The 57,671-nt window shown below is 58.0% G+C and carries 27 protein-coding genes and 1 tRNA gene (2 of these 28 cut by a window edge); 18 read left to right on the top strand and 10 right to left on the bottom strand.

The genetic code is table 11. The features are described from left to right. Positions 1 to 172: the final stretch of an alpha/beta hydrolase gene (locus HNQ65_RS19815; protein WP_184342227.1), read on the top strand. The gene continues 551 nt to the left of window position 1, outside the view; 172 of the gene's 723 nt are visible here — the last part of the coding sequence; its start codon lies beyond the left edge, outside the window; the stop codon is at positions 170 to 172. Beyond that, positions 156 to 1,064 (top strand): hypothetical protein, encoded by a 909-nt coding sequence (locus tag HNQ65_RS19810; protein WP_184342225.1) that lies wholly within the window; start codon positions 156 to 158, stop codon positions 1,062 to 1,064. The genes HNQ65_RS19815 and HNQ65_RS19810 overlap by 17 nt, the downstream gene beginning before the upstream one ends. An 11-nt stretch (positions 1,065 to 1,075) precedes the next feature. Here HNQ65_RS19810 and HNQ65_RS19805 read toward each other — a convergent pair whose 3' ends face one another. After that, positions 1,076 to 1,579, bottom strand: coding sequence for a type II secretion system protein (locus HNQ65_RS19805; RefSeq protein ID WP_221306224.1), 504 nt, complete (start codon positions 1,577 to 1,579; stop codon positions 1,076 to 1,078). Here HNQ65_RS19805 and HNQ65_RS19800 point away from each other — a divergent pair. The 4 genes from HNQ65_RS19800 to HNQ65_RS19785 all read left to right on the top strand — a co-directional run bounded on the left by HNQ65_RS19800 (position 1,578) and on the right by HNQ65_RS19785 (position 5,198). Beyond that, positions 1,578 to 2,219 carry a hypothetical protein gene (locus HNQ65_RS19800; RefSeq protein WP_184342223.1) on the top strand — a complete coding sequence of 214 codons (642 nt, stop codon included), beginning with the start codon at positions 1,578 to 1,580 and terminating at the stop codon, positions 2,217 to 2,219. The two genes, HNQ65_RS19805 and HNQ65_RS19800, sit on opposite strands and share 2 nt — an antisense overlap. A 45-nt stretch (positions 2,220 to 2,264) precedes the next feature. Further along, positions 2,265 to 3,557: an ATP-dependent Clp protease ATP-binding subunit ClpX gene (gene clpX, locus HNQ65_RS19795; protein ID WP_184342221.1), complete on the top strand. Its 1,293-nt coding sequence runs from the start codon at positions 2,265 to 2,267 to the stop codon at positions 3,555 to 3,557. Between the two features lie 82 nt (positions 3,558 to 3,639). After that, positions 3,640 to 4,605, top strand: a complete 966-nt coding sequence (locus HNQ65_RS19790) for a sugar phosphate isomerase/epimerase family protein (RefSeq protein ID WP_184342219.1) — start codon at positions 3,640 to 3,642, stop codon at positions 4,603 to 4,605. A 41-nt stretch (positions 4,606 to 4,646) separates the two neighbouring features. After that, positions 4,647 to 5,198, top strand: coding sequence for a PH domain-containing protein (locus HNQ65_RS19785; protein WP_184342217.1), 552 nt, complete (start codon positions 4,647 to 4,649; stop codon positions 5,196 to 5,198). A 15-nt stretch (positions 5,199 to 5,213) separates the two neighbouring features. On the opposite strand, the gene HNQ65_RS19780 is transcribed toward HNQ65_RS19785, so the two are convergent. Further along, the gene (locus HNQ65_RS19780) at positions 5,214 to 5,708 is read right to left on the bottom strand and encodes a hypothetical protein (protein WP_184342215.1); all 495 of its coding nucleotides are present in this window, start codon (positions 5,706 to 5,708) and stop codon (positions 5,214 to 5,216) included. 66 nt (positions 5,709 to 5,774) lie between these two features. Here HNQ65_RS19780 and hflX point away from each other — a divergent pair, with 66 nt between their 5' ends. The 4 genes from hflX (at position 5,775) to HNQ65_RS19760 (ending at position 39,540) form a co-directional block, all read left to right on the top strand. After that, the gene (hflX, locus tag HNQ65_RS19775; RefSeq protein ID WP_184342213.1) at positions 5,775 to 7,106 is read left to right on the top strand and encodes a GTPase HflX; all 1,332 of its coding nucleotides are present in this window, start codon (positions 5,775 to 5,777) and stop codon (positions 7,104 to 7,106) included. Between the two features lie 33 nt (positions 7,107 to 7,139). Continuing rightward, on the top strand, positions 7,140 to 7,913 hold the full coding sequence (locus HNQ65_RS19770) for an SDR family NAD(P)-dependent oxidoreductase (protein WP_184342211.1): 774 nt from the start codon (positions 7,140 to 7,142) through the stop codon (positions 7,911 to 7,913). Positions 7,914 to 8,510: 597 nt separating this feature from the next. After that, positions 8,511 to 8,582 (top strand) — tRNA-Arg (locus HNQ65_RS19765). A gap of 379 nt (positions 8,583 to 8,961) precedes the next feature. Continuing rightward, complete coding sequence (locus HNQ65_RS19760) at positions 8,962 to 39,540, top strand: autotransporter-associated beta strand repeat-containing protein (RefSeq protein WP_184342208.1); 30,579 nt, start codon at positions 8,962 to 8,964, stop codon at positions 39,538 to 39,540. A gap of 222 nt (positions 39,541 to 39,762) precedes the next feature. On the opposite strand, the gene HNQ65_RS19755 is transcribed toward HNQ65_RS19760, so the two are convergent. Then, positions 39,763 to 40,200, bottom strand: a complete 438-nt coding sequence (locus tag HNQ65_RS19755; protein ID WP_184342206.1) for a GAF domain-containing protein — start codon at positions 40,198 to 40,200, stop codon at positions 39,763 to 39,765. Positions 40,201 to 40,283: 83 nt separating this feature from the next. On the opposite strand from HNQ65_RS19755, the gene HNQ65_RS19750 reads away from it, so the two are divergent. Together HNQ65_RS19750 and HNQ65_RS19745 are read left to right on the top strand one after the other, a co-directional pair. Beyond that, positions 40,284 to 40,874 (top strand): hypothetical protein, encoded by a 591-nt coding sequence (locus HNQ65_RS19750; RefSeq protein WP_184342204.1) that lies wholly within the window; start codon positions 40,284 to 40,286, stop codon positions 40,872 to 40,874. A gap of 14 nt (positions 40,875 to 40,888) precedes the next feature. After that, the gene (locus tag HNQ65_RS19745; protein WP_184342202.1) at positions 40,889 to 43,624 is read left to right on the top strand and encodes a helicase-related protein; all 2,736 of its coding nucleotides are present in this window, start codon (positions 40,889 to 40,891) and stop codon (positions 43,622 to 43,624) included. A 324-nt stretch (positions 43,625 to 43,948) separates the two neighbouring features. On the opposite strand, the gene ftsH is transcribed toward HNQ65_RS19745, so the two are convergent. Both ftsH and HNQ65_RS19735 read right to left on the bottom strand, forming a co-directional pair. Beyond that, on the bottom strand, positions 43,949 to 46,096 hold the full coding sequence (ftsH, locus tag HNQ65_RS19740; protein ID WP_184342200.1) for an ATP-dependent zinc metalloprotease FtsH: 2,148 nt from the start codon (positions 46,094 to 46,096) through the stop codon (positions 43,949 to 43,951). A 115-nt stretch (positions 46,097 to 46,211) separates the two neighbouring features. Beyond that, positions 46,212 to 47,075, bottom strand: a complete 864-nt coding sequence (locus HNQ65_RS19735) for a phosphoenolpyruvate hydrolase family protein (protein WP_184342197.1) — start codon at positions 47,073 to 47,075, stop codon at positions 46,212 to 46,214. Between the two features lie 100 nt (positions 47,076 to 47,175). Between HNQ65_RS19735 and HNQ65_RS19730 the strand changes: the two genes are divergently transcribed. After that, on the top strand, positions 47,176 to 48,063 hold the full coding sequence (locus HNQ65_RS19730; RefSeq protein ID WP_184342194.1) for a helix-turn-helix transcriptional regulator: 888 nt from the start codon (positions 47,176 to 47,178) through the stop codon (positions 48,061 to 48,063). Positions 48,064 to 48,067: 4 nt separating this feature from the next. On the opposite strand, the gene HNQ65_RS19725 is transcribed toward HNQ65_RS19730, so the two are convergent. The 4 genes from HNQ65_RS19725 to HNQ65_RS19710 form a co-directional block, all read right to left on the bottom strand. After that, a complete protein-coding gene (locus HNQ65_RS19725) occupies positions 48,068 to 48,280 on the bottom strand; it encodes a hypothetical protein (RefSeq protein ID WP_184342193.1) in 213 nt (70 codons plus the stop codon). Between the two features lie 122 nt (positions 48,281 to 48,402). After that, positions 48,403 to 48,981 carry a SixA phosphatase family protein gene (locus tag HNQ65_RS19720; RefSeq protein ID WP_184342191.1) on the bottom strand — a complete coding sequence of 193 codons (579 nt, stop codon included), beginning with the start codon at positions 48,979 to 48,981 and terminating at the stop codon, positions 48,403 to 48,405. 85 nt (positions 48,982 to 49,066) lie between these two features. Next, positions 49,067 to 50,170 (bottom strand): NHL repeat-containing protein, encoded by a 1,104-nt coding sequence (locus HNQ65_RS19715; protein WP_184342189.1) that lies wholly within the window; start codon positions 50,168 to 50,170, stop codon positions 49,067 to 49,069. A 42-nt stretch (positions 50,171 to 50,212) separates the two neighbouring features. After that, on the bottom strand, positions 50,213 to 51,877 hold the full coding sequence (locus HNQ65_RS19710; RefSeq protein ID WP_184342187.1) for a hybrid sensor histidine kinase/response regulator: 1,665 nt from the start codon (positions 51,875 to 51,877) through the stop codon (positions 50,213 to 50,215). Positions 51,878 to 52,065: 188 nt separating this feature from the next. Here HNQ65_RS19710 and rpmI point away from each other — a divergent pair, with 188 nt between their 5' ends. Both rpmI and rplT read left to right on the top strand, forming a co-directional pair. Continuing rightward, positions 52,066 to 52,281 (top strand): 50S ribosomal protein L35, encoded by a 216-nt coding sequence (gene rpmI / locus HNQ65_RS19705; protein ID WP_184342184.1) that lies wholly within the window; start codon positions 52,066 to 52,068, stop codon positions 52,279 to 52,281. Between the two features lie 119 nt (positions 52,282 to 52,400). Next, entirely contained in the window at positions 52,401 to 52,787 is a 387-nt protein-coding gene (rplT, locus tag HNQ65_RS19700) for a 50S ribosomal protein L20 (protein WP_184342182.1), read from the top strand. A 513-nt stretch (positions 52,788 to 53,300) separates the two neighbouring features. Here the strand turns inward: rplT and HNQ65_RS19695 are convergent. Then, positions 53,301 to 54,380 (bottom strand): acyltransferase family protein, encoded by a 1,080-nt coding sequence (locus HNQ65_RS19695; protein WP_221306223.1) that lies wholly within the window; start codon positions 54,378 to 54,380, stop codon positions 53,301 to 53,303. A gap of 452 nt (positions 54,381 to 54,832) precedes the next feature. Between HNQ65_RS19695 and HNQ65_RS19690 the strand changes: the two genes are divergently transcribed. The 3 genes from HNQ65_RS19690 to pheT form a co-directional block, all read left to right on the top strand. Further along, positions 54,833 to 55,594, top strand: a complete 762-nt coding sequence (locus tag HNQ65_RS19690) for a hypothetical protein (RefSeq protein ID WP_184342178.1) — start codon at positions 54,833 to 54,835, stop codon at positions 55,592 to 55,594. 606 nt (positions 55,595 to 56,200) lie between these two features. Next, on the top strand, positions 56,201 to 57,226 hold the full coding sequence (locus HNQ65_RS19685) for a phenylalanine--tRNA ligase subunit alpha (RefSeq protein WP_184342176.1): 1,026 nt from the start codon (positions 56,201 to 56,203) through the stop codon (positions 57,224 to 57,226). A 146-nt stretch (positions 57,227 to 57,372) separates the two neighbouring features. Further along, positions 57,373 to 57,671: the 5' portion of a phenylalanine--tRNA ligase subunit beta gene (pheT, locus tag HNQ65_RS19680; RefSeq protein ID WP_184342174.1), read on the top strand. Its footprint extends 2,095 nt past the window's final position; the window shows 299 of its 2,394 coding nt (coding positions 1-299); its start codon is at positions 57,373 to 57,375; its stop codon lies off the right edge, out of view.

Genomic DNA, 57,671 nt, shown 5'->3' with positions numbered 1-57,671 from the left:
CAGAGTTGTGCCAGCTGAGTGCGGGCGTAGGTTGTATGCTGCACTGCCGCCAGAAATCGATAAGCGCTGGGTGGAGATCCCAGGAGCTGATCATGACAATGTTCTGATCACCGATTTTCCGATCTACGCGGAGATGGCGGAGTGGCTGCTGCGGCATGTGCCGGCTTCATGAGCACGGCATTCTCGCTGGGCGGGAGACAGGTCGTCAAGGTCCGGTTTTTACGAGATTCGTTATTGGCAGCTTAGGCTTGCGCCCCCATCATGGCAGGGTTGCTGCATTCAACACACACTGCATGTCTGAACCTGCCAATGCTCCAGCACCTGCTCCGCGTCGCGGTCCGGGATGTTTTGGCATGCTGGTGATCACGTTTGTGGTGATGGTGATCATCGGTGGCGGCGTGATGTGGAAGGTGGTGGATGCGGGGTTTGGGATGAAGTGGCTGGCGGACCATTTTCAGAAGCGTAGCATCACGGAATCGTTCCGAGAAAACGTGAAACGAATTGCTTCGACGCAGGGGGATGTGTTGGAACTGGCGACGCTGGACACTGAGGAAACGGTGACGAAATATGACACGAAGACGCTTTTTAACGACTCCATCTACCTGGGCACCACGGTGGCTGAGATTCGGGCGATGGTGGTGTATCGCTACCATCTGAAGCTGTCTGACGAATGGAGCCTGAAGGTGGAAAACGGGCGCTGTGTGGTAGTGGCGCCAGCGATCAGGCCTTCGCTGCCGCCGGCGATCCGGACGGAAACGATCGAGAAAAAATCCGAGGCTGGCTGGCTGCGCTTTAATGCCTCAGAGAATTTGGCGCAGTTGGAGAAAGAAATGACCTCCATTCTGGAGAAGCGTTCGGCTGTGCCGGGCAAGATCAAGCATGTGCGCGAGGCCAGCCGTCTCTCCATAGCCAAGTTTGTTCAGCACTGGGTGCTGAAAGAGCACAAGCTGCAGGGCGACATTCGGGAGATCGTGGTGATCTTTCCTGATGAGCCAGCGGCTGCTAATGCTCAGGAAGCTTCGAAACAGCCGGCCACGCTTAGCTTGGAGACAGGCAAGGACTGATCCCACCTTACTTAACTGGACGGTTGCAGCCCGGAGGGATCATACAGCAGCAGACCGGACTCGAACTTCACAAATGGCATGGCACCGGGCAGATCTGCTGGTTTGAGCCCGCCGAGACGGAAGATCTGCCCCTTCCACGCTCCCTGTCGGCCAGTGACTCCGACGATGAGGTTCAATGAGGTGGCCAGCTTGTCTCCTTTGACCACAAAATCTGCTCCACTCATGGTGGCGCAGACTCCCATGGAGACAATTTCCTGGGCGTTGCGCTGATGACCCACTCGCTCGACGCCTGCACGCAGGTTTCCGCCATACCAATTGAGTGCCACACCACATAGGATCCCGACCACGGCAATAACCACCAGCATTTCAAAGAGTGAAAAACCGGGCGCGTGGTGTTTCGTGGGGATGAGACGAAGCGGACGGGTGAGCAGCACATTTATAATTACCATAATATCCAAGTGCCGCAATCTCTCGTTTTGACGCGTAATCCAGTGCATTCTACGAAAGAGTTTCATGAAACCCGATTTACTGGCCCAACTCCCCCGATCCCAGCGCGAAGCCATGGAATCGGCGGGTTATCGCGTCACCCGCTGGGCTGCTGCACGTGCTGTCCTGCAGGCGCGGGTGACCAAAAATCGGATTGCTGGCGTGCTGGGCGAGTTTTTGGCGCATTGGCTGCCGCATCGTATTGTGGATGAAGATACTGCGGAGTTCTGGCTATCATTCGGACATAACGAAGAAAGAATCCAGCTCACCGGGGGAAGTCCATCGATGGTCAACTCGCTCAGGGAGCGCGCTTTGCTGCATCTGCCCGGGCTGCGTTCGTTCTGGAGCCAGGAATTGCGCCAACAGCATTTCGCAGCCCTGAGAAGCCTGGTGCCGCAGGCCTGGCTGCTAGATGACACCACCGTGCCGAATGGGGCGGTGATCGAGGGACTGAATGCCGTCTCATGGGAGCAAGTAAGAATGACGTGCAAAAAGTGGCTCGTCGAAGATGACGCTGGCCTGGAACACACAGACTGGAAGTCGGCGCTGGCTGGACGAGGCAGTGTCCTGAGCACCCAGATGTCTTATCTGACTAAGCTCAAGGCCCAATATCTGCGGAATGAGCATGGGCAGGTGGTTTTGCACTCTATTCAAGAAGCGTCATCTTGACGTGACGGCTGCTTTCGTGCGAAATTAACGCATCCCCTCAAATTCATGGCTCGCGGCTCCAACGTTACTCTGTGCTCCTTTTGCGGCAAAAGCCATGCGGAGGTCAAAAAGCTTATTGCAGGCCCCGGGGTATACATTTGCGACAACTGCATTCACGTCTGCAAAAACATTCTCGACAAGGAGGCCTCCGCTGACTCTGAGAGTGGTCCACCACTCTTGGTCCCGCGTCCTGCAGACATCGCCGCGTTACTGGACCAGCACGTGATCGGGCAGGCACAGGCCAAGAAAGTTCTGAGCGTGGCGGTGCACAACCACTACAAGCGCATTCTTCACACACAGCAGCAGAGCGTGCGCTCAGGCGGCACCTCTTCTCGCAAAGTAGCGACGGCGATGCCAGACCCGAACGATGTGGAGATCGAAAAGAGCAATGTGCTGCTGATGGGGCCCACCGGCTGCGGCAAGACGCTTCTGGCAAAGACACTCGCGCGGATTTTGAATGTGCCTTTCAGCATCGCCGATGCCACCACGCTGACAGAGGCTGGCTACGTGGGGGAGGATGTGGAAAACATCGTGCTGCGGCTGCTGCAGGCGGCGGACTACGATGTGGCGCGTGCGGAGATGGGCATCGTGTACATCGATGAGATCGACAAAATCGGGCGCAAGACGGAGAACGTGAGCATCACGCGCGACGTGTCCGGCGAAGGAGTGCAACAGGCACTGCTTAAGATCATAGAAGGCACGGTGTGCAATGTGCCGCCACAGGGAGGTCGCAAGCATCCGCAGCAGGAGTATATTCAGGTGAACACGGAGAATATACTGTTCATCTGCGGGGGAGCCTTTGTGGGCCTGGAAAAGATCATGGAGCGCCGCCGCGGCGGCAAGACGATGGGTTTTGTCAGCTCTCACAACGCGGCGCCCCAAACGGGTAAGGCGAAGACTGAGGTGGAGCCCGAGGACCTACTTTCCTTCGGATTGATTCCCGAATTCATCGGGCGTCTGCCGGTGGTGTGCTCGCTGGAATCCCTGACTGAGCAGGAACTGATGCGGGTGCTGACCGAGCCGAAAAACGCGCTGATCAAACAGTACTCCAAACTGATGAACATGGACGGAGTAGAGCTCTCCATTACCCGGGACGCGATGCTGGCCATGTCCAAAGAGGCGGTGAGTCGTGGAACCGGTGCGCGCGGGCTGCGCAGCATCTTTGAGCGTGTGATGCTGGACGTGATGTATGATGTGCCCAGCCGGATGGATGTGCGCGGCGTGACGATCAACGAAGGCGTGGTGAAAGGGGAGCGTGCGGCCATGCTGCGCAAACGAGTGGAAAGAAAGGCGGCATAGGCGCAGGCACTGGTTACAAGGGGGATTGAAAATTCTTCTGGAGCTTTGGTGGTGCCACGCACCATAATGGGCAGACCAGCACATGACCTCCCGCACTTCCTCCCGCCGCCGTTTTCTCCAGCTTGCCACTTCTGCTCTCGCCGCTGCCAGTTCCCGCCACGTCATCGCCGCAGACAAAGCACCTCCGTTTAAGATCTCTCTGGCCGAGTGGTCTCTGAACAAGGGGATCTTTGGCAAGGGCAATGCGGAGCGCCATGAGCACCTGGACTTCTGCAAGATCGCCCGCAGCCTGGGCATCGATGGCGTCGAGTATGTGAATCAGATGTTTTTCGACAAGGCAGCAGATGCCGCCTATCTGGGCGAGATGAAAAAGCGGCAGGACGGCGAGGGCGTGAAGGGTCTTCTGATCATGTGCGACCGTGAAGGCAACCTGGGCGACTCAGATGAAGCGAAGCGGGCCAAGACCGTGGAAAACCACCTCAAGTGGCTGGATGCCGCCGCCACGCTGGGCTGTCATAGCATTCGCGTGAACGCGGCCAGCGATCATAAACTTAGCTGGGACGAGCAGATGAAACTGGCCGCCGACGGCCTGCATCGCCTATGTGTGGAGGGAGACAAGCGCGGACTTTTTGTGGTGGTGGAAAACCATGGCGGCCTATCCAGCAACGGACTCTGGCTGACAGGGGTGATGAAGGCTGCGGACCATGCACGCGTGGGCATTCTGCCTGATTTTGGCAACTTCTACACTGACCGCGTCAAAGGAGAGCTCTACAATCCTTACAAAGGGCTGCGTGAGTTCATGCCGTGGGTGAAGAAGGGCATGAGCGCCAAGGCCTATGACTGGGACACCGGTGCCGGCAAATTCTACACCGAAGACCGTCGTGAAGGGCGTGAGATCACGCTCGATTATGAGCGCCTGATCAACATCGTCGTCAAAGCCGGATACAATGGCTACATCGGAATCGAATACGAAGGCGACAAGCATACCGAGATCGAGGGTATCAAGCGCACGAAGCAGGCGCTGGATGAACTCAAGGCAATGCTCTGATTTTCCAACCGCATCCTCAACTCACAAACACGCCACACATCATGCCTGCTGAAGACTCACCCATCGCTGCCAATGTGGCAGAAACCACCCTCTGGTCCGGCCACACCTCCCAGTGGGTTCACTTCTGGTATTACTTTTTCTGCATTCTGCTTGCTGCGGGGATCGGTGTGGCGGCCACGGTGTTTGGCCTGGCCACGGCAGGCATTGGGGCGCTGGGGTATTTGGCACTGATCATTCCGCTGCTGATGTGGATGATCCGTTGGTGGGTGACGAAGAGCACCAAATATGAACTGACCACCCAGCGCCTGCGCATCACGGCCGGGATTCTGGACCGGAAGGTGGATGAACTGGAGCTCTTCCGCGTGCGTGACTACAGCATGGAGCAGCCTCTTTTGCTGCGCATGGTGGGGCTGGGAAACCTGACCTTGATCACCTCTGATGCGACGACGCCCACGGTTGCCATGAAAGCCATCCATGGTGTGGAAGGCGTGCGTGAAAAGCTGCGCACAGCAGTGCAGAACGAACGTGATCGCAAGCGCGTGCGTCAGATGGATGTGGACAATGTGGTGGATGGCGGCGCGGATCTGAAATAGCCGCGCCCAGCCCGATCACGAACCTTCGAGCTTCTCGCTCTTCACCACGCTGAATTTGCCGTCCTTGGACTCGAGGCGCACGTTCAGTCGGGCAAACTCCTTTTTGTAGCTCCAGCCCACCTCGGCTTCCCAGGAGGTGGCGCTGGTGGTCTTGAGTTTACGCAGTTGGAGGATGAAGGCAGCGAGGCGGGTGGCTGGGTCAGCGATGGTGTGGTCGGGCTCGATGTCCTTGAGGTTCTGGGCGTTGATGAACTTGAGCTTCAAGTCGTCAAAACGCTTGGTGAAGGCATCCGTGGCCGGGGTCATGCCGTCGCGGTTGATCTCTCCGAGGACAATGGAGTAGCTCTTAGCCACGCCGGGATTGATGTCGGGCAGGCTGCTAATCAGGTGGCGCAGGGCAGCCTCTCCGGCATCGCATTCGTACATGTTCAGCGGCAGGGGGGCGGTGTCCGAGGAGTCGCAGGCGGCGAGGCCAAGGCATAGGCTGAGGAGCAGAAGGCGGCGGGTCATGGCATTGTTCATGGCATGGAATCCGCAGCTTGGCAATGCGCCGACGCGCTTCATAGTGATGTCTTCATGTTCGACATCCGCGAAAAACCCAACCAAGTAGAGAACGCGTTCCTGATTGCCGCCTACTTTGACCGTCGGCAAAAGCAGGAGGCCTCCGATCTGCTGGAGGAACTGTGCGAACTGGTGGGGACGCTGGGCATCGGTATCGTAGGCAAGGAGCTGGTGTATGCCCGTGAGCACACGGCTCGCCACCTGATCGGCAGCGGCAAGTCGGCGGAACTGATGAAGCAGGCCAAGGAACTGGGGGCTGACTGCATCGTGTGGGACAATGAGCTGAGCCCCGGCCAGCAGCGCGCCTGGGAAAGCGAGGGAGACATCTGCGTGATCGACCGTCACGAAGTCATTCTGGACATTTTCAACATGCGGGCCAAGACCCGTGAGGCTCGCCTGCAGGTGGAGCTGGCACGGCTGGAGTACTCGATACCTCGCCTCACTCGCATGTGGGCGCACCTTGACCGCCAGGGCGGTGGTGCCGGCGGTGGCATGGGCGGTGCCGGGGCGGCACGTGGGGAAGGTGAAACCCAGCTGGAAGTGGACCGCCGTCTGGCCAACAAGCGCCTCGACAAGCTGAGGGCTGATCTTGAGGAGGTGAAGAAGCAGCGCGACACGATGCGCAAGGAGCGCAGCCGTGTGCCGGTGCCGCATGCAGCGATCGTAGGCTACACAAATGCAGGCAAATCTTCTCTGCTGAACAAGCTGACGGCAGCGGACTCCTATGTAGAGGACAAGCTCTTTGCCACTCTGGACACCACCACTCGCCGCATGGAGCTGCCGGACGGTCAGCCACTGTTGGTGACGGACACGGTCGGCTTCATCCGGAACCTGCCGCATGATCTGGTGCAGTCCTTCCGCGCCACGCTGGAGGAGGCGATCCAGGCTGATTTCCTCATCCATGTGATCGATGCCAGTTCGGTGCAGGCGATGGAGTTTTATCAGACAACAACCCAGGTGCTCAGCGAATTGGGTGCAGGGGAGAAAAAGGTGCTGCTGGTGCTGAACAAGATCGACCTGATCGACGATACGAGGCTGATCGAGCTGAAGCGTGAGTTTCCCGAGGCAGTGCTGATTTCCGTCAGGTCCGGGCAGGGGCTGGATGATCTACTGCACCGCCTCCATGACTTCATGATCGACCGCGTGGTGCGACTGACGCTGAGCCTGCCGCTGGAGCGGATGGACCTCGTGGCTCTGGCCCATCAGGAGGGCAAGGTCTTGAGCGAGAACTACGACACCGGACGCGCGGAGATCCAGTGTGTGATCCCCAAGCGGCTGGAGAGCCGTTTTGCGGCATTCCTTCCTGCTAATCCAGAATTGGCTGGCCGAAAAAAAGGAAAGAAGTAAAAAAGCGGCGGCAATCGCAGTTTTCTACAGCTCATGTTTTCACTCGCCAACAAAACCGTCATCATCACCGGGGCCGGATCGGGCATCGGTCAGGCCATCGCCATTCTTTTCGCCAAGCAGGGGGCGCACGTCGAAGTGCTGGACCTCAAGCAGGAAGCCGCCCAGGAAACCGTGGACCAGATCAAGGCCGCAGGCGGCAGTGGTCGTGCGACCGCCTGTGATGTGGGCAACTACGCCGAGGTGAAGGCGATTTTTGACGGGGTGGCCGCCAGCCATGGCAAGATCGACATTCTGGTAAACAATGCGGGGATCGCCCATATCGGCACGGCCATGACCACGAACGAAGAGGACATGGACCGCCTGCACCGGGTGAATATCAAAGGCGTGCACGCCTGTGCCCAGTCGGCCCTGGCCCACATGACGGCTCGAAACAATGGGGTGATCCTGAACATGTGCTCAATCGCAGCCCAAATGGGGCTGGCCGACCGCTTTGCCTATTCGATGACCAAAGGGGCGGTGCTGATGATGACATACTCCATCGCAAAAGACTTCATCAAGCAGGGCATCCGCTGCAACTGCATCGCCCCGGCGCGTGTGCACACCCCTTTTGTGGACGGTTACCTGGCCAAAACCTACCCAGGTCAGGAGGCTGAGATGTTTCAGAAGCTCAGCGCCGCGCAGCCGATCGGCCGCATGGCCAAGCCAGATGAGATCGCGGCATTGGCACTGTACCTGTGCAGTGACGAGGCATCGTTCGTGACGGGCAGCTCATACCCGATCGACGGCGGCGCGGTCAACCTGCGATAAGCAGTCTTTGACTGTTATACTGCCAGCTTCACAACATGGAGTGATGTGATTATTAGAATACTCCTTGGTATAATCAGGTCGAAATTGGGATTGTGGCTTAATCTCAGGGCTGAAATAACCCTCTTCTTGTCCTGATGTAAATCAGGGCTCGATTCGTGATTAGTTCGCTTGTAGAAGCTCTTCCATGGTGCCACTGGCACCGTGACTGGCTAAAGCTTTAGCACGGTTCGTTAGTCTGACCGGCTAGGAGGCTGAGGTTCAGTTGCGACTTTAAATGTCTCAATATACAACAAGATCAACTCCATCAGCCGGGTGGTTGGTTCTAATAGTGGCGAACTTGCAGAGAGGCAGGATGGGCTTTTTGGGTGCCATATTCTTCTGGAGGCTTGCTTACCGCTGACCAGTGAAATCAGCCATTCGAGCCATTCTGTGTCTGACGAATGTGTCGTTGTTTGAGTGAAGTGATACTCTCATTTGTGAGAATGGCGGCTGTGGCTGATGCATCCGTGGTAGCTCTTAACTTTCTGTCTGGTAGTAGAAGCTGCATTCCGCAGTTGAATCATTCCCCGAACGCGTGATAGAAGGACTAGGCCGTCAGTCCCCGTAGTTCAATGGATAGAACGAGGGTTTCCTAAACTCTAAATGCAGGTTCGATTCCTGCCGGGGATACGGGGGCGTGGATCAAGAATCAGGCTTGCTGAGCCAAAGTGTGAGTTTGATCTGCTGTGTATTCCGTGTTTTCCATAACCATTCATCATTTACTTAGGTGATATACTCGGGTGGATTTGTTTAAAATTAGGCGGGTTGCCGATACGCTTTAATTCATTGATTTTCAATCTGTTGACTTTTTTTTGCGAAACTAGAAAAAGAGGTTGTCTGGTAAGGGTTCACTGTGGTTTGATGCAAAGACTACCTTTAGATGCCACCAACCTCATCCTGCTCTGATATAAAGAAGGCAGCGACCGCAGTTCTCCAAAAGAGGAATGCGATGCTGTTTATCAGCATCTTTTAGACCGAGCACGCATGGGTTGAACACCCTCATTTTTTTATGAAGACTCTACGCCAATATCGCAAACTCCTAGGCTGGTTCATGACTTGCCTGATGGCAGTCTGGCTCCCTGGGCCTGCACGCGCAGCGGTAGTTTACTACGATTACGATCAGCTGGCGGATGGCGACAATTTGGCTCCCATCGGGCCCGGCTTTGGTGGCAACGGCATTTGGAACACCTCATCATCTATGTGGTGGGACGGCAGTTCATTCAGCGATCAGGCTTGGAACAATGCCAACAATGACACTGCATTGTTCTGGGGGTTGAGTGGTGGCACCATCAATCTCTCCACGGGCATCACGGTAGGCGGGCTGCAGTTTAATACATCTGGCTATACCCTCACCGGCAACACGCTGACCTTTGGGGGAACGAATGCCAGCATTGTTTTGAATGCTTACAATGGTGCTACTGCTGCTGGTGCCGCCGTCAATCCTACCATTGCCTCATCTCTTTCTGGCACGGCAAACGTCAGCATCACAGGGGGGGTTTTTGGTGGGCTCACGGCTCAAACCCTTGCGCTTACCGGTTCAGGTACGGGTTTTACCGGCACCTTGGCGATCGGAAACAACATGACCGTGTCGTTGCCGGCACCCAATATCTCCACAGCCACTCTTCCTGCCACTGCGTTATCAAACATCACCGGTTTGACGTTGAACGGCGGCCTGTTGACTTTTACAAACACCGCATCGGATGTTGGAAATGCGCGCATCAAGACCACTGCTCCCATTACTTCAAACGGCGGCACCATTACTTTCACCAACACCTCAGGTGCAACGTATGCTGAGACGCTTGGTGCGGTCACGCTGAACTCAGGGGCTTTGAATTTTGTGGATAGCACGAACATGGCTTCGGGCTCCCAGACATTAACGATTAGCGGTCTCTCTCAGACGGGCAGCGGCACTGTGGCATTTGTGTCAGCCAGCGGCTTGAACACGACTGCGAATATCATGGTCAACAGTGGCGCTTCCGGTGCCACGACCGCTGGCACGGTGATTGGGCCGTGGGCCACGGTGGGCACCGCCGCCAATGCTCAGACCGATTACGCCGTTTACAATGCCAGCAAGCAGATTGTAGGTGCGGGAACCTTGACCACGCTGCCGCTGACAGGTGCTGTTGCAACAACGGCCTACCAGGCAAGTGCTGCGGTCGGAACCACGACAGCCAGTGAAGCAGCCCAAGTCTTCAAATATACAGGTGCGGCCGCTACGGGTATTACGATTGGCACCGGCTTTACTTTTGCCACGGGGGGCATTCTCAATGCAGGCTCTGGTTTGCTGACCATTGCCGGTGCTTCGGCCACCGGTGTTTTGTCTGCTCTTTCGGGTGGTGGTAATCTGTTCCTCAATACGGGCAACAATCAGGGCATTACGATTTCCAGCACGATCGCTGACAATTCTGGTGCCACGACCTTGGTCATCACCGGTCCCAACACAGTCACCCTTAGCAGCACTGCCAGCACATTCACTGGAGGTGTTGTGCTCAACAGCGGCACGCTGAGCATTAGTGCTAACACAAACCTTGGCGCAGTCACTTCGGGGCTGACTTTCAATGGCAGTGCTGGTCTGACATTTACCGCAGCGACGACGCTCGGCACTGCTGGCACCCCCGCCAACCGCGCAATCACCTTCAACAATGGCGCTATCGCAACGATTACAACTGGCGCGTTCAACAGTGTTTTGAACGGTAATATCACTGGCACAGGCGGGATCATTCTGGCTGGCACCAGCGGCAACACTCTGACCATCGGTCAAACGGGTGTGGTCAACACCTTCACCGGGCCAATTCTCATCAATCAAGGAACCCTGCTTCTTGGTATTGCGGGTGCACTGGGCAACTCGAACAATCCCGTGGTGCTTGCCAACACTGCCGGGGCGACATTGAACCTGAACAACATCTCCACGACAATTGGCTCTCTTTCTGGCGCTGGTGCGACTGGCGGTACGGTTACCCTGGGCACAGCCACTCTGACCTTGGGCGGCAATGGCGAAAGCACCACTTACGGCGGCACCATAACAGGTTCCGGTGGTTCCATTGTCAAGCAGGGGGCAGGAGTCCTGGCTCTGACAAACTTCAGTGGTGGCACCACGTTTACGGGAACGATTACCCTGAACGGTGGTCTCATTCAGATGCAGAACCTTTCCAACCTGGGAACCGGCACCGGGGCACTGGTTTTCACCGGCGGTGGCCTGCAGTGGGCGGCTAACAACGTTGTTGGTACCGCTGTTGGAAACGGTTCGGTCGACCCTTCCTCGACACGCCTGCTGACCTTCACTTCCACGGCTGTGCTGGATACAAACAGCAATACGGCTGTTCTATCCGGCTCAGTGGGTAATTCTGGCGCAGGTGGCTTGACCAAGACTGGAAATGGCACTCTTTTCCTTCAAGGTGCCAATGCCTATTCGGGAGCAACAACGGTTTCCATGGGGGTCTTGAACCTGCAAAACTCCCAGGCTTTGGGCGGGGGTACGAGCGGTGTCACTGTGGGTTCTGCCGGAGCACTCGCACTGCAGAGCGCCTCTCCGACGAACTACGGCACTCAGGCGCTGACCTTGAACGGCAGTGGTGGCATCAGTGGAATGAATGGTGCCTTGGTCAACATCAGTGGTACTAACACTTATGGTGGAGCCATCATTCTGGGCTCTTCCTCGACGATTTACTCCGGTGCAGGTTCACTCACTCTTAACAGCATAACGGCTGTTAGTGGTGCTGGCACATTGACTCTCGCGGGTGCCGGTTCAGGGACACTCGCCGGGGCTTTGAGCAACAGTGGTGGCCTTTCCATGAATGGTACTGGCACATGGACCCTGACTGGAACTGGCGGTTCCAATACGGGGGCTATCATCGTCAGCAGCGGCACTTTGGCATTCACCGGTGGCGCGCTCGGAACGCCCTCCGGCACTACGTTGGGTGGCGGGATTCTTAGCCTCACCAGCGGCAGCCAGACGCTGGGTTCTCTGACTTTGACCGCTGGCACGACGGGCACGATCATAGTCGGGGCTGGCAGTTCTCTGGCTATCGGCAGCGCTATCACACGAGCCGCTGGCTCGGCATCAACAGTCCTCTTCAACACCTCCTCTGGTGGTGCCATTAGCACGACAGCCACCGGCTCGGGTGTCAATGGTGTGCTCGGCTACGCATTGGTCAACAACGGAACGACGATTGGGCTTGCCTCCATCAGTGGTGGCAACATCGTTCCGCTTTCCAGCGGTTCTCTCTCAACCCTGACCTCGAGCACGAATGATGCCTCGGGCGACTACACCACCTACGGTCTTACCACCCTGAATGCCACGGCCAATCTTTCCGTGAATTCCCTGACTCTGGACACCACCAGCGGCAGTGGTGCAGACCAGACCATCAATCTCGGCAGCAATACCCTGAGCCTCAGTAGCGGCGCGCTGGTTTTCAACTCAGGAAACGCCAACAACGTCACCATCAGTGGCGGCCAGGTTGGGGCTAGCAATTCCGAAGTGATCGTTCACCAGCTCAGCAGCACTGGCACCCTCACCATTGGAAGCCAGATCAGCAGTGGCACCGGCAGCTATACTCAGGATGGGGTGGGTACTGTGGTGCTCTCCGGCCTGAATACCTTCACTGGTGCCGTCAATATTTATGGTGGCACCATCAAGGCGGGTGTGGGTTCCACAATCACCTACGGCACCTCCGCATACAACAACTACTACGTGGGATATGGCCAGACTGCGGGTGCCTTTGGCAATGGTTCTTCGGTTTACCTCGCCAGTGGCACCACTCTCGACATCAATGGCTACAACACGACCATCGGCGCCCTTTCGGGCGCGGGAAATATTATGCTGAGCAATGGTGCCACCCTCACAATCGGTGGCTACAACCAGTATGGCAATCTTTCCGGCAGCCAGATTCACAATGTCATCAGTGGCCTCATCAGTGGGAATGGCAATATCGTGATCACAGGAGGTGGCACCTATGCCTTCACCAATTCCAGCAACAACTTCAGTGGCACTCTGAACGTCAACAACGGCACGCTGGAAATCAGCAGCATGCAACAGCTAGGCTCGGGTACCTCGCCTATCATCATCAATGGTGTGCCCAGCACGACAGGTCTGCCTGGGGGCTCGCTGGTTGTCCAGGGCGGTTCTTCGGGCATCAATTTCAACCGCAATATCATCATTTCAGGCCGCGGACCCAATACAGTCGGCGCAGCCCTGATTAGCATCGGTGCCAATACATTCAGCGGCACCTTCTCTGTCGGCCTTACATCTTCGAGTGAAGCGCGTCTCGCACTTGAAGGCGGGACAACGACTATTTCCGGCGCGGTCAACATCTCGCCGATCGGTCTAGGTAACTCTCTCCTCGTATATGGCGACAACAATCTCAACATCACCGGCTTGCTGACGGGGGGCACCACCGGTCAGACAGGCATAATCAAAACAGGTTCTGCCGTGTCCAACTCGGTTACCCTGAGCAACTTGAACAACAACTTCATCGGCAACATCCGAATCGACAGTGGCACATTGCGTGTTTTCAATGGTGCAGCGCTCGGGGTCGGCACAGATGCCAACGCCATCCGCTTCAACAATGGCAATGGCAACACGACCAACGGGGTGCTGGAAGTTCGCACAGATGCCGTTGGCAGCTTTAGCACACGCAATGTCAGCACTCCTGACAATGCAGGTGTCATTTTTGTTGATCGTGCACTCGGTGGCACTGGGCTGGGCACCCAGCAGGTGTCTTCTTCCGGCGTTCTCAGCTACGTCGGCTCCAGCGGTAATGTGGTGTTCCAAAACCTGACGATGGGAGCCAGCAAAACCATGTCCATCGTAGGCCGTGACGGCTATGGTGTGACCTTTACCGGAGTGGGCGGGACCTTTGGCGGTGCGGGAGCTGGCAACGAAGTATACACCAACAGCAGCAACGGTCTCTTTATTCTCAATGCCTCTGCTGGCATCGGTGATGGCACCGCGCGAACCCTGACCATCAACGGCAACGGCGACACCGTCTTCAACGGCTACATTATTGCTGCCGGTGTTGGCGATCACTTCTTCACCAAGTCCAGTCAGGGCTACCTCCTCATGAACGGCAGCAACACCACCGCTGCCAGCAACAGCACCTTTACTGGGGCCGCCTCGATCAGCCAGGGAACGCTGGCGGTTACGAATATTAAAACGCTGCTCAATCAAAATACGACTTCCACAACTGGCAGTAACAATGGTTTGAACTTGGGAGTGGGAGGAACAACGCCGACAGGTGGTGTTTTGAGCTATCTGGGTGCTGCTGGCACCGGCGCAGGGGAAACGACGCCGATGGCGATCAACCTCATCACCACCACGAACTCGACAGGCGTCTTGGCAAATCAGTCCGGCACCGCTCCTTCCGCACTCATTTTCACCAGCTCCATCGGGGCTGGGGGCGCTGGTGTAAAGACCTTCTACCTGGGCGGTTCTGCCTCCTCTTCCATCATCAACCAGATCCAGGGTGTCATTCAAAACAACTCTGCGACCAATACCACGGCCCTGAGCAAGGTTGGGGGAGCTACTTGGCTTTATGCCCCTTCGGTCGCCAGCTACGGCGCAGGAGCTGCCACCACCACTGTTTCGACGTTGACCATGAGCAGCGGCAACAGCACCATCAATGGCACCACGACAGTCACTGTCACAAGCACTGCGGGCCTCGTTCCTGGGCTGGCCGTATCCGGAACCGGCATTCCCAGCAATGCCACCGTGGCATCCATTACTGACGCCACACATTTCGTCCTCTCTGCCAATGCAACGGCCACCGGGAATCCCACCAACCTGACCTTTACCTACGGAGCCGCAAACTCCAACGTCATCGCTCTTGCCAGTGGCACAGGGGTGCAGGTTGGCGAGGTGGTGACTGCAGGCGGTTCCACCAACGTCCCAACAGGTGGAGTTGTGACCAATGTGGTCACCAACAGTGGTGTTACCATCGTGACGCTGAGCAGCAACATCGGCACCACCATCGCCAACGGAACTTCCATCACATTTGGTGCCAGCACGAATTTTACTGGCACCATTACGGTGGGTGGCGGCACCCTTCAGGTGCAGCCCACAGCCACCACTGGCAGCGGCTCAAGTCTTTTCGCAACGACTCAGGCTCTGGTGTTCAACACGGATGCTCTTACTGGCAATGGCTGGGCTGGTGGTACCTTCGAATACGCCAACACCGCACTGGCTGGTCTGACGCAAACTCTCGGGGCGCTGACACCCACTGCGGGCGCGGGCACCGTCAAACTGGATGCTCCCCTGAGCGGCACAAACACGTTGAACTTTGCCTCTCTCGGAACGGTCTCCGCAGGCACGGGCCTCAACATCATTTCCCCTACTAATACGAGCGCAACCTTTACTGCGGCTGTCACTGCCACAAACGGCATCGCTAACGCACATGTGTATTACAATGGTGCGGACTTTATGGGCGGGGTGACAGCAGGCGGAGCTGCAGCTGCAGCGGCCTACACTGCAGCGGCTGGCGGAACATCTCTCGCTGGTTCCAACACCACACCTTACAACATCACTGGAAACTATACTGCACAAGCCACGGCTACATGGAATGCAGGCGCCAAAATCAATGCAGCAGCCACCATTACACTGGCCGCGGGTGCGACACTGAGCATCAACAACGGCACCAACGTCTCTGGCGGAATTATTGTCACAGGCGGAAATAGCGTCACTTTCACGGGCGGCACGGGCATTTCCGGCACCGGTAGTGCTGATCTTGTGATCCGCACAGACACCGCCTCCGATACTCTCACGCTCAGCACCCCTATCACCAGCGGCATCACCGGCGGCCTTACCAAAAACGGCGCCGGCAAGCTGATCATCAACGCCGCCAACGCCTTTACTGGAAACACCAACATCAATGAAGGCACGGTCCAGCTTTCTGGCGCGACTGCAGCACTGGGGGGTATCGCAGCCGCCAACGTGACAACTCTACGTCAGGGGACCACGCTGGACGTCAACGGTGCCGGCGCTTCCCAGGCGCTCTATACAGGTGGTCCCTCCTATATTGCCACCACCATTGGTGGTCTGGCCGGTGCAGGCACCATCACCAACAGCAGCAGCACGCAGACCACCCTTAATCTCGGAGTGGCGGGAACAGGCACCGCCTCTGGTGTTTTCTCCGGTCTCATTCAGAACGGCACTGGTTTGCTTAACATCACAAAAAATGGTACTGGCACCGAGTCTTTGACCGGGGTGAACACCTACACGGGGGTTACCACCATCAACGCGGGTGTCTTGGCAGTCACTTCGCTGGCCAACGGTGGCGTTGCCAGCTCGATTGGTGCTTCCAGCAATGCTGCTGCAAACCTTGTTTTCGGTGGTGGCACACTGCAGTACACGGGGAACAACGCATCCATTTACCAGGTCACGCAGACTCCGAGCATCAGCATTGACCGCCTCTTTACCCTGGCTGGTAATGCCGTGCTTGATTCCTCTGGCTCTTATGGCGCACAGCAGGTCAATACCGCAAACAACCAGAACAATGCAGCGCTGATTTTCAACAACACCGGCGCAGTGGTGTTTGGAACAAGTGGTGCCAAGACCCTGACTTTGCAGGGCAACTCGCTCGGAGACAATGAAATCGATCTCCGGCTGATTAACAACACGATCGACAGTGCCACACTCTCACTGACCAAGACAGGGGGGAGCTTGTGGATTCTTGGCAACGCCTCCAACGCCTACACCGGAGCCACCACAATCACGCAGGGTATGCTGCGTGCCGCAGACGGCACGAGCCTGCCCACCGCCAGCAACCTCGTATTCAACGTCGCGGCCGGTAACGATGGCGTTTTGGAAACAACGGGGGTCTTTAATCGCAGCATCGGCACCGGCAGCGGACAGATGCAGTGGAATGCCAACCTGAGTGGTGGCTTTGCTGCCAGCATCGCTCCTCTGCAGGTAAATATTGGTGGAGCGAACGCGACAATCAATTTCGGCACCGGCGGCATCGGCAATGGAACTGGCGCACTGATTTTGAACTCTTCCACAGCACAGTCGGATGTCACGCTGACCAATCCTTTAAATCTCAACGGTGCAGTGAGAACTATCCAGGTGCAGGACAACTCATCCTCCAACTACGATTTTGCAACTCTTTCGGGCGTCATCAGTGGTGGCGCGGGCAGCGGTCTCATCAAAACCGGTGGCGGCACTCTTTACATCACCGGAGCCAATACGTACTCAGGCGATACCTTCCTGACTAACGGTGCCACTTTTGTGAGCAGCATCGGAGGTGGCTCCGTTGCATCCAGCGCCTTTGGCGATGGCAGTGGCATTCTCACATTGGGATCCGGTGGCAACACGGTGTCCCTGCTTTATTCAGGCACTGGGGAGACAAGCTCCCGCCAGATCAGGATGATTGGCTCGGCTCAGACGGTTCGTATCTCCGCCGATGGTTCTGGCCCTCTGGTTCTGACGAACTTCGTCAACCAGTCAACCGGTCGCGCCACACTTGACCTGCGCGGTTTCAGCAATGACGCCAACACCATCTCTTCTGCCATCGCAGATAGTGGCGGTGCTCTTCAGCTTGTCAAAAATGACGGTGGCACCTGGATTCTCTCCGGTAACAATACCTACACCGGCGGCACACAGATCAACGCCGGTTACCTCGCTATCTCCAGCGCTGCTTCCACATCGGGAAGTTCATCGCTAGGGGTAACGGGGCCGGCTGGCATCACGGGCGGCGTGAACAACGGTACAACCATCACACTTGGAACGGGCACTACTGCGGGGCTTGTCGTTGGTGAAAACGTCAGCGGTGCTGGCCTTGGTTATGGGGATATCATCACTGCCATTCTGGATTCGACCCACTTCCAAATTAGCAACACTCGCACCACTCCAAATAGCGGTGCCACCTATACTCCGCTCATCTTTGGTGCCCTGCTGTTCAGCAACGGCGGCATTTATTCCACGAATGGTCCTCTCTCCATCTCGCAGCCCATCGTCATCGGCAGCAACACAGCGGCTATCTTTGCTGGATCCAATAACATCACGATCAACGGAAACATTTCCGGTGTCACCGGAAACCCTTGGAATATCGTCAACACCATCGGCACAAACACAGCGCCTGGCACCTTGACCATCAACGGCCAGTTGCAGAGCCTCGATACAGCAGCTGTGCGTAACTTCACCCTTTTTGGAACTGGCAACACTGTCTTCAACGGCACAGTGTCCAGTTCCAACTTCGCCACAGGAGTCACGGTGAACATGCTCAACAACCTCACCTGGCATCCTACGACGACCACGACTTCTCTCAGCAGCACGACCAACAGCACGACCACCGTCACGGTGGCAAGCACTGCGGGTCTCTACCAAGGTATGCTCGTCACCGGCGCAGGCATTCCTGCGAATACGACCATTGCAACCATCGTGAGCGCCACTAGCTACACGCTCTCCCAGGCGGCCACGACCTCCGCCACGGCAAACTTGAGCTATCAGCAAAACTTCACCAATGGATTTGCCCTGGTTGAAGGTTTTGTCACCAACACAACCCAATCTCCCGTGACCTTCGGCACCGGTCCGCTCCAGATTCAGGGCGGTGTGCTTCTTTCCTCGGTTGATCTTACCAGTTCGACGGGCAACGCCCTTCTCGCAGGAATGCAGTTGACCAACAACTATGGCGTTATTTCTGGCACCAGTTCCATTGAATTCGCCGGCAACGCCACCCTTGGCTATAGCTTGCAGAACAATGGTGGTAACCGTGCCATCTACAACAATCTCAGCGGTGGTGCCTCACTGACATTCAGCACCAACAATGTGGCGCTATCCGAAGCCGCCGCCACTGCCCGCACCCTGACTCTGGAAGGCACCGGGATCTACAACATCAGCTCTTCGATTGTAAATGGAGCTGCTGCGAGCAGCCAGAACAGCACCTTCACCTACAATGCCACGGGTGCTCTGAATCTGACAGGAAACAGCACTTTCTTCGGCCCGGCCAACTTCTTCGGCGGTACCACGACACTCAAGGGGGCCAATGGTGCTCTGAGTTTTGCTGTGCAGACCACCGCGAGCGCTGCATCCACCGCCTCCACCACGCTTACAGTTGCAAGCAATACAGGGCTTTTCACGGGTATGGCTGTCGCAGGCCCAGGCATCGCTCCGGGAACCACTATCAGCGCCATTAGCGGCACCACGGTCACGCTGTCCCTGGCTGCTACAGTCGCTAATGGGGCCACAGTCAGCTTCGGTGGTACGACTCTCACCACCGTTGCCAACGCTGCCACCTTGACCTTGGACAACACGACCGCCAGCGGTGGCAACATGACTGCGGCAGGTGGTTACACCAACCGTCTGGGCGACCACGCACTTACGCTTCAGGGGGCCACATTTAATCTGCTTGGCAACTCGGCCGGCAGCACCGAAGGCACGGCCGGGCAGGCTGGTGTGCTCACCATCAATGGCGGCCAGAGTGTCATCAACATGGTCAACAACGGTGGCAACTTGGTGCTTAACTTCAATGCTGTTGCCTTTGGCGGTGGCGGCACTCTGAATCTCACTGGAGGAGTCGGTACTTCTACCAACAAGGTCATGGCAGGTCAGAATTTCACAACCACGGCCGCTACGACCTCTACGACCGTCACTGTGGGCAGTACAGCCGGTCTCGCCACAGGCCAGGCGGTTGTTGGTGCCAATATTGCTCCCAACACCACCATTGCAACTATCGTCAATGGCACTCAGATCACTCTGAGCACGACGCCGCTTGGAACAGGGCTTTCCAGTGGACAGACCATCACCATCGGCCTGCCGATGACCAACAACACATCGATCGTGCCCAAGATCACCGTCGCAGGCACCGACTTCGCCACTTTTGGCAGCAATGGACTGCAGGCTTTCACGGGTTATGTGGGTTCATCGGCAAATCTGAATGCAACCATCGCTGGCAAGACCGTGACAGGTATCAATACAACTGCGAGCACGACCGTCACCGGAGTCAACACTGCCAATCTTTACATTGGTCAGCAGGTCGTCGGGGCAAACATCGCTCAGGGGACGATCATCACGGCCATCAATAGTCCGACCTCGATCACCATCTCCCAGAATGCTGCAGCAGGAAATGGCAACGTGAGCTTCCTGCCTGGCACCGGAAGTACACTCATTGCTGATGGCACCAACACCAGCACCAGTTTCCTGAACCTCTATAGCGTGATCAATGCGCTCAAGATCAGTGACAGCGGCACACCCATCACCGTCGGCGCTGTGTCCAACAGCTTCCAGCAGCTTACTTTGACCAGCGGTGGTCTTCTGGTTACCGGCACCGCCACGGACACCATCAGCGTGCCACGTCTGGCCTTTGGAGCACAGGGGACGGAAGGCGTGATCCAGGTCAACACAGGTGCCACCCTAAATCTGAACAGCGTCATCACCGGGCCCACACTGAGTACGTTGCCGAGCGTTGGCAGCCTTATCAACAACGGTGGTCTCACCAAGGGGCTTGGAGGCAACCTGAATATCAATGCCACGCAGTTCTACACGGGCACGACCACTCTGAATGGTGGTATCACCAAACTGAATGGCACCCTCACTGCGCCAGGAACAAGCACGGTGCTGAACACTCTTTTCCCGAACCAGACCATCACGGTGAACAATGGTGCCACCCTGGATCTGAATGGCACCACACAGTGGGCCAATCTGGCATCCACCTCGCTGACACTGCCTGGAAATCAGGGCGGAGTGGTCACCTCGAGCATTGCTAATGCGAACTTCATCACCAACATGGGCAGTTTTGCCGGGACCATCAGTGGCACAGGCTTAAACCTTACCAAAATTGGTACCAACACCACTACTTGGGAGCAGGCGCAGACTTACACGGGGACCACCAGCATCATTGGTGGCACAGTCACACTTCGCGACAATGCGACGCTGCTGAACACCAGCTCCATCACCATCAGCTTCGCCACGCTGAATCTCGACAACAGTGCGCAGCTTGCCATCGACATCGCCAATCGAATCAGTGACACGGCCGCCATAACCCTCAATGGTGCCACGATCGCCCTGAATGGTCGTGTTGACTCCAACTCCTCTGAAGTCTTGGGCGCGGTGACCGCTGCCTCGGGTGCAAGCGCCCTTCAATCTACTGTTCAGGCAACTGGCAACTATGGCATGGCGGACCTGATCCTCACCAGCCTCAGCCGCTCCACGGGGGCTACGGTCAATTTCATTTCCGGCAACAACAGCCTCAACAGCACACTTGGTACCGTAGGCACCAATCCGCGTATCTTGGTGAACAGTGGGATTTCAAATAACGCCACCGGTGCCATTGGTGCATGGGCCATCACGGACAGCAATGATTACGCAAGCTACAACATTACGCAGGGGGTCGGTGCGCTGGGCACTGCGGGATATCAGGGATACGCAGGCGGCTACCTTTCTGGTGGAACTCTCTTCGGCTTTGATACCAATCTCATCACCAACGTGTCGGCTGGCACGAATCAGGCTCTTGTTCTTCCTTCAGGCGGCGCATCCACTGGAATGCTGCGCCTTTACAGCGCGACAGGGGTGCAAAACGACATCCTCTTCACCGGAAACTCGGATGTGCTGAATCTCGTCTATGGCGGCCTTATGCGCGCTAATAATCAGGCCGGCTCGCAGATCGGCACACTCGGAGGCAATGCTGGTGTGATCACTGCTGGCACCGCAGGAACCTCTAATACGACTGAACTGGTCGTTTACAATGCCAATGCCACGACGGCCACTGGCACAGGCTCCGCCACTGGTTCAGTGGCCAATTCTACATCCTTGTCGTTGGCTTCTGCCGTGGCCATTTCTCCTGGAACAGTGACCCCTGGCATGCTTGTTTCCGGCACTGGCATCCAAGCAGGCAGCTTTGTCACGGCGGTCTCCGCTGATGGCAAAACGATCACCATGAACTATGGTGCCGCCTCCAGTCTGAGCGGCCAGACCTACACCTTTACTCCCGCGTTTGTCATCAACTCCGTGATCGCAGACGCAGGTGGCGGTGCCATCACCTCCTTTGTAAAGTCAGGGGCTGGCACGACAGTGCTGACGAATGCCAATACTTACAGCGGCGGAACTGTCATTGACCAAGGCACTGTGTTCCTCAGCAGCCCAGGCAGCGGCCTTAATGCGACAAATGTCGTCATTCCTTACTCCAGCGCCAATCCAAACATCATTCTCACGAACGCCACGCTGACAGAAAACCTGTTCACTGGCCAGATCGACGCACGTAACGGAGTCACCCTCAACGGCAGTTCCACGCTCAATCTCCAGTATGCCAACACGCTGACCAATCTCGTGTTCAACAACAATGGCGGCACAGGAACTCCAACAGTGAACATCACCGCAGGTTATGCACTGACACTGACCGGTAACGGAAGCACGCTGGTTAGTGTGGCTACAAACAATGCCGTTGTGACACCGCTGATCACCGGGGGCTTCCTGACACCAGGTTCTGCTACGAGCAATGTCTTCAACATTGGTGGCATTGTCACGCCTGATGCTGCTTCCGCTCTTTACACCGCTATCACTCCTGCGCTCAATATCGCCTCTGCCATCACAGACACCACTGGTGCAGCCGCATTTACTCTGACCAAGACCGGAAATGGTCTTCTTCAGTTGAGCGGCGGCAGCCTCTTTTCTGGCGGAGTAAACCTCAATGCCGGTGGACTCATGATCGGCGTTAGCAGCACGCCGACAACTCTGACTGGTAATGTGGCAAACCCCGTTTCCGCCGGACCTCTTGGAACTGGAACCTTGAACATCGCTTCGGGCACCTATCTGGCTTCCTCAGGCAACTTCACGGTCAACAACAACTGGCAGCTCAACAGTGGGGTGACCGACCTTAACTTCAGAGGCACCAACAACCTCACGCTGAATGGCACCACCACTCTCAACACGGGCGTCACCACCGTAAATGTTGAATCTCCTCAGATGATTGCCACCCTCGCCGGCGTCATTAGCGACAGCGGAGCAGGCGCGAGCATTAACAAGATGGGTCTGGGGACACTGGCGTTGACCAACAACAACAGCTTCACTGGCGGTGCTACTGTCACCGAAGGTACTCTGGTGCTCGGAGGATTTTCCGGTGCCAATGTTTCTCCGCTTGGCACGGTTGCTGGCGGCAGCAACCCTACTGTAAACGTCAATGGTGGTCTGCTGGCTCTGCAGAACAACGGAGCAGGAAATGGTGGTTTGATCACCTACACCGATCTGACGGTAAACATCAGCTCCAGTCTTACCTCCGCAGGCATCTTTGTCGGCAATAATGGCTCCAACAGCAGCAACACAATCGAGGTGCCTGTCATCAACCTCGCTGCCGGTCAGACGCTGAACGTAACTTCCGCCAACAACTACCAGCTGCGTTTGGACTACATCAATGATGGTGCCGCCGGGTCTGGTGCTCCGATTCTGAATCCTTCCGCGGGCACCACCCTCCTGGTGCTTCAGTGGAGTGGCGACAAGCCTACACAATATGCTGGATCTCAGGGCACCTTGATCTTCCCGGACATCGTTACCATGGGGCAGTCCAACACCATCACCCCGCAGGGTGGTACCTCAGGTCAGACTATCGCTTTGGACAATGCCACCCTCTATCCAGGTGGCTATTATCCGCTCGTGGTCAAGAGCAATACCATTTCCGCAGGTAACGCCTCTTCCTACGGATTCTCATCCGGTGGCTTGAATGGTTCCTTCACCAGCTTTGCCGCTGCACCTGCATCGGTCACTAGCACGGCAAACTCCGCTGTCGGCTTAAGCGGTTCAAACTTCGTGGTCACCCAGCCTAACGATGCCGCTCTTGGCAACCGGCCGGCCGCCAACTCTGCCTCATTTGCAGCAGGTCTGGCTTCATTGAATGGGTTCATCAATATTTCGACCGCCGGCAACTACACTTTCCGCACAGCAGTTGATGATGCTTCGGTTCTCTATGTTGATGGCACGGCCGTCGTTGGTGACCCGGTTGGCGGACACGCTCTTTCAGAAGCAACGGCTGGTGTGATCTTCCTCAGCGCCGGACTTCATTCGATTGTTTTCAAGCCCATGAACTCAAGCAGCGGTGGTGGCTACAAAGTTCTCTACTCTGGTGCGGACACTAGCAACAACTTCCAGGCGATCAGCAGCGGCAACCTCTACTACACAACTGCCGCTCCTGCTGCTGCCAACAATTACAACGGTGCTGCCATCATCACCAATGCCTACACGTTGGCCGCTGGCAGCTCGGCCACGATCGACACCTTTGGAACACAGTTTGGCGTTGTGGTCAGCAGCCTCAGTCTGGGGAACAGTTCTGCACTTAACATCGTCAACGGCTCCACCGGCAGCTACGGTTCGGGCTGGTATGGCGTCAGTGGCACTACGACTGTGGGTTCGGGTGTCGTTCTCAATCCTGGCAACAGCGCCAGCTCAGGTGCAGGCACGATCAACCTGATCGGAAACGTCTCCGATGGCGGCAATGGCCTCGTCAAGACCGGTTCTGGCATGCTTGTGCTGGGTGGAAACAACGTTTCCACCTTCACCGGCCAGCTGCAGGTTCAGAGCGGCTATGTCTTTGTGAACAGCGCCACCGCGCTGCCCGCAGGTGGCACCGTCATCAACAACTCCAGCAAAAATACGACTTCTGCACCTACCGGTGCCTCTGGTGGAGTGACACTCACTCTGACTGGTTCTGACACGGCTACATCTCTTGGTCTGAAAGTTGGGCAGGAAGTGTTTGGCAATGGCGTCTCCACGGGAACATATGTCGTGGCCGCAACTGGCACGAGTGTGACTCTCTCCCAGGCCCTGACTGCATCAGCTTCAGGCACCTACAACTTCTCCAGTTCCGGTTCGCTTGATCTCAATGGCATGACTGGCGTTGCAAGCAACATCACTATCAACGGCGCCGGCGTTACCGTGCCATCCGCATCACCCGCAGCCTTGCTCGCTGCGGGCTCCAGTGGCGCACTTTGGAACAGCAGTGCTCTGACCGCCAGCCTCACGGGCACTTTGACGCTTGGTTCCAGTTCCACCGTTGGCGGTTATGGAGACCTTATCTTGAACTCCATTGCCGTCTCCTCCGGGACGCCAACTTTCACCAAGCAGGGGACTGATACTCTTATCCTCAATGCCGCCAACTCCTCCAGCTTCAATACCACCGTTGCTCTCGGCACCCTTCAGCTTGGCAATGCCACCGCCTTGGGGGTGGCTGCAAACACTCTGACGATTACCTCTGGTGCCGTTCTTGATCTGAACGGACTCGCAATCGCTAATACCTATCCGCTGACAATCGGTGGTGCCGGTTATGGTGGCTCGGGCACCGTTACTGGAGCCAGCGCCACAGCGGTGACCGTCAGCTCGCTGGGAGCTCTCATCAACACTTCCTCCACCAGCGCCAGCTATGCGGGTGCCATCTCCCTGAGTGCAGCCACCAGCATTGGTTCAAACTTCATCAATTCCAGCAGCGGTGTTACCCAGGGCGGGGACATCACGCTCAGTGGGGTGATCAGCGGTGCCCAGACTCTCACAAAAGTCGGGCTTAACAACCTCACTCTGACCGGGGTGAACACCTTCTCTGCGTTTACTCTCGCCTATGGTGGTGTTACTGTGAGCGGCAGTGGTCGCTTGGGCAGCGCTGGAACGGTCACGATCAGCGGTGCTACTTACTCCAGCGGAGGAACATTCAGCAATACTCTCACACTCGACAACTCAGGTACAGTGGTCAACGGACGCCTGAGTGTGGGCAATACTGTGGCTCGTTCATTGACTCTCAACGGCGGTGCGCTGGTCATCAGCAGCGGCAGTTCGGCTGTGACTGAAAACCTCGGCACAGGTGTTATCACCTTCGGTTCGGGCTACAACATCGTCACGCTCAACAATACGACGACAAACAACATTACCATCACCTCCTCCGGAACGATGGCGCGCACGGCAGGAGCCACCGCTCTGATCCGTGGCACCAACCTCGGCAGCGCGGCAGCCACAACGACCAACACCAACTTCTTCCTCACAGGTACGGCGCCAACTCCCACAGGAACCTCGGGCGATACTTTTGCAGGTGCCAGCGGTGCAACCTCTGCAGGCATTCTGCCCTACCTCCTCGTGGACAACAGTGCCAGTGGCAGCGGAGTTAGCTTTGCCCTCTATAACGCCACAGGCGGTACTGCTAACGCCTTTGGCTTCCAGGGTCTGTCCGCCAGCAACTACTCCGCCACGCTGCCAGCAGCGGGCACCGGCAATGGCACCGGAGACTTGAACATCGGCAACTTTGCTTCCGGCCTGACGTTGACCAACACCGCGGCAGCCACCGGTGTATTCCAGTCCACGGGCATCAACTCTCTCACGATCAATAATGATGGCGTGGCTGGCGGCACCGCCGTCACCCTCAACGCTAATTCTGTGCTCTCCATCGACAGCGGTGGTATTCTCACCACAAAGAGCACGACCATTGCCGCCAACGGCACTGGCAACGCAGTTGGTTCGATCACAAACACGGCTACTCAGACACGTGAATTTGTGATCTGGACAGCGGGGGCCAGCACCACGCTGACCATGAACGCAGCTCTGGGCGGCACGGTAACTCCGTTCACGGGCGGTCTTACCAAGAGTGGAGACGGCACACTTGTTCTGGGGGCCTCGCAAAACTCTTATTCCGGTGCCACGATCATTGATGCCGGCACACTTCAGATCGCCTCCTCTGCTAACAGCAGCAACCCGATCCTTTACCTGTTCGCCACGGCACCAGCAGTCAGCGCCACAGCCGCCACACCTAATGCTGGTGCTCTGGTGGTCAACAGCGGTGCAACCTTTGACCTTAACGGTCACAACCTGACCACGGGTAACCTTTCCAGCGTAGGTGTGCTTCCTGGCACTGGTGGCACCATAACCAATCAGGCCAGCACTCTGAACACCCTCATCGTTCAGACATCAGCTACTTCTGACTGGGCGGGAAATATTGACGGCAACCTCAATTTCGTCAAAACACGTACTGCCCAGCTGAACATCCACAGCCTGAACACCTATGGTGGAACAACCACGGTTCAGGGAAATATTCTCGCCCTTGTCGATCAAGGCCAGTTGCAGTACACCACGGGCATCACCATCAATGATGCTGTTCTCAGGTGGGATGACAGCGGTATCCAGGCTCTGAGCAACCGCATCGGAAGCAGTGTCCCGATCTCAATGGACGGCGGTGCATTCTCCTTCTTCAGCCGCAGTGGTACCAACGACGCAATTAGTCTGGGCGATCTGTCTATCGCCGGTGGTGCTTCTCTGATCCAGATCAACGTTGGCAACTCGGGATTTGGCACGGCCTCCGTCACCTTCAATAGCATGACGCTGGCCGCCGGCTCCACCCTTGCCTTCCAGGCAGCGGCTGGCGTTCCGGGGAACAATCCTTTCATCTTCTTCAACAGCGCACCAGCCAATACCTCCGGCATCATGGGGGGGGCCTATGTGGGAATTGGCAGTGACACAGTCACGGTGTCCACCAATGCCGAGTTTGTGTACTACGATACTTCAGGCGGCACAGGGGTGAACCTGCTTGCGCCTTATATGCAGACGCTCGCTTTCTCTAATTCCAGCAGCGGCAGCAATCTGCGACTTGGCCTTACAACTAACAATTTCGTCAACAGCGGTGGCCAGACAATCAACTCGTTGACCATGAATGGCGCCTATGCCAGCGTGTTATTCCAGCAGGCCACAGATGTGCTGACTCTGAGTAGCGGTGGTATTCTGGCTGGCATCGACAACAACGGTCGAAATATCGGCGCGGCATTGAACGGCATTCTCAACCGCGGGGTAATCACGGCCGGTGCTGGTCAGACGCAGCTGTTCGTGCATAACGGAGCCAGCGTCCTGACCATCCAGTCAGCCATCGCAGACAACGGGGTCGCCGGAGGCCTTAACCTTGTGCTCGACTCGTATTCACAGACCGCCAACAATCCTACCATCACCCTTGCCAATGCGAACACCTATGCTGGTTCGACTTACGTCAATGGGGTGATCGTCAACTTGGCCAATACCTCAGGGGCTGGCAGTGCTGTCACCGGAGACCTCTTCATCACTGGTGGCAACAGTGCCGCCGGCGACTCCATCGCCCAGGCCAATGCCACGGTTTTCAACTTTGCAGCTTCGCAGGTGGCAAGTTCCTCTGATGTGACCATCCGCAACGGGGGCGCTTGGAATCTCAACGGCTTCAACAACACGGTTGCCAGCCTCACGTTTAACAACACAGGCGGCACTAGTGGTAACAATGGTCCTGCGGTAATTACTGGAACGGGCGTCCTCACGCTTACAGGTGGCATCACAGCCACAAATCTTACAGATGTGCGTTCGGTGCCGGTTATTCTCGGCTTCTTGAACCTCTCGTCGACAACTGCAGTCACTGTGGATCCAGTATCGGGCACGTCGGTGAACGGCAGCGGTCAGATCGGTCTCACCATCAATTCGAACATCGTCAGCGCCGGCACGATCAACTTCGGTACAACCACAGGCACTGCCGGCAACACGGGGGTTGTTGAGCTTGGAGGCGTCAGCTACTTCGCCAATGCAGTCAACGTGGCTGCGAATACCACGCTGGTTCTTGGCCCTGGAGCCAACTACGGCCAGACCTCAGTCGCTCTCGCTTCAGGCTCCTTCCTCGACATGCGTGGTTTCACCAATGTTCAGCTCCAGAAGATCACTGGCACTGGCACCATTAAAAACTTCAATGTCAGCACCGCCGGCACTCTGGTGGTAGGATCTGGCAACGCCTCCTTCACCTTCGATGGTGCTCTGTCCAGCGACTACACATCAGGGCTGCTCAACCTCACCAAGATTGGCACTGGCACAATGACGCTCGGCACTACCGACAACAGCGGCAATATCATTGGCACGCTCCAGGTCAATCAGGGCGTAGTTCAGCTCAACGATGCTACGGCCGCTGAAGGCTTTAACACCTATGCTGTTAATGTCGGTGGCACGCTCCTTCTTGATGACAGCACCAATGTTCTCAACAACCGTCTCGGCGGTGGCACTGCATTCAATGCAGCGCTGGCTTTCTCCGGTGCTACCCGCACACTCAGCATGCAGGGTGGAACCTTCCAAATTCTTGGCAACTCCGCCGCCGCAGTAACAGAAAACATCGGAAACCTGACTCCCAGCGCAGGCGGTAGCACCATCAACCTGAATGCAACTGGCACTCAGGGAATCAATCTGTCGATTGCCTTGGTGTCCGGCAGCGCCTTGGGCGGCCAGAACGGACTCGCAACGCTCCTGATCCAGGGGGCTTCCAGCTCTTCTGGTGCTGGAAAAGCCGTCGTTTCGATCCCGACAGCAACCTTTAACGTGCCGGGCACTCAGGGATCCGGTGCCAATGGTTCGACTACGATGGCAGTCCGGCCTGACATCATTGTGGATGCTTCCGCCACAGGCACTGGCACTGGTTTCGCTGTTCTTGATTCCGCCAGCAAGGTCATTCGTGCGCTCAATCAGACCACAGAACTCCTGGGAGCCTCCACCTCTGGGGCTATCACCGGCACAACCACCAACGTCGGATTGGGCGCAGCTACGACTGCTGTGGAGTATGCGCTCTTTGGCAACGTCACTCCGAACAGCCTTACGCTTCTCTCCGGCGGTACCACCGGATTCACCAACTTCTTTGGATCCACGGGGGGCTTCTACGGTGCCAACGGGCGCCTGACCACCACGCTGAATTCTGGCGGTTTGCTGGCGCTTGGCGGAGTTTACAGTTCAGCGGCCTCACTTTCCAGCGCAGGTGTCACCATGGATATTCACGTGACTGGAAGCAGCAGCCTCACGCTCTCCACGCCGATCATCAACACCACCTCAGGCATTGTTAAGGCTGATGGAGGCACCTTGATCTTCAACGCGCCGATGTACTACACCGGCACGGCGGGAAGCAACGGCACCGTGATCAACGGCGGAACTCTGCAGTTGGGGGCTGGCCTCGGTTCAAACGCTATCCTCGTCAACCCCACCGGCAGCGCGCCGACGGTTCTCGATCTTCGCCTCAATGCTGGCACCTTCGACATGAACGGTAACAATCAGGCTGTTGGCCAGCTTGTGAGCATCAATCCTCTGCCAAACATGGGCGGTACGGTCATCAACAGCGGCTCTTTGTCCACTTTGACCACTGTGGGTAGTGCAACCACCTTTGGCGGGCAGGTCAACGGTGCTATCAACTTTACCAAGGAGGGCAGCGGTACCCTCACCCTCACCGGAACCAATGCCTATACGGGTGATACTCTCTTGATGGCTGGTTTGACCCTGAAAGATTGTGGTCAGCTCACTGGCACCTCGTCGGTCACCGTAAACTACGCCACACTCACGCAGGACAACACTGGCCTGCAGGCCATGGCAAGCCGCATTCCAGGTGGAGCCACGCTGAATGGCGGTACTCTGACCTTTAACTCCCAGCAGGGCAATGATGCCTTCAGCATGGGCGCGGTCACGGTCAATCGCGGTGGCAATACCATCACCGTCAATCCGATCAACACCAGCGCCACCGGCACTGGCAACTCGGTGCTCACGATCGCCAGCATCAGCGCTCCTGCGAACTTCTCCACCCTCAACTTCAGCGTCGGTAGCGGCACTCTCGGAGCGCCCGCCTACGGTGTGACAGGCACCAGCCCTGGCAATGCAGGCTCCAACACTCAGATCATCATCACTTCCGCACCCACGCTCACCAACGGGATCATTGGCGTCTGGGCCATTGCAAACGGAAATGATTTCGCCAGCTACGTCGCTCCCGGCTCTGCCGCAGCGCTTGCTTCAGGGGTTTCTGGTGTCGGGGCGCTTGGTTTGACAGTCAATTCTGTCGTTGCCCAGCAGACCAACGGCAGCAGCGTGATCAATGTGCTCTCCACCGCGCCTTTCTATGTGGGTGAGATCGTCAACGGCGTCGGTGGGCTGACAAATCCGACGATTGTCGCCATCAACTCGGTTGCAAATACGATCACGCTCAGCTCCGCGTCCAACACCACGGGCTCGTTTACACTGACATCCAGTCCTTTCGGAAATTACTCCGCCAATGCGCTCGGTTCTGGTGTGGCCACGGATAATATCAATGTGGCTGCCACCGTGGGTGCAGTGACGACTCGCACGATCAATTCTCTCCGTATCAATGGCGCCTTCACCGCCGCCATGAACACCCTTGGTGATGTCCTTTCGGATTACACGGGCGGTCTGCTGGTCACCAATGCCGGTGCTGGCGTGTTTGCCGGGGGCCTGCTGACAGCTGGCTCTCCTCTGAACTCAACGGCTTCTCTGTATGTTTATGCCAATAACACCACCACCATCAACAGTTCTATTGTCAACAACGTCTCTGAAGTGGTGACTCTGGTGAAGTCTGGCGGCAGTGGTGTCACGCTCAACGTTCTGCCGACTGTCTGGACAACTTCCACCACCTCCAATTCCAATACGATTACGGTGAGTGGCTCTGCTACCAACCCGGGCACCGCCGGTCTTGCTGTGGGCCAGATTGTCAGTGCTGGCCTTGGTCAGACCTCCGGCGCTCTGATTATTGGCATCACTGATGCCACGCGCTACACCACGAGCTTGGTTGTTGGCACCGGATCTACCACGGCAGGCACCACTCAGTTCAGCCTGCCCACCGCGCAGGTGCTGAACCTCACCACCACCTCCGCCAGCAATACCATTACCGTTCCCGCCGGTTCTATCCTCTATCCGGGCATGACGGTTACTGGTGCCGGAGCCGTCCTGCTGAGCACTACTTCCGCCAACAGCACGGGCAGCAATGTGATCCCGATGACCAACACGACCGGCATTGTTGTGGGTCAGAGTGTCACAGGAACGAATGTTCCTGCGGGTTCTGTTGTCACTAGCATCACGGCTGGCACCAGCATCACGATCAATCAAAACACCACTACCGCGATCGCCAGTGGCACGGCTCTTGCCTTCTCCAACTCCGGCGCGGGCGGTGGCAGCATCGCGCTCAGCACAACATCCGCCAACACCGTCGGTTCCGCCGTCATCCCCATGACAAACACCACGGGGCTGGTGGTCGGTCAGACCGTCACAGGCACAAACATTCCTGCTGGCTCGGTCATCTCCTCCATCACTGCTGGCACCAGCATCACCATCAGTCAGCCTACTACCACGGCGGTCGCCAGTGGCACAGCACTGACATTTGCCAACCCAGGCGTCATTCCGGCAAACACCACTGTGCTGAGTTATAACTCCGGCACAGGAGTGGTGACGCTTTCCAATAACATCACCAACGGCACCAGCCTCCCTGTGGTCTTCTCCTCGGTGGGTGCTCAGACTGTCGCAGTCACCAATACCTCGGGAACCAATACTCTGACGCTCTCCACCCCTACAGGTTTGAATGTCGGCCAGCTCGTCACTGGAACAGGTGTGGCTGCCAATACTTACATTACCGGCCTTTCCGGTAATACAGTCACCCTTTCAGCTAATACCACCGCTGCTGTGACCAGCGCTGTCTTCGGTGCTGTCTCAAATGTGTCGCAGATCAGCAGCGTCACCAGTGGAAGCAATGTGGTCACTGTGCCTGCAAGCCTTGGGCTTGTCGTTGGCCAGCCTGTGCAGGGTGCAGGAATCCCGCAGGGAGCCACGGTGGCGTCTATTCTTGATGGCACGCACATCACCATTTCTGCGAATGCCACGTCTTCTGCCACCAGCAACGCCTACTACGGCCTGCAACCTCTGGGTGTCACAGTCGCAGGTGCCGCGATGACTGCCGGCAGTGCCACAGTCACTGTGCCTAGCACGGCCGGCCTGGCCGCAGGTCAGAGTGTTAATGGCATTGGTATTGCACCGGGAGCCATTATTTCCAGCGTCACTGATAGCACTCATTTTGTGCTCTCCAGCGCTGCTGGCAACACTGTGGTATCGGCGCCGCTCACCATTGGTGCTGCTCTTAACCCGGCTTCCGGAACCATTACTGGACTGCCAGCCACCACCACAGCCGGCTCTTCGACGATCACGGTCGCAAGCACCAGCGGCCTCTATGTCGGCATGCCTGTCACGGGTAATTCAAGAATTCCTGCTGGTTCATACATCACGGCAATCACTGGTGCCACGACGTTTACGATCACCACTGGCACTGGGGTGACTGCTGGAACAAACATCGCCACAAACATCGGTGCGCCGGCTGTGGGTGGTTACTCCAATCAATACACTGGTCAGACAGTTGTGGATCAGGGCACGCTCACACTCAGCGGTGCGCTTGGCAGCATCCAGGTGCCTGGCGATCTTGTCCTAAACGGCGCAAATGTCACTGAAGCCACCAATGCTGGTCAGATTGCCGCCACCAGCAACGTGACCATCAATGGCACTGGCACTTTGACGCTTGTGGGCAACAACACCCTCAACACCGTTACCTTCAACGGCAACGGTGGCACTGCAGCACCTGTGGTCACGGGGTCTGCTGGCAACGTCCTTGTTCTCAATGGAACAACCAACTGGATTACTTCCGTCAATGACAACCTTGGCTTCACTCCGACCATCTCGACTCTCACGCTGGAGCTGAATGGCCTGAATCGTACGGTCACCACCTCGGGTATCTCCTCAGACGATCTGCTCATCAGCAGCCCGATTCAGAACCAGATGGGAGGCTTGACTGCAGCAGGCCTGATCAAGGCTGGCAGCGGTTCTTTGATTCTGTCCAGCACCGCCAGCACCTTCAATGGTGGTCTTCAGCTCAATGCTGGCTCGCTCATCTTTGCGAACGCCAGCACTCAGAGCGGTGGTGTCGTGACAGCAGGCCCGATTGGCATTGGCACGCTTACCATTGGCGATGGCACGACCGTTCTGGCAGACGGCACCGCGCGCACCATTGCCAATGCGGTGACTCTTACGGGTAACTTCACCTTCGGCGGTCTCCTCGTGGGCAACAACCTGACTCTCGGCGGGGCTGTCAGCCTGGGTTCCTCCACTCGTAGCGTGGCTGTCACCAGCCCTGCTGTCACCTCAGTCCTCGGAGGCACCGTGGGTGGTGTCACAGGCACTGGTAGCGCTGGTCTTACCAAGACTGGTAACGGAGTTCTACAGCTTGGCAGTGCCGGCAACAGCTGGTCTGGTGCCACCACAGTCAACGGCGGCGTTCTGAGATTTGGCGCTGCTCAGCTGCTCAGCGGTTCCGCATTTGCGATCGCCGCTGGTGCAGTTCTCGACATCAACAACAACGCCTCTGTGATCGGATCTCTCAGTGGTGGCACGAGCACCACGGGTGGCTTGGTCACCAACAGCAGCACCACGACCAACACACTGTCCATCGGCGCAGATGGTACCAGCACAATCTTCGTGGGCGCCTTCACAGCTGCCAACCAGACCAGCCTTAACGTGACCAAGATCGGTACAGGCACGCTCAATCTCACGGGTGGCCTGAGCAATGGCACTGGGGTCCTCACCATCAACCAAGGCACGGTGACTCTCAGCGGGGCCGGAGCGGTTCTGTTTGGCTCGGCCACTGCTGATATTATCAACGGTGCAGGTACGTTGAACCTCGACAACAGCACCACGGCTTTGAACAACCGCCTGAGCACTGGTGGCGGCGGAGCCACTGTGGCTCGTGGCCTGACCATCAATGGCGGCACGTTCTCCATGAATGGCAACAACGCTGTGGCTGTCACCGAAACCCTGTCCGGCACTGTCACCTTCGGCAGTGGAAACGGCAAAATCATCCTTGTGGGAGCTGGTGGCTTGGGCACCACGCTCAGCATTGGCACTCTGGCCACTCAGGCTACTGGCGGTGGAATGCTCATCGTGGGTGACAATCTTTCCAGCGCTGCAGGTGCTGGCAATGCCACAATAGTCGTCACGGGTACCTTTAACACCCTCGCTGGTCAGGGAACCGGTGCCAACGGCACGACCACCATGGCCATCCGCTCTGATATCATTGCCGACAACAGCCTCACCGGCACCGGCACTGGATTCCTCGTCAAGGATTCCGTCACTGGCAACCTCCGTCCGATGACGACGAGCGAACTCGCCACAACGCTCAGCAGTGGTGCTACGGTCAACTTCGGTAACTTCTCAGCGACTCAGAACTACAGCAGCTCCACCGCTCTCAACAGCCTCACACTGAACTCGGCTTTTGGCATCAATGCCACCGGCGGTGGTCAGGCCATTCAGGGCACCACGGTTCAGCGCTACACCAGTGCTGCTGGTCTGGATGCCTTGACCATCACCACGGGTGGTATCTTTGCCACGACCACAAACACCCTGAATGTGGGCTCAATCGCGACCTCCTCGAACAATCAGTTCGAAATCCATGTCACCGGCACAGCCTCGCTCGACATCATGGGCTTCCTTCTGGGCACGACCGGAGGCCTGACCAAGAATGGCAGTGGCACTCTGAATCTCGACAGCACCGAGTACTATACCGGTACCACCACGTTGAACGCTGGCACTCTGCTGCTCAACAGCGGTGCTGCCAATACCCTCGCTGTCACACCCACGGCTACTGTGCCGGCACTCCAGTCGCTCGTCGTCAATGGCGGCACTTTCAACCTCAATGGTTTCAATCAGTACGTTGGCACCCTGAGCAACAATGACCCGATCAGCGGTACGGGTGGCACGATCACGAGCAGCACCGCAGCCAACTTCGTCGCCAGCAGTTCCTCCAACTCCACCTTCGGCGGAGTCATTGGTGGCTCACTGAGCTTCTTCAAGGAAGGCTCCGGCACCCTGACCCTGACCAGTGCCAATAACTACAGCGGCAGCACCACCGTCCTTGGTGGCGTGCTCACTCTAGTTGACAGCGGCACCCTCGCCAGCACCAGCTTCACCCTTGGCGGCGCCACGCTGAACATGACCAACAACGGTCTGGTCAACATCAACCAGCGCATTTCCAGCACGGCTCTCATCACTCTTAACAACGCCACTGTGGCCCTGACGGGTGCCAATAACACCAGCTCCAGCGTGATCCTCGGCGGTAGCGGCACCGGCGTGACAGCCGCAACGGGCGCCAATGCACTCAGCGTTACCGCTCCTGCTCAGGGCACTGGCAATACGGCGACCATGACCGTGACCAATCTGACCCGCACCACCGGTGCCACGCTCGCCTTCGTCGGTGTGCCTGGCTCAGGTGGACAGGGGCTGGGCTCCAGCGTGGTTGGCAGCGCGCAGATTCTTGTGACCAATCTCAATTCCACCGCGCCTTCCTTGGTGGGCTCCTACACAGGAACGGGCACCGGAGCCATTCTTGGTGGCTGGGCCACGGCAGGCAATTCCGCTGGCGCCCCTGACAACTGGGCTACGACTGCCCCAGCGCAGTCTCTGACTGCAAACATCATCCAGGGCAGCACTACTGTCACACTTACCTCCGGTAACACCTCTCAGATGGTGGTGGGTCAGGCACTCACGAATTCCAATTTCGCACCCGGCACCACCATCGCCTCCATCGTCAATGGCACCACCATCACGGTCAACATTGCCCCGCTGGCAACGGCCAGTGGTGCCACCGTCGGCTTTGGAAACTCCGGCGTTGTCGCGTTGAACTCCGCTGCCTACACCAATATCACCGCTTACGGTGCCCAGGGCGCTCTGACTTCCAACGGCAACTACAGCATTAACACTGTCAATGCCAATGGAACGGTGACTCTGGCTGGCGGAACTCAGACGGTCAACTCCCTGCAGATCAACCCAGCTGCTCCTGCTACCCTTGGCGGCAGCGTCGCTCCGACCTTGGACCTCGCCGCCGGAACTCTGGTAGTCACCTCTGGTGGTATTCTCCGCACGAGCCCGAACACAAACTCAGGACTTACGACGATCCAGAACGGCACCCTCACGGCAGGCAATGGCTCTGCGCCTGCGGAGCTGACATTCCAGCTCAATAGCAGCACCAACGCGATGTCCGTTTCTGCGGTGATCGCCAACAACACCACAAACGGCCCGGTGACGCTGATCAAGAGCGGGGCCCCCAACGTCGGCAGCACGCTGGTCCTGACTGGCAACAACACCTACACGGGTGGAACGTTCGTCGACAGCGGCCTGCTTCTTCTGAACACGGCCGGCGCCAACGGCACCACAACGGTTGCCGTCCCCGGTAATCTGACCATCAACAACGGTGCAACGGTGTCCTTTGGTGGCGCACAGAGTTCTGGCACGACCACGGCTTCGACCGCTCAGGTGGGCAGCCTGAGCACTGTCTCCGGTCTGTATGTCGGACAAGCTGTGACTGGAACCGGCCTGCCTGCGAATGAATTTATCACCGGCATTGCGGCCAGCGGCAGCACCCTGGCCACCGGCGGCACGACCACTGCCAACAGCAACACAGTTACCGTGGCATCCACAGCGGGACTCACCGTCGGTATGGCAATCAGCGGCACTGGCATTCCTGCCGGTGAATTTATCACTGCGATTACCAGTGCGACACAGTTCACAATCACGACTGGCACCGGCGTGACCGCCCAGACCAACCAGACCTACACGTCTTCGTCCAATCAAATCACGATCACAACGGGTTCGGGTGTCACTGCAGGCACCAACACCATGACATTTGGATCTGCTATCGCTGGTCAGATTGCCCAGACTTCCAACGTCACCATCAACGGAGGCGGCACCCTGACGACAAGTGGCACCAATACCCTCACCAGCCTGACGTTCAACAATTCAGCTGGTGGCACCGCAACTCCTACTGTGGCAACGAGCACGCTGCTCAACCTGAGCGCCGCTAATGCCATCACCGTCACCAATGACAACCTCGCTTCCACACCGACTATCAGTGGCACGGCCTTGGTGCTGACCAATGCAGCTCCGGTCATCACCGTGAACGGCGTCTCCCCGGATGGCCTCATCATCTCCGCTCCTCTCAATACCACCGGTGGTGGCACCATCACCAAGTCTGGCTCTGGCTCACTCGTGTTCAGCGGTTCCACAGCCAACACCCTCACAGGTGGGCTGAACATCAGCCAGGGCAGCGTCATCTTCGACAACTCCGCTGCTACAAACGCCTACGGCACTGGCACCATCACCATTGGCACCGGTACCTCCATTTTGGCAGGCACTGCGACCCGCACCATCAGCAATGCCACCAGCGTGAGTGGAGATTTCACCTTCGGCGGCACCGTCGCGGCAAACAACCTCACGCTTAGCGGCACCATGACGCTGGCTGCCGGTGCACATAATATCAACGTCACCAGCCCGCAGGTCACGGCCACCATCAGCGGCAAGGTCACTGGAGGCACCAACCTCACCAAGTCCGGTGCTGGCGTTCTCGTGATGAGCAATGCAACCAACAACTACGGTGGCAGCACCACTGTTGCTGGTGGTGTGTTGCAGGTGGGCGCTGCGGGTGCCGTTCCCACCGCTTCAGCACTTGCGGTTTATCAGGGGGCTGCTTTTGATATCAAAGGCTTCGCCACGGGAGTTGGCTCCCTCTCGGGTGATACCGTTTCCACGGGCGGCCTGATCACCAACAGCGGTGCCGCTGCTACGCTGACCACTGGCAACGACAACACCAGCACCACCTTTGCGGGGGTGATCACCAACAGCACCAATGCATTGAATCTCGTCAAAGTGGGCACCGGGACTCAGACCCTCTCTGGCGCCAATACCTACACTGGAACGACAACAGTCACAGCTGGCACACTGCAGTTCGCCAAGGAGGCCTCACTCTATAACAACCAGTCCGCCAGCTGGACTCCTGCCAACGTCACTGTCAACAGCGGTGCCACTGTCGCCTTCAACGTGGGTGGCGCGGGAGAGTTCACCACGGCAGACACCACGACGCTCCTGAACAACCTGACTGCTGTCTCCAGTAATGGACTCAAGGCAGGCTCGGCTGTCGGCTTTGACACCACCAATGCTGCTGGCGGCACCTTCACAGTCACCGCGGTTGTGCAGGACAGCGCTGGCACTGGCGGTGGTGCGGTGGGAGTTACCAAGCTCGGCACCAACACCTTGGTCTTCAACAACACTGAAACCTACACTGGCCCGACCAACGTCACCGCTGGCACGCTGCAGGTCGGAGATGGCACCAGCGGTTCTCTCAGCGGAGCTGGCACTGTTACTGTCAGCAACGCGGCGGTGCTCTCCGGTTCTGGCAGCATCAGTGGCAGCACGATCATCAACAGCGGTGCCACCCTCGCTCCTGGCGTTGGCAGCACTGGCACCAGCAACACCACCATGACTTTCACCGCTGCTGGCAATGCCGTGCAGGTCCTCAATGGCGGTCACATCAGCCTGAGCATTACGAGCAGCGCACAGGCCGATGTCGGCTTTGATCCAGGGGCCGGTTCTGCTCTGACCTATCTGAATGGCCTGACCTCCAATGGCACCGACTTCAGCAATACCAGCTATACAACCAACTGGCAGAACGCTGGCGGCGGCTATGACAGCATCAAGCTCACCAGTGGCAGCTTCCAGCTCGGCACGGGTGCTGGCACCGTCACTCTGGTGGACAACAGCGGCTCCTACACCTTCGGCGAGATCTTCAAGCTCCTCGACTGGTCCACCCTGGGCTCCACCACCCTTTCCAATGGCGGCGGCTTCACCACCTCCACGGATCTGGACCTCAGCGGTATCACCCTTACTGGCGGTCTTACTTGGGATACTTCGGCCTTCCAGAACTTCGGTGTCATCGTCGTCGTTCCTGAGCCTTCCCGCATGATCCTGCTGCTGATCGGCCTGCTGGGCCTCTGCTACCGCCGCCGCCGCCGCAGCGGCATCTGATCCGATTCCAGGGAGCTACTTGTAGCCCGGACAGGCTTTTGATGCCTCGTCCGGGCTATCTATTTTTCCTTGAAGAAGGCGCGCGCAGCAAACCGTCCTGATACCACAGGGGGTGTTCTGGCCTACGAGTCCCAAGTCCAAAGCGGTTCCGCTGCGTCTAGAGGTCTGAAAAATGATCGCTGGCCCGTCAGTCGATACCCCGGCCTTCAGTCATCCAAGGTTTCAAGCTGGCAGCAGCTTTGCAGAGATGCTGCGTGCGGTCTGGATCAGCCTCGATTTCTCCTCTGCGGTAAAGTCATAGGGCACCAGCTTGCCGATGCCTAGCGTGCCGCAAAGGCGACCTCCGTCCAGCACCGGTACGGCTAGAGAGCCCTGCACTTGGGTCTGCTTGGCTCCGGGTTTCGCCACCCCCGAGGTGTCGGTTTGCAGGTTGCAAATCTCCACCGGTTCGAGCCGCTCGGCGGCAGTTCCGGCAATCCCTTTGCCCACCGGGATGGACTGAATGATCGGCATCAGCGCTTCTGGGATGCCCTGATGGGCTACCAGCTTGAGGTGCCGGTCAGCAGGATCCAGCCTGTGCAGCGTGCCCGTTGTGCAGCCAAATTCCGCGATGATTTGAGAAAGAAATTCTGCCCAGGTGGGATCGGTGGTGGCATTCATGACACAAAGGGATGGGGAAGGCGGGATTTGTCGTTGTAGGCGCTTGGGCCGGGCGTTATTCTGCCGTCAACATTGATTCTGTCATGAAATCCTGCTCTGCTTTTTTTGTCCTTCTTTGGCTGGCATCTGCCGCTTTCGCTCAGCCTGCAGCGCCTCCGGCCACCCCGATTGTGGCCAAGAGTACCTATCACCCGGACAATTCGCATTCCGAAACCGTTGTCGACAAGACCACCAACGAGCTCATTGAGTCCACGTACAATGCTGGCGGAGCTTTGGTGGCCAAAAAACACTACCTCCTCAATGAGCGCGGTCTTCCCACCCAGGGGCACATCTATGATGGCCGGGGAAACCTCGTCGCCAGATCTCAGGTCTATTTTGATGCCTACGGCCGCCCTCAGGAGATGCGCACCTTCAATCTCAGCGGCTTGTGCTACCAGCAGGTAATCTATGAGTACGACGAAAAGGGGAATGCCAAAAAGCCCAAGGTCGTCAATGTCAATCCCAGTGCCGCTCCGTCGATCAAGCCTGGCATGATTGATTTTACCCAGAACACCATGCCCCCTGGGCCGGCGATGCCTCAGCAGCAGCCGGTGTCAGCTCAGGCGCAGCAGCCAGCGGCTGAACCCAAGAAAAAAGGGTTCTTTGGCCGCCTCTTTGGCAAAAAGGAGAAATAGCAGACACGGCAAGAATGGAATCTCCCACACCCGGTCAGCGCTGGACCAGCCAAAGCGAGCCAGAGCTGGGCCTCGGCATCGTCACACGCATCGAAGGTAATTTCGTCGACCTGCGCTTTCCCGCAGCCGGTGAAACCCGTCGTTACGCCCGCAGCGGGGCTCCCCTGCGCCGCGCCAGCTTTCAGGCTGGAGACAAGATCACCCTACGAGATGGCGCCGAGTTTCAAATCGACTCGGTAAGCACTGCGGACGGCACCCTGGTCTATCACGCCGGGGCCAGGGCCATCCCCGAGGAAGACCTTGCGGACACCCTGGCCCTCGGCGGACCACAGGAGCGGCTGCTTTCCGCCAGCGTGGACGACCTCCAGACCTACGCCCTGCGTGCCGAGGCGGTGGAATGGCGCTGCCGCATGCAGGCTTCTCCGGTCCGGGGATTCATCGGCGGGCGTGTCGATCCCATCCCGCATCAGATGTCCATCGCCGCAGACGTCACCGGCCGCCTGCTGCCGCGCGTCCTGCTGGCGGATGAGGTCGGCCTTGGGAAGACCATCGAGGCAGGTCTCATTCTGCACCGTCTGCACCTCACGGGGCGTGCCTCGCGCATCCTGGTGCTGGTTCCAGATGCGCTGCCGCATCAGTGGTTTGTCGAGCTGCTGCGTCGGTTTAACCTCATGTTCAGCCTCTTCGATGAAGAGCGCTGCGCCGCCATCGAGGCAGGAGATCCCGAGGGGAATCCCTTCATGGATAGCCAGCTCGTGCTCTGCCCGCTCTCCCTGCTCAGTGGTTCAGAAAAGCGCGCACAGCAGGCCACAGAGGCTGCCTGGGACCTTCTGATTGTGGATGAGGCCCATCATCTCGAATGGACCGTTGAGGCTCCAGGCGTCGCCTATCAGGTGGTCGAGGCCATTGCCCGGCGCGTGCCTGGCGTGCTGCTGCTCACCGCCACTCCGCAGCAGCTCGGTGCCGAGGGGCATTTTGCCCGCCTTCGTTTGTTGGACCCAGATCGTTATGGCGATTTACAGGCCTTCCTGGCTGAATCCACCCGCTATGAACAGGTCGCGCAGGTGGTGGACCGTATTCTTCATGGGGGCGGTATGAATGAGGAAGATCATACGCTTTTTGCCAGCCATTCCCCCCGGGTGCAGCAGCACGCCACCCAGCTGGCTGGTGGAGATGAGTCAGCACGCCAGCGCCTCGTGGCCGATCTTCTGGATGAGTTCGGTACCGGTCGCGTCATGTTCAGAAACACCCGCGCCGTCATCCAAGGCTTCCCGCCGCGTCAGTGCCACCTTAACAAGTTGGACGTCGAGGCAGACTCTACTCCTGAGGACATCCGTATCCGCTGGCTGGCCGCTCTCTTGCGAGATCTGGGCGAATCCAAAGTCCTGCTCATCTGCCGCACTCGAAAGCTCGCGGAAGACATCCACGAGCGCCTCCTGCGCGAGATCAACGTGCATGCCGTCCTTTTCCATGAAGGGCTCACCCTCATGCAGCGGGACCGCCATGCCGCAGCCTTTGCCGACCCTGAAGGTGCACGCATCTTGATCTGCTCTGAAATCGGCAGCGAGGGACGCAATTTTCAGTTCGCTCAACACCTCGTGCTTTATGACCTGCCGCGCGATCCCGAGCTGCTGGAGCAGCGCATCGGCCGCCTGGACCGCATCGGTCAGAAGGGCACCATCAATATCCACGTCCCCTACATCACTGGCGGGGAAGTGGAGGTTCTTGCCCGCTGGTATCATGAAGGGCTGGATGCCTTCGAGCACAGCCTGCAGGGCGCTACTCAGCTCCTACACAGCTTTGCGGCGGAGATCGAAGTCCTCTGCGCTGGGTATGACTCCAAAAAGCTCACCGACTGCATCCGCCGCAGCAAGAAACTGCGCCTGGAGGTGCGGCAGAAACTGGAGCGCGGCCATAACCGTCTGCTGGAGCTTAATTCCTGCAAGCCTCGGCTGGCGGCGCGAATGATCGAGCATATTCGCGACATCGACGCCGGGCTTGATTTTGAGCGCTTTTTCATCCGCCTGCTGGACCATCTCGGCATGCACGTGGAGGAAATGACAAATCGCACCTGGTACATCCGGCCTGACAACCTTATTACCGACGCTCTGCCCGCCCTGCCTGAAGAGGGGCTCACTTTCTCCTTTGACCGTGAGCGTGCGCTTTCACGGGATCACGAAGCTTTCCTCACCTGGGATCACCCGCTTGTCTGCGCGGCTCTGGACGCCCTGCTGGGTTCTCATGCAGGCAATGCTGGTTTTGCCTTCTGGAAGGCTTCGGGAGGCGAAGGTCTGGTGCTGCAGACCTGTTTCATCGCCGAGTGCATCGCCCCGCCCGCATTGCATGCGGCGCGTTTCATGCCTGCCACTCCTCTGCGCGTGGCGGTCGATCATCAGGGGCGCGATCTCAGCGCCGACGCTGCCTTCACCCGAGCCAGGCTTTCTCCTGGCGATCCCACCCGCACCGTCGAAAACGAAACCGTCCGCCACAAGCTGCTTCCCACCATGCTCGGCAAGGCGCAGCAGCTCGCGGAAACCCAGCTCAAAACACTGCAGCAACGTGCAGTAACAGCCATGCGCAAGCAGTTGGATGAAGAGATCTCCCGCTTGGAAGATCTGCAGGCCCGCAATCCGCACGTGCGCTCCGAAGAAATCACAGCCCTGCGTGATCAGCGCGATGCCCTGGCCGCTGCCATCAGTGCCAGTTCACTACGCCTTGATGCAGTGCGTCTGGTATTGAGGCTGAAATAATACCACACACAGCTGAAAACGGGTCTCATGGGTGGAAGCCTGCATTCAATGCGTCCAGCCAGCGCTCCGGCGGAGAGGGATCGTCCCGATCCCTCACGCTTCCGCATCGCCCGGCATTCTCGCGCCTCCACAAAGCCGAGCCTCCCACACATCATCCAGCGCCATCGCACATCCGCGAACACGTTACAGGTGCGGGGATCAAGATGATCCCCCTCCGTCGGCTCGTGCTTGTACCTCCAGCCCCGGTTTCAACGCATCAGGATATAAAAAGGGGGACCGTATGGCCCCCCTCTTCAGTGATTTTTGGATGCGCTGGCTTTTGAATTACGCGGGCACTCCTGTCAGGCCAGGAGCCAGACCGCCTTCGTCTTCGTCTTCACGCTTCACGGGGCGGGCGTCGCTGGCCTTGGGAAGCGGCGGCGGGGGCGGTGGCTTGCTCTTGTTCTCCGGCGGGTTGATGAGGCGTCCGTGCTCCATCAGTTCGCGAATGTGGGAGCCATCCAGTGTTTCGTATTCCAGCAGCGCGTGGGCGATGGCGTCCAGCTTGTCCTTGTACTTGAGCAGGATCTCCTTGGCCTGGGCATAGGCTTCGTCGATGAGGCGTTTCACCTCCTCGTCGATCTTTTGTGCAGTGTCCGGGCTGTAGTTGCTGCTGCCACGGCCCATGAAGGCGGCGTTGTCGTTTTCGCCGTATTCCACCATGCCAAGCTTGTCGCTCATACCCCAGGAGCAGACCATGTTGCGTGCGATCCTGGATGCCATGCGGATGTCTCCACTGGCGCCGTTGGTCACATCTCCAAACTGGATCTCTTCGGCCACACGGCCGCCCATTGCCACGATGAGATCGTCGATGAGCTCGCTCTTGCGGTCGTTGTGCTTGTCCTCCTCCGGCAGCCACATGGTGGAGCCAAGCGAGGGGCCACGGGGGATGATGGTGACCTTGTGCAGAGGGTCGGTGTGTTCCAGGACTTCAATGAGGATGGCGTGGCCAGCTTCATGATAGGCGGTGTTCTCCTTCTCCTTCTCGGTCAGGGCCATGCTACGGCGCTCACGGCCCCAGCGCACCTTGTCACGAGCCTCTTCCAGCTCGAAGTTGGTGATGGACTTCATGTTCTTGCGCGCGGCCAGCAGGGCGGCCTCGTTAAGCAGGTTGGCCAGTTCAGCACCGGAGAATCCGGGCGTGCCGCGGGCGATTTTGGAAAGGTCGGCGCTGTCGGCCAGCTTCACCTTCTTGGCATGCACGCGCAGGATTTCCTCGCGTCCCTTCACGTCGGGCAGGTTCACGGTCACCTGGCGGTCAAAACGGCCCGGACGTAGCAGCGCGGGGTCCAGCACATCGGCGCGGTTCGTGGCAGCGATGATGATGATGCCTTCCTGGGTGTCGAAACCGTCCATCTCGACGAGCAGTGCATTGAGCGTCTGCTCGCGTTCGTCGTGGCCTCCGCCCATGCCATGGCCGCGATGGCGGCCCACAGCGTCGATTTCGTCGATGAAGATCAGGCAGGGGGCGTTCTTCTTTCCCTGCTCAAACATGTCGCGCACACGGCTTGCGCCTACGCCCACAAACATTTCCACGAAGTCAGAGCCGCTGATGCTGAAGAACGGCACATCGGCCTCGCCGGCGATGGCTTTGGCCAGCAGGGTCTTGCCGGTGCCGGGAGGGCCGGTCATAAGCACGCCTTTGGGGATCTTGCCACCGAGGCGCTGGAATTTCTTCGGGTCCTTGAGGAACTCGACGATTTCCTGCACTTCCTCCTTGGCCTCTTCCACACCGGCCACGTCCTTGAAGGTGACCTTGTTGCGGTCCTGGGCCAGCATCTTGGCCTTGCTCTTGCCGAAGCTCATGGCACCGCGGCCCGCGCTGCGGAGCTGCTGGCGCACGAGGAAGTAAAAGAAGGCAAGAATGACCAGCAACGGAAGCAGGAAGCCGATCAAGGAAGACCACATCTCGTTTTCATAAACCGGGATGAGCACCAGCTTGTGGGCGTCCAACAGTTTATGCAGTTCCTCTTTCTGGAACTCGATGTTCACCGCCACGGAGAACTGCTTCGAGTCACCTGGGCTGATAACCGTCGGTGTCTTGGCAGTTTCATCCTTGGCTGGTTCGGCGAGGACGGGCTTGCTGAGATCCGTGGGCGCAGCGGCTTCGGGCTCGATAGCTTTCACCACCTGGGCAGCCTTGGGGGCCAGGGCGGGGAAATACCATCCCCGGATGGTCTGCTCCGAAGTGGTGTCTAGGTTGACGAGTTCCAGTTTCTGCTTGGGATCAATGCCATTGTTTTCTACGATGGCCTTGAATTCAGCATAGTTCAGCACCTTGCGGCTTCCAGCCAGCCCCTTGTTCATCACAAAACCCGAGATCAGCAGTGTGATCGCGAGCGCGAAGAGCATGAAGCCGCGCCAGTTGAACTGCGGATCCTGGTTGCGACGGCCTGGGCCGTCGGAGCGATTATTAAAGGGGTCGTCGGACATGAGCGGGGGTGTTACAACAAAGTAACGCGGGTCCTAGCATACACGCCGGTAATTTTTTTGCAAAATGCGTTTCGCTATGGCTAAAGGCACACTTAGAGGCCTCAAAAGCGGGGATTTAGCGCCCAATCGGAACGCGTTTGAATTCCCGCGTGAGGCTCGTGAGCGAGTCTTCCACGCCCATTCGCTCCAGGCTGCTGGCCCCGACGAAGCCATCTGCCGAGGTTTTGCTGAGGATGAATTCAACGTCCTTGGGGGTGTTGATCGGGCCACCGTGGGTCAGGGTAAAGACATTCGGATTCACGCTCTTGGCGGCGTCAATGATCTCCTGGGTGATCTTTACCGTGTGGTCCCAACTCACTACGGCGTTCGTCACGCCAATGCTGCCACCGACTGTGGTGCCGACGTGGGCGATGATCGCATCGGCCCCGTTTTGGGCCATCTTCACAGCCTCCTCCGGGGTGGCCACATAGACGATGCTGAAGAGGTCCATACGCGTGGCCAGACCGACCATCTCAAACTCCTTTTCCACACTCATGCCGGTCTCTTCCAGCACGCCGCGGAAATGGCCGTCCACGATGGTATGGGTGGGGAAATTATTGACCCCTGAAAAGCCCATTTCTTTAACACGGCCCAGCCAGTGCCACATACGACGGCGGGGGTCGGTGGCGTGGACGCCGCAGATGACCGGGATCTCTTTCACCACGGGGAGCACTTCGTATTCGCCGATCTCCATGGCGATGGCGTTGGCGTCTCCATAAGCCATCAGGCCGCAGGTGCTGCCGTGGCCCATCATGCGGAAGCGGCCGCTGTTGTAGATGATGATCAAATCCGCGCCGCCTTTTTCAATGAACTTCGCGCTGATGCCTGTTCCTGCACCTGCGGCGATGATGGGTTCTCCTTTGGCCCGGGTGGCTTTGAGACGGTCCACGACTTCTTGCTTGGTGTAGGGATTTCCGATTCCGGTCCAGGGATTGGGCATGGCAGGTAGAAGTTTGCGGTTGTTGACGATGGTTGACGGTCGTTGACAGTGGTTTTGAAAACAACGGTCAACGACGGCAAACAATCGCAAACTCAGGCTTATGCACGCACGAAATGCCATCCAAGAGCTATCCGAAACGCACACCCATGGGGCGGATACCCAATACCGCACGGTGCGTGGTTCGGAACGGGATGCACGCGCCTGGCTGCGCAGCGCACCGCTGTGCGCCACGCTGGCCACGCACCGCATTGCACATGCAGGCGTGATGACGGCGCGCGCGCCTTATCGAATCGTGCGCATGCATCAGGGCGGGCTGTATTTCCTGGCCTGCCTTGAGGGGGAAGGGCGTGTGCTGGTAGACGGTGCGTGGAAGAAATGCGCGGCTGGCATGGCTGTGGCACTGCCGCCTTTCATGGTGAACGCCTTCCATGCCGTGCCTGGCAAGATCTGGCGCTGCTGCTGGGTGCGCTACGAGCAGCAGCCTGAACAAGCCCCCATTCTGAGCAGCAGCTCTCCGCTGATGGCGCCTTTTGCGGGTGAGGCTCTGTGGAATGCGATTGAGGGGCTCATTGAGGAGTCATCCCGCTCGGCGCAGCCGGCGGCGATGTTTCACTGGGTGGAGCTGATCCAGCACTACATCGAGCGCTTTGCCCAGCCCTGGCAGGTGGATGACCGTCTGCACCGAATTTGGGAGAAGGTTTCAGCAAATGTCGGCTATGACTGGACTCTGGATGAACTGGCCCACCAGGCCCACGTCAGCGCCGAGCATTTGCGCAGGCTGTGCCGCCGCACTCTTGGACGCACGCCAATGCATCATGTGACCTGGCTACGCATGCGCAAGGCAGCCGAACTGCTTTCGACGACGAATTTGAAGATCGAGACCATTTCGCACGAAGTAGGCTATCAGAACCCCTTTGTATTCAGCAACACCTTCAAGAAGTGGATTGGTTGGAGGCCAAGTGAGCACCGCAGCCGGGTGGGCGGATGAAGGGCTAGACTCCCGTGGTTTCCACAGTCCGGGGATGACTGGCGCTGTCGTGTGCCATGCGCTGCTTGAGAATCTCAATTTCATCCTGCTGGCGCCTGAGAAGGTTCACCAAGGTTCCAAGCAGCAGGTTGAGGTTGTCAGCCGTGCTTCTTGGCAACTCGTTGCCTGAAGCAATGCGGAGAGCCGCAAGTTCAATGACTTCCAGTTTTTGTTTCATGCGCATTCATTAGTGAAACCAACGTCACGTACTTCGTGTCTTTCACATCAAAAATACTCCGAGGTCGTAAAACACTACTTTAAAAAGTAAGAGTATTTTTCTAAATTGCAAATGACTGCTAATCAATCGTCTTCGTCGTCGCGCGAGATTCCGGCGTAAAGTTCGGGGAAACGACGTTCGAGGGACTTGGGTGTGATGTAGCCGATGAGCTGGGCTTCGTTCCAATCGGCCAAGCCCCAGAACTCGTGAGGGAGGGCCATGATCACTGCAGTGCAGGTGGGCACCTTGGGGATGTTGGCGCGGGCGAGGATGTGGTCGGCGAACTCGTGCAGGCCGGGGTTGTGGCCGAAGATCATGGCGTGGTGCCAGCTCTCCTCAAAACTGCGCATGACGTCGAGAATGGTGCCGGCTTCCGCGAGGTAAAGTCTGGACTCCAGGCGCAGCTTCTCGACTGGCATGGCAAAAACCTCCCGCATGATCTGGGCGGTGCTGAGGGCGCGCAGGGCGGTGCTGGTGACGAGGCGGTCAGGCAGCGGAAGCAGGGGAGGGGAGTCGCCGCCGCCGAAGTAGGTGCGGTGCATGAAGGTGGCGACCGCAGGGGCGGCCTTCTTGCCGCGCTCATTCAGCGGGCGGTCATGATCGGCCAGGCCGGGCTGGCCCCAGCTGGACTTGGCATGACGCACGATGGTGAGATACTTCATTAATAGAGTGGCCGGAAATGGCGCGGATTTGTGTCGGATTCAGCAAAAAACCCCTTTCGTAAAGCCGGAAATGATTCCGGGCCGGTCAGGCGGCGATTTTTTCGAGCTTGATGGGGTAGGTCTGGAAGGCGTTCCACTGGCAGACGATGAGGTCGCCGTTTTCGAGGACGCAGACATCGTGGCCATGGTCGAAGACGCGCTCTGCCTGAGTGAGGGGCTTGAGCTTGCCGTCTTCATAGACGGGCTCGCTGCCGCCGGGGGCGCTGATGACTTTTCCGGCAGCATCCAGCACGACGGTGAATCCGCTGGGGTTTTGAGGCAGCTTGTTGATTTCGGGTGTTTTGGACCAGCAGACGCCGGCATAGAGCTCCTGGCCGGAGATGACGGGGCGGCAGACCATGGCGCCGGGGACGGGGAGGGTTTCGAGATATTTGCCGTCGAGGGTGAAGCGGCGGAAGCAGTTGTCGGCGCGGGAGGTGACGATGACGGTGGCCTTGTCCACGCCCTGGCGGGTGTCGATGGTGATGCCGTGGGCATTGTTGAGGCGCTGCTCTGCGGGGACGCCCTCCTTGCCGCCGAAGCGCTGGATGAAACGGCCGCGTGAGTCGTAGCGGAGAACGAACTGGGAGCCGTAGCCGTCCACGACGTAGATGTCGCCGTTGGGAGCGACGGCGGTTTCGGTGGGATTGAAGACCATGTCCGGTTCATAGGCGCCGACGCTCATGGGGTGGCTGAGGGAGAAGATTTCTTTTCCCGTGAGATCGATTTTGGTGACACGGCCGGTCTGGCGATAACCGCCGCTGCCGGATTTCCAGAGGCCGCTGTCGGTGACGAAGAGGAACTCCTCGCCGTTTTCATGGTCGAGAGTGAGGCCGTGGCCGCCGGGCCAGACGGAGCCCCAGGAGTCGAGGATGGTGCCGTCCGGCTTGAAGATGAGCATCTGGTTGTCCCAGTGGTCTCCGATCATGAAGAGGCGGCCGTCTTTGACCTGGACCATCTCGTGGCAGTTCAGGATGGGGTGGTGGCGGCCCTGGCCTGCGGGCACCCATTCCTTGTTCACTTTGTAGCGATGCGTGCCGTGGCCTATGACGACATCCTTTTTGGGGTCGGGGGCGGCGCGCAGTGTTTCGGTGAAGGTGGCGGCGGCTGCGGTGGCGAGCCCGGAGAGGAAGTGGCGGCGTGTTTTCATGAAGAACGGGAAACGGTCACATGGACAGCGCCATTGCAACTCTCACTGCCGTTTCATCATGGTGGCGATGCGATGCACCATCTGGGTGAGCTCGCCGGCCTCGTAGGGCTTGGGGAGGACGCCGACGAAGCCACGTTCCAGGAAGGCCATCTGGACCTCCTCTGTGACGCTGCCACTGGTGCAGACGATGCGGGCATCGGGATCGAGGTGGAGGATCTCTGCGGCGGTTTCGTTGCCGTTCATGCCGCCACGCAGGGTGAGGTCCATGAGAACGACGTCCGGCGGAGTGCCGGTGCGGAAAAGGCTCTGGTAGATGCGCACGGCATCCTGGCCGTTGTCGCACTGCACGGCCTCGTAGCCGCAGCGGGTGAGGATCATGTGGGCTACTTTGCGGAGGTCGTCTTCGTCATCGACGATGAGGACTTTGCCCTTGCCGTTTTTGAGGGGGACAGGAGCGGTGCTGGCGGGGACGAGGGGCTTGGTGCCGGAGCTTTCCGCAGCGGGAAGATAAACACTGAACTCGGTGCCGATGTTGGGCGTGGAGTTGACGCGAATGTCCCCGCCCATCTCATCGATGAAGCGTTTGCAAGCGGTGAGGCCGATGCCGTTGCCGTCCGGCTTGGTGGTGAAGGATTCCTGGAAGAGGCGGCCCAGATTTTCTTTGGAGATGCCGCAGCCGCGATCGCGCACAATGATCCGGACATGGCGACCGGGCTTGAGTTTGCCTTCGCCTGCTTCAGGGACGTTGTGATTGAGAGCCTGGACATCCATGTAGCCGCCGTGGGGCATGGCCTGGATGCCATTCATGACGAGGTTTTGCAGCACCTGGCTGAGCTTGACCGGGTCCGCCATGGCCTGACGCAGATTGTCCTCGTGGCGTACGCGGACGTGGACGTTGGAGCCAGCACCGGCGAACTCCACGGTGTCGCGCATGATGGAAGAGACATCGGTGGGCTCCAGCCTGCGAGGCGTGGACTTGGAAGCCGTGACGACCTGGGAGGTGAACTGCTTGGCGCGTTTCAGGCCTGTAAACACGAGCTGAAGCTCGTTGGCCAGAGCGGGCTGGTCCTGCACCTGCTGGAGCAGGGCGGAAAGGCGCACGGTGACGGGGCCGAGCAGGTTGTTAACATCATGAGCGATGCCTTGGGCCAGAGCAGCGAGGTTCTCCTTGCGAAGCTGAACTGACTGGGCGTCGAGGTCGTCGGCTGCCGGTTTGGGCTCCGGCCTAGCGGGAGCCGGGGCAGCGGCAGCCTGCGCGGGGCTGATGAGGATGGTGAAGTTCAGCAGCTTGCGCATGCTGTTGAAGACGGCGCGTACGCGCCATTTGCTAGGCACCGGGGTCTGGGTGCGGAGACTCTGCAGGCGGCACTCGCATTCATGACAGCCGCCATTGGCCACAGCTAGGCGCAGGCTTTGCTGGAGTGTGGCGGCGTCCTTGATATCCGCCACGAGATCATTCAAACCCAGGCCGCGCAGGCCGGTTTCAGGCGCTGCCCCTGCGAGCATGGCCGCAGCGGCGTTGCTGAAGAGGACTTTCTGGCCGCTTCGGGGATCACTGGCTTCATTCTCAACAATCACCACGCCATCAGCGACCTGATCCAAGGCCACGCGGAGGTAATAATTGGCCACCTTGAGGTGCTCCAGCCCCTGCTCCAGCTCAGCGATTGCTGCGGGATTTGCGGCAGAAATGGGGAGGGAGGAAGTCATGAATTATCCGCAGAAGTCCTATCCATTTAGCAATCTCAAATAATTAACACAACTTTAATTTTTGATATTTCGTAATTTTCTGACTCCCATATTTGAGAGAAGAAGCGGGGCTAAGGAGCCTAAAGACCGCAAGACATCGTGAAAAAGGCCTTGATGAAATGAGGTTCTCCACTACCATCGCCGCCCCTATGTCCAAAAACGCCGGTATTGCAAAGACGAGGAAAGCCTACGCCAAGCGGTTCAAAGTAACTGCCACGGGTAAGGTGCTGCGCCGTAAACAAGGCAAGCGCCATATCCTGCAGAACAAGAGCCGCAAGCGTAAACGCAACCTCGGTAAAGTCGCCCTCGTGGCGGAAGTGGATGTCAAGGCCATCAAGGCGAACCTCCCGTTCTCCCATCGCTAAGACAACCACGGTCTCTCGACAGAGACCACGATGAACTTGCCTGGCGTCCCTCGGGATGCCTTCGAACAGGTGAGGCAAGCCATCGCTACCTAACAACAGCCTGATCATAGAGAAAGTACATGTCAAGAGCCACCAACTCCCCCGCCAGCCGCAAGCGTCGTAAGCGCGTGCTGGCCAAAGCCAAAGGCTACCGCGGCTTCCGTTCCACGCATTTCCGTTATGCGAAGGACGCCGTGCGCAAGGCCGAAACCTACGCAACCCGCGACCGCAAGGCGAAGAAGCGCAGCTTCCGCAACCTGTGGGTCCAGCGCATCAACGCAGCCACCCGCCCCCTCGGCCTGAGCTATTCCCGATTCATGGAAGGCCTGAAGTTTGCCGGCATCGAGCTGGACCGCAAGGTTCTGGCCGATCTCGCCGTCAAGGACATCGCCGCCATCGAAGCTCTCGTTCTGCAGGCCAAGGCCGCGCTGGAAAAGAAAGCGGCCGCAGCTCCTGCCGCTGCCTAATACACAGGTTCAACCAACCTTTCACCACAGCCGGGATGCGATGCGTCCCGGCTGTTTTTTTTGGTACTCGCGGAAAGGGGGGGCTTGCTTTGGCGGGTCAGGTTTGTCGCAGATGAAATGCCATGTAGCTCCCACCGGGCTCCTCTGCGGCGACAAAGAGGCTGGAAATGACGCTGGCAGCGTCGCCGATAGCTACGACACGCTGAGCCGTGTCACTTGCGAGGTCTTCCTGGGTCTTGCCCCCCCTACGGCTGCGACCTCGCGGGCAACCTTACCAGCTTCAGATAAGGCGCCGGATACGCGGAAAGAGCTGAGCCGCCGACAACCGCGCGCCAAAAGCGGTGAGCGCTTGATGAATAATTGATGATTGAAAATCAGTGCTCTCATCTGACTGAGAACCTACATAATGCCTGGCATCTTTTCACGCGGCGCCGGGCCTTGGCGAGCCCTGCTTACCCATGGACTCACCCACTCTCTCTTCAGACCCGTTTCCAATAGTTCGTGGTATGACTCTCATGCTCTCTTCTCTATTCGGCAAAAATTACAGGCTCTAGGCAAAACGGAACTGCTGCAAACAAAGAGCCATCGTTGCAGCGGCCTTTCGACGTACTTCCACACAGCCAAGCCGACAAGCACTGATACCCAAACCATCAGCAGCAGAAGCAGGTCCAGCCACACCCCGCCAAGGCCTGCGAACCTTGATTTCATAAAAAAAGACAAGCCCATGAGTGCGATTCCATGGGAAAGGAAGATGGAATAGCTCGCACGTCCCACACAAAAAACGTCTTTGAGATGCCAGTTCTGTGCTGGCACAGACTGCTCCCAAAGAGCAAAGCCCCCTATCCCGACCGAAAAAACAACAGCCCAAAAGAACTTCTGCCAAAAGACTGAATGCTCAGCAACCCACGAGTGATTCAAAGCCCCTGCTACTAACCCGGTCAAGGCCAGGCAGGATAGCAGGATGCCTGAGACTTTGCTGCCAGCAGCACTCCTGCGAACGCAATCAGCGGCCAGCGCACCTGCGGCAAACTCAACAGCGAAAGGATGGAGAAAAAATCCAGCCCCATATGTAGATGGAGCAACATCCGCGAGAATACCAACTGAGAACAATCCCACGGCCCAGATCACCAGCACTGGCAAAGAAGCCCATCGAGGCAGCGCCAGAGCTGCGGTCAAAACCAGAGTGAAGTAAATCTCGGAAGGCAAAAACCATGCCGCCACGATGACGGGAAATGACTTCTGAGGCAGTGCGAGCAGTGAAGGCTGCAGATCATAGCTTTCCGCGCTGCGTCCCGGCACGAGCCACAAAAGCACCACCTTGACCAGCGTCAAAACAACCAGCAACGGATAAAGGCGCCAGAGCCGTTTCCCGATGAAACCCAGCCAGGCCCCATGTCTTCCAGCCTCTGAATGATGCGCCGTCCACAGGACAAAGCCGCTGAGCACAAAGAAGAAATCCACCCGATAGGTGCTCTGGTTGAAAAGCCCTCCCAACCAGTCATGATGCCAGTAGGTTTCCGCATGAACGCCCATGTGGTGGCAGACCACCAGCACTGAGAAGACTCCGCGCAATACCTGAATGCCGTGGAACATAGGGCGTGCTGAAGGGACTTCAGATATGGGCATGAATCTGGTGAGACAGAAATGTTAGGCGTGTTTGTTGATGTAAAGCACCTGCGAGAGTAAAAAATTCGCAGTTAAACTTTCACGTTTCGTCGCAAAAAAAAACGATTTGTCAGGTTAACCCATAGAAGGGCCGTGGCCGGCTTCTTGGTTGGCTAAAAAGTCAGCAAGATTGTTCGCATTGACAGGCAGTGGTACTCGCAGAGCAAAGGCATGCCGCAAGCTCTGCAGAACCAGAAAAGAAGGCACAGGTACACCCCAAGTGCTACGACCAGCCGCCTTAGAGTCTCTTTGGACGATGATCTTCATCCCGCACCTGTGGCGGCGAGATCTGGTTTGATGATGTGGAGAAGGAGGCGCTGCGTCGCATTATCTGGCGCACGTCGGAGTTGTCAGGGGGCAAGGTGGTGACTTACTGTTTCATGGGGAATCACTTCCACCTCCTTGCCGAGGTGCCGCATCGGCGGAACTGGCTGGAACGTTTTAAGGGGCCGGATGGCGAAAACAAGCTCTTCCAGCACTTTGGCATTCTCTATAGCAAGACCTACCTCGGCCTGCTGCGCGATGAGCTGACGGAATTGCGCCAGCGCGGCATGGGCATTCTGGCGGAGCAGAAGCTGGAGGCGCTTAAAAAGCGCTTTTGTGATCTTTCGCTCTTCGTGAAGGAGATCAAAGAGCGCTTCAGCCGCTGGTTCAACAAATGCCGTAGTCGTCGCGGCACGCTGTGGATGGACGGCTTTAAGAGCGTGCTGGTCGAAGGCAAAGGTGAGGCGCTGGGAGGCAGCCGCAGTGCGCAGCGTGGGCTGTGCACGGCCTTGGGCAAGCCGGTGGATGGCTGGAAGAGCGCGGGGGCAGCCGAAGCCTGTCGCTGCCTTCTGCATACTGATGGCCGTGAGGTGAAGGATGCGCAGAATGAGAATGTGGTGCGCCACGGCGTGAGTGTGGAGAGCGCACGCGCGGTGCTGAAGGAGAGGGGCAAGCTGAGCACTGCGGAGCTGGTGAGGCTAAGAGTGCGGTATTTCACGGATGGCGTGGCGCTGGGCAGCAGGGAGTTTGTGGAGGGCCTCTTTGAGGCGCAGCGGGAGTTTTTTGGCCCCAGGCGGAAAGAGGGTGCGCGGCGTATCACAGAGGCAGTCACGCCTTTTTATAGTCTGCGCAGGCTGAGAGTCAGTGCGGTGGGATAGGGGGGATCTATGTTGGCTGGCGACTGGGCAAAGCGGGGCTTGTTCCTGCGGTGGGGCTTCCGGAGCCGATGTGGACATCGGTGCTCCCAGCAAAGAACTTTGCCGCATTGGAATCTGCGCAGGCCGAGAGTCGGCGCGGTGGGATAGTGTGGGAGAGGCTTGGCTCGTTAGCCAGTGGGCAAAGCGGGGCATGTTGTGACGGCGGGGCTTCCAGAGCCGATGAGGACATCGGCGCTCCCAGCAAAGAGCTTTGCCGCATTGGAATCTGCGCAGGCCGAGAGTCAGCGCGGTGGGATAGCGTGGGAGAGGCTTGGTTCGTCAGCCAGTGGGCAAAGCGGGGCTTGTTGTGACGGCGGGGCTTCCAGAGCCGATGAAGACATCGGCGCTCCCAGCAAAGAGTTTCTGGCCAGGCCGGCGGTCTTTTTTGGGAAATCTCGGAAGTGGCTGGCGGAATCGGTTGGCCTGCTTCTGCTGGTTTGGCCTCAGCTGCGGGTTGCGAAAGGGGCGATCTTCCCCCATCATCCCGGCCCCCTGCGGGCTGCCGGTGTTTCGGCAGCCTTTGCAGAGGCATTCCCTGGCGAATGTCGCACCCTTCCCATTCTGATCATGCTCTCTCAACTCGACTCCCTGAAAACTGAAGCCCTAGCCGCGCTGGACGCAGCGCAGGATGAATCCGCGCTGGAAGCTGTGCGTGTGAACTTTCTGGGCAAGAAGGGCAGCGTGACGGCCCTGAGCCAGGGCATGAAGGATGTGCCGGTGGAGCAGAAGAAAGAGGTGGGGGCGAAGCTGAATGAAGTGCGCACGGCGATCACCGAAGGCATCGATGCGAAGAAGCTGGCGCTGCAGGCTGCGCAGGATGCGAAGGCGGTGGAGGGGATCGACATCACGCTGCCAGGACGTCCGGGCGCAGGAACTGGAGCGCTGCATCCGCTGACGCAGATCCGTGACCTGGCGATCCGCACGCTGCGCCGCATGGGCTTTGCGCTGGCAGAGGGGCCCGAGATTGAAACGGAGTGGCACTGCTTTGATGCGCTGAACACGCCTGCCGACCATCCGGCGCGCAATGAGAAGGACACCTTCTATCTCCCTGACGGACGCCTGCTGCGCACGCATACCTCGAGTGTGCAGATCCGCACGATGGAAGCGGCGAAGACGCTGCCTATTCGCATCATTGCGCCGGGCTCGGCTTATCGGCGTGATGAGATTGACGCGACGCATCTGAGTGTCTTTAACCAGCTTGAAGGGCTGTATGTGAGTCAGGATGTCAGCCTGGGTGATCTGAAGGGCACGCTGGAGTACTTCTTCCGCGAAATCTTTGGAGCAGGCACGGCGGTGCGTTTCCGCCCGCACTTCTTCCCGTTCACGGAGCCGAGCTTTGAAATTGATGTGAAGCTGGAAGCGAAGGGCAAGGATGCGCGCTGGATTGAAATCGCGGGCTGCGGCATGGTGGATCCGGCGGTGTTTGCGGAGATCAACAAGGCGCGTGGCGACAACCTTTTTGACCCGGAAACGACCACGGGCTTTGCGTTTGGCCTGGGCCTGGACCGACTGGCCATGATCATGCATGGCATCACCGACATCCGTCATCTGATTGAGAATGACGTGCGCTTCCTGCAGCAGTTCGCCGCTTAATTTTTCAAGACTCACATGAACGTTCGATTTAACCGCAGAGGGGCAAAGAGGCAGAGGACGCAGAGGTTTTAACTCCGCGACTGTTGTTTCTTGCCTGCCCTTTGAGGCGAACCTGAACTTCCCAAACGCTTTCTTTTTTTATCGCTATGCAAGTTTCTCTCTCCTGGCTCAGCACTCACATTGACCTGAGCTCCTACACCGTCCCGCAGCTTTCGGATCTTCTCACCTTCGCGGGTGTGGAGGTGGAAGGCATCGAAGAGCGTGGTGTGTCCACGGACAAGGTCGTGGTGGCGCAGATCCAGTCCTTTGTGCAGCACCCGAATGCCGACAAGCTGAGCGTGTGCCAGGTGGACGATGGCAGCGGCACGGCGCGGCAGATCGTGTGTGGTGCGAAGAATTTCAAGGAAGGCGATAAGGTGCCGCTGGCGCTGCCGGGTGCGGTGCT

It is taken from the genome of Prosthecobacter vanneervenii (assembly GCF_014203095.1).
GTDB lineage: Bacteria > Verrucomicrobiota > Verrucomicrobiia > Verrucomicrobiales > Verrucomicrobiaceae > Prosthecobacter > Prosthecobacter vanneervenii.
Note: the sequence above shows the minus strand (reverse complement) of the source record. Positions and strands in the feature narration are given on the sequence as shown.

Excerpts from the sequence above, each read along its gene's own strand:
- HNQ65_RS19745 (WP_184342202.1), top strand. The coding sequence starts at position 40,889 with ATGGAATCTCCCACACCCGGTCAGCGCTGGACCAGCCAAAGCGAGCCA.
- ftsH (WP_184342200.1), bottom strand. The coding sequence starts at position 46,096 with ATGTCCGACGACCCCTTTAATAATCGCTCCGACGGCCCAGGCCGTCGC.
- HNQ65_RS19695 (WP_221306223.1), bottom strand. The coding sequence starts at position 54,380 with ATGTTCCACGGCATTCAGGTATTGCGCGGAGTCTTCTCAGTGCTGGTG.
- HNQ65_RS19760 (WP_184342208.1), top strand. The coding sequence starts at position 8,962 with ATGAAGACTCTACGCCAATATCGCAAACTCCTAGGCTGGTTCATGACT.
- HNQ65_RS19735 (WP_184342197.1), bottom strand. The coding sequence starts at position 47,075 with ATGCCCAATCCCTGGACCGGAATCGGAAATCCCTACACCAAGCAAGAA.
- clpX (WP_184342221.1), top strand. The coding sequence starts at position 2,265 with ATGGCTCGCGGCTCCAACGTTACTCTGTGCTCCTTTTGCGGCAAAAGC.
- rpmI (WP_184342184.1), top strand. The coding sequence starts at position 52,066 with ATGTCCAAAAACGCCGGTATTGCAAAGACGAGGAAAGCCTACGCCAAG.
- HNQ65_RS19730 (WP_184342194.1), top strand. The coding sequence starts at position 47,176 with ATGCACGCACGAAATGCCATCCAAGAGCTATCCGAAACGCACACCCAT.
- HNQ65_RS19685 (WP_184342176.1), top strand. The coding sequence starts at position 56,201 with ATGCTCTCTCAACTCGACTCCCTGAAAACTGAAGCCCTAGCCGCGCTG.
- HNQ65_RS19750 (WP_184342204.1), top strand. The coding sequence starts at position 40,284 with ATGAAATCCTGCTCTGCTTTTTTTGTCCTTCTTTGGCTGGCATCTGCC.
- HNQ65_RS19790 (WP_184342219.1), top strand. The coding sequence starts at position 3,640 with ATGACCTCCCGCACTTCCTCCCGCCGCCGTTTTCTCCAGCTTGCCACT.
- hflX (WP_184342213.1), top strand. The coding sequence starts at position 5,775 with ATGTTCGACATCCGCGAAAAACCCAACCAAGTAGAGAACGCGTTCCTG.
- HNQ65_RS19755 (WP_184342206.1), bottom strand. The coding sequence starts at position 40,200 with ATGAATGCCACCACCGATCCCACCTGGGCAGAATTTCTTTCTCAAATC.
- HNQ65_RS19785 (WP_184342217.1), top strand. The coding sequence starts at position 4,647 with ATGCCTGCTGAAGACTCACCCATCGCTGCCAATGTGGCAGAAACCACC.
- HNQ65_RS19715 (WP_184342189.1), bottom strand. The coding sequence starts at position 50,170 with ATGAAAACACGCCGCCACTTCCTCTCCGGGCTCGCCACCGCAGCCGCC.
- HNQ65_RS19725 (WP_184342193.1), bottom strand. The coding sequence starts at position 48,280 with ATGAAACAAAAACTGGAAGTCATTGAACTTGCGGCTCTCCGCATTGCT.
- HNQ65_RS19710 (WP_184342187.1), bottom strand. The coding sequence starts at position 51,877 with ATGACTTCCTCCCTCCCCATTTCTGCCGCAAATCCCGCAGCAATCGCT.
- HNQ65_RS19720 (WP_184342191.1), bottom strand. The coding sequence starts at position 48,981 with ATGAAGTATCTCACCATCGTGCGTCATGCCAAGTCCAGCTGGGGCCAG.
- HNQ65_RS19800 (WP_184342223.1), top strand. The coding sequence starts at position 1,578 with ATGAAACCCGATTTACTGGCCCAACTCCCCCGATCCCAGCGCGAAGCC.
- HNQ65_RS19805 (WP_221306224.1), bottom strand. The coding sequence starts at position 1,579 with ATGAAACTCTTTCGTAGAATGCACTGGATTACGCGTCAAAACGAGAGA.
- HNQ65_RS19780 (WP_184342215.1), bottom strand. The coding sequence starts at position 5,708 with ATGACCCGCCGCCTTCTGCTCCTCAGCCTATGCCTTGGCCTCGCCGCC.
- HNQ65_RS19770 (WP_184342211.1), top strand. The coding sequence starts at position 7,140 with ATGTTTTCACTCGCCAACAAAACCGTCATCATCACCGGGGCCGGATCG.
- HNQ65_RS19690 (WP_184342178.1), top strand. The coding sequence starts at position 54,833 with ATGGGGAATCACTTCCACCTCCTTGCCGAGGTGCCGCATCGGCGGAAC.
- rplT (WP_184342182.1), top strand. The coding sequence starts at position 52,401 with ATGTCAAGAGCCACCAACTCCCCCGCCAGCCGCAAGCGTCGTAAGCGC.
- HNQ65_RS19810 (WP_184342225.1), top strand. The coding sequence starts at position 156 with ATGTGCCGGCTTCATGAGCACGGCATTCTCGCTGGGCGGGAGACAGGT.